At 72.7% G+C, this 57,671-nt stretch carries 26 protein-coding genes and 1 tRNA gene (2 of these 27 only partly in view); 9 read left to right on the top strand and 18 right to left on the bottom strand.

Features of this window, described 5'->3' with window-relative positions:
- Window positions 1-565, top strand: the 3' portion of a protein-coding gene (locus tag ACIQ6Y_RS13855; protein ID WP_404037108.1) for a 2Fe-2S iron-sulfur cluster-binding protein. It extends 500 nt beyond the left edge of the window; 565 of the gene's 1,065 nt are visible here — the last part of the coding sequence; its start codon lies off the left edge, out of view; the stop codon is at window positions 563-565.
- 114 nt (window positions 566-679) lie between these two features.
- Entirely contained in the window at window positions 680-1,819 is a 1,140-nt protein-coding gene (locus ACIQ6Y_RS13850) for an acyl-CoA dehydrogenase family protein (protein ID WP_404037105.1), read from the top strand.
- Between the two features lie 327 nt (window positions 1,820-2,146).
- Here the strand turns inward: ACIQ6Y_RS13850 and ACIQ6Y_RS13845 are convergent, their stop codons facing one another.
- The 5 genes from ACIQ6Y_RS13845 to ACIQ6Y_RS13825 all read right to left on the bottom strand — a co-directional run bounded on the left by ACIQ6Y_RS13845 (window position 2,147) and on the right by ACIQ6Y_RS13825 (window position 7,595).
- A complete protein-coding gene (locus ACIQ6Y_RS13845; protein WP_404038331.1) occupies window positions 2,147-2,476 on the bottom strand; it encodes a rhodanese-like domain-containing protein in 330 nt (109 codons plus the stop codon).
- A 44-nt stretch (window positions 2,477-2,520) separates the two neighbouring features.
- Window positions 2,521-3,372, bottom strand: a complete 852-nt coding sequence (locus ACIQ6Y_RS13840) for a hypothetical protein (protein WP_404037102.1) — start codon at window positions 3,370-3,372, stop codon at window positions 2,521-2,523.
- 114 nt (window positions 3,373-3,486) lie between these two features.
- The gene (locus ACIQ6Y_RS13835; RefSeq protein ID WP_404037099.1) at window positions 3,487-4,977 is read right to left on the bottom strand and encodes a DUF2252 domain-containing protein; all 1,491 of its coding nucleotides are present in this window, start codon (window positions 4,975-4,977) and stop codon (window positions 3,487-3,489) included.
- Between the two features lie 146 nt (window positions 4,978-5,123).
- Window positions 5,124-5,816: a 4'-phosphopantetheinyl transferase gene (locus ACIQ6Y_RS13830; RefSeq protein ID WP_404038328.1), complete on the bottom strand. Its 693-nt coding sequence runs from the start codon at window positions 5,814-5,816 to the stop codon at window positions 5,124-5,126.
- 192 nt (window positions 5,817-6,008) lie between these two features.
- Window positions 6,009-7,595, bottom strand: coding sequence for a 3-hydroxyacyl-CoA dehydrogenase NAD-binding domain-containing protein (locus ACIQ6Y_RS13825; protein ID WP_404037096.1), 1,587 nt, complete (start codon window positions 7,593-7,595; stop codon window positions 6,009-6,011).
- Between the two features lie 210 nt (window positions 7,596-7,805).
- Here ACIQ6Y_RS13825 and ACIQ6Y_RS13820 point away from each other — a divergent pair, with 210 nt between their 5' ends.
- Together ACIQ6Y_RS13820 and ccrA are read left to right on the top strand one after the other, a co-directional pair.
- Window positions 7,806-9,380 carry an acyl-CoA carboxylase subunit beta gene (locus ACIQ6Y_RS13820; RefSeq protein ID WP_404037094.1) on the top strand — a complete coding sequence of 525 codons (1,575 nt, stop codon included), beginning with the start codon at window positions 7,806-7,808 and terminating at the stop codon, window positions 9,378-9,380.
- Window positions 9,381-9,543: 163 nt separating this feature from the next.
- On the top strand, window positions 9,544-10,881 hold the full coding sequence (gene ccrA, locus ACIQ6Y_RS13815; protein ID WP_404038325.1) for a crotonyl-CoA carboxylase/reductase: 1,338 nt from the start codon (window positions 9,544-9,546) through the stop codon (window positions 10,879-10,881).
- Here ccrA and ACIQ6Y_RS13810 read toward each other — a convergent pair.
- From ACIQ6Y_RS13810 to ACIQ6Y_RS13755, 12 genes are all read right to left on the bottom strand, one after another.
- Window positions 10,859-11,290, bottom strand: coding sequence for a cobalamin B12-binding domain-containing protein (locus ACIQ6Y_RS13810; RefSeq protein WP_404038323.1), 432 nt, complete (start codon window positions 11,288-11,290; stop codon window positions 10,859-10,861). The genes ccrA and ACIQ6Y_RS13810 overlap by 23 nt on opposite strands.
- Window positions 11,291-11,411: 121 nt before the next feature.
- Window positions 11,412-14,516 carry an amino acid adenylation domain-containing protein gene (locus ACIQ6Y_RS13805; RefSeq protein WP_404037091.1) on the bottom strand — a complete coding sequence of 1,035 codons (3,105 nt, stop codon included), beginning with the start codon at window positions 14,514-14,516 and terminating at the stop codon, window positions 11,412-11,414.
- 73 nt (window positions 14,517-14,589) lie between these two features.
- On the bottom strand, window positions 14,590-15,420 hold the full coding sequence (locus ACIQ6Y_RS13800; RefSeq protein WP_404037088.1) for a hypothetical protein: 831 nt from the start codon (window positions 15,418-15,420) through the stop codon (window positions 14,590-14,592).
- A gap of 164 nt (window positions 15,421-15,584) precedes the next feature.
- The gene (locus ACIQ6Y_RS13795; RefSeq protein ID WP_404037085.1) at window positions 15,585-17,144 is read right to left on the bottom strand and encodes an FAD-dependent monooxygenase; all 1,560 of its coding nucleotides are present in this window, start codon (window positions 17,142-17,144) and stop codon (window positions 15,585-15,587) included.
- 211 nt (window positions 17,145-17,355) lie between these two features.
- Entirely contained in the window at window positions 17,356-18,123 is a 768-nt protein-coding gene (locus tag ACIQ6Y_RS13790; RefSeq protein ID WP_404037082.1) for a thioesterase II family protein, read from the bottom strand.
- Entirely contained in the window at window positions 18,120-26,396 is an 8,277-nt protein-coding gene (locus ACIQ6Y_RS13785; RefSeq protein WP_404038320.1) for an SDR family NAD(P)-dependent oxidoreductase, read from the bottom strand. Before ACIQ6Y_RS13785 ends, ACIQ6Y_RS13790 begins: the two co-directional genes overlap by 4 nt.
- The gene (locus tag ACIQ6Y_RS13780) at window positions 26,393-36,829 is read right to left on the bottom strand and encodes an SDR family NAD(P)-dependent oxidoreductase (RefSeq protein ID WP_404038317.1); all 10,437 of its coding nucleotides are present in this window, start codon (window positions 36,827-36,829) and stop codon (window positions 26,393-26,395) included. Before ACIQ6Y_RS13780 ends, ACIQ6Y_RS13785 begins: the two co-directional genes overlap by 4 nt.
- Window positions 36,830-36,953: 124 nt before the next feature.
- Window positions 36,954-45,410, bottom strand: coding sequence for an SDR family NAD(P)-dependent oxidoreductase (locus ACIQ6Y_RS13775; protein WP_404037080.1), 8,457 nt, complete (start codon window positions 45,408-45,410; stop codon window positions 36,954-36,956).
- A 65-nt stretch (window positions 45,411-45,475) separates the two neighbouring features.
- On the bottom strand, window positions 45,476-46,339 hold the full coding sequence (purU, locus tag ACIQ6Y_RS13770) for a formyltetrahydrofolate deformylase (RefSeq protein ID WP_404037077.1): 864 nt from the start codon (window positions 46,337-46,339) through the stop codon (window positions 45,476-45,478).
- 243 nt (window positions 46,340-46,582) lie between these two features.
- On the bottom strand, window positions 46,583-49,339 hold the full coding sequence (locus ACIQ6Y_RS13765; RefSeq protein WP_404037074.1) for an AAA family ATPase: 2,757 nt from the start codon (window positions 49,337-49,339) through the stop codon (window positions 46,583-46,585).
- Between the two features lie 362 nt (window positions 49,340-49,701).
- Window positions 49,702-50,034: a transposase gene (locus tag ACIQ6Y_RS13760; RefSeq protein WP_404037071.1), complete on the bottom strand. Its 333-nt coding sequence runs from the start codon at window positions 50,032-50,034 to the stop codon at window positions 49,702-49,704.
- Window positions 50,035-50,101: 67 nt separating this feature from the next.
- Entirely contained in the window at window positions 50,102-51,745 is a 1,644-nt protein-coding gene (locus ACIQ6Y_RS13755) for an MFS transporter (RefSeq protein WP_404037068.1), read from the bottom strand.
- A 139-nt stretch (window positions 51,746-51,884) separates the two neighbouring features.
- On the opposite strand from ACIQ6Y_RS13755, the gene ACIQ6Y_RS13750 reads away from it, so the two are divergent.
- The gene (locus ACIQ6Y_RS13750) at window positions 51,885-52,580 is read left to right on the top strand and encodes a TetR/AcrR family transcriptional regulator (RefSeq protein ID WP_404037065.1); all 696 of its coding nucleotides are present in this window, start codon (window positions 51,885-51,887) and stop codon (window positions 52,578-52,580) included.
- 133 nt (window positions 52,581-52,713) lie between these two features.
- Here ACIQ6Y_RS13750 and ACIQ6Y_RS13745 read toward each other — a convergent pair.
- Window positions 52,714-52,800: transfer RNA gene (locus tag ACIQ6Y_RS13745), tRNA-Leu, on the bottom strand.
- Window positions 52,801-53,294: 494 nt separating this feature from the next.
- On the opposite strand from ACIQ6Y_RS13745, the gene ACIQ6Y_RS13740 reads away from it, so the two are divergent.
- The 4 genes from ACIQ6Y_RS13740 to ACIQ6Y_RS13725 form a co-directional block, all read left to right on the top strand.
- The gene (locus ACIQ6Y_RS13740; RefSeq protein ID WP_404037063.1) at window positions 53,295-54,263 is read left to right on the top strand and encodes an FhaA domain-containing protein; all 969 of its coding nucleotides are present in this window, start codon (window positions 53,295-53,297) and stop codon (window positions 54,261-54,263) included.
- Window positions 54,264-54,273: 10 nt separating this feature from the next.
- Window positions 54,274-54,786 (top strand): FHA domain-containing protein, encoded by a 513-nt coding sequence (locus ACIQ6Y_RS13735; RefSeq protein ID WP_404037060.1) that lies wholly within the window; start codon window positions 54,274-54,276, stop codon window positions 54,784-54,786.
- A gap of 140 nt (window positions 54,787-54,926) precedes the next feature.
- Complete coding sequence (locus ACIQ6Y_RS13730) at window positions 54,927-56,468, top strand: Stp1/IreP family PP2C-type Ser/Thr phosphatase (protein ID WP_404037057.1); 1,542 nt, start codon at window positions 54,927-54,929, stop codon at window positions 56,466-56,468.
- A 27-nt stretch (window positions 56,469-56,495) separates the two neighbouring features.
- On the top strand, window positions 56,496-57,671 hold the 5' portion of the coding sequence (locus tag ACIQ6Y_RS13725; protein ID WP_404037054.1) for an FtsW/RodA/SpoVE family cell cycle protein. Its footprint extends 261 nt past the window's final position; 1,176 of the gene's 1,437 nt are visible here — the first part of the coding sequence; its start codon is at window positions 56,496-56,498; the stop codon falls past the right edge of the window.

Genomic DNA, 57,671 nt, shown 5'->3' with positions numbered 1-57,671 from the left:
GAAGGACCGCTACCCGGAGCGGCTCCAGCTGGTGACGGTCCTGTCGCGGGAGGAGCAGCAGGCCGGGCTGCCCTCGGGACGGCTCGACGAGGAGCGGCTGACCGGGCTGCTGCCGGCGCTGCTGAAGGTGGACGACGTGGCGGGCTGGTTCCTGTGCGGGCCCTATGGGCTGGTGCAGGGGGCCGAGCGGGCGCTGCGCGGCCTCGGGGTGCCGCGCACCCGGATCCACGAGGAGATCTTCCATGTGGACTCCGAGGGCGCGCCCCGCTCGGCGGCCGGCGCCCCCGCGCACAGCACGGTCACCGCGCGGCTGGACGGCCGCGGCGGCACCTGGCCGGTGCAGGACGGCGAGTCGCTGCTCGACGCGGTGCTGCGCAACCGCCCCGACGCGCCCTACGCCTGCAAGGGCGGGGTCTGCGGCACCTGCCGGGCCTTCCTCGTCTCCGGCGAGGTGCGGATGGACCGCAACTTCGCGCTGGAGCCGGAGGAGACGGAGGCCGGGTATGTGCTGGCCTGCCAGTCGCATCCGGCGACGGAGAAGGTGGAGCTGGACTTCGACCGCTGACCGGAGGCCACCGGCACCACCGGCATTCCCTTCTCCTAGAACCTGTTCTATCTTGACGCCCCGTCAGATCCGGCGCCCCGGCCGGATCGGCGCAGGCGGCGGAAGGACAGGACCGTGGACTTCACCTTCACCGAGGAGCAGCAGGCGGCCGCCGAGGCGGCACGCGGGGTGTTCGCCGATGTCGTGCCCGACGCCGTGCCGAGCCCCGCGCTCACCCGCGGTGCGGTCGCCGAGGGCTTCGACCGGGCGCTGTGGTCCCGGCTCGCCGAGGCGGATCTGCTGAGTCTGCTGCTCGGCGCGGAGTACGGCGGGGCCGGACTGGACGCGGTCGCGCTGTGCCTGGTGCTGCGCGAGTCCACGAAGGCGCTTGCGCGGGTGCCGCTGCTGGAGAGCTGCGCGGCGGCCGCCGCCCTCCAGGCTTATGGCACCCCGGAGTTGACGTCCGGGCTGCTCGCCGCGACCGGCCGGGGCGAGGTCGTGCTGACCGTCGCCGCACACGGCCGTACCGGGCACGATCCGGCCGAGCGGGCCGTGACCGCTCGCCGGGACGGGGCGCAGGGGTGGGTGCTGGACGGCGTACAGACGGCCGTGCCCTGGGCGTTCGACGCCGACCATGTCCTCGTGCCCGCGCACACCGACGGCGATCGCGCTGTGCTCGCCCTGGTCCCGCGCGGGCACCCGGGCACCGCTCTCGCCGAGCAGATCTCCACCACCGGCGAACGGCTGGGCGAGCTGCGCCTGGAGTCGGCCCGCCTCGCCGACCGGTGCGTCGTCGAGGCGGACGGGGCGTGGGAATGGCTGCGCGAGCTGCTGGCCACGGGGACGTGCGCGCTGGCGCTGGGGCTCGGTGAGCGGGTGCTGCGGATGACGGCGGAGTACACCGGCAGGCGGGAGCAGTTCGGGCATCCGCTCGCCACGTTCCAGGCGGTCGCCGTGCAGGCCGCCGACCGCTACATCGATCTGCGGGCCATGGAGGTCACGCTGTGGCAGGCGGCCTGGCGGTTCGGCTCGGGAGCGCCGGGCGCGCTGCCCCTGCGCGGCGATGTGGCCGTCGCCAAGATCTGGGCGGCGGAGGGCGTACGGCGCGTGGTCCAGACAGCACAGCATCTGCACGGCGGGTTCGGCGCCGACGTCGACTACCCGCTGCACCGGTACCACGCCTGGGCCAAGCACCTGGAACTGTCCCTCGGCCCGGCCGCGGCCCACGAGGAAACCCTCGGCGAGCTGCTGGCGGCGCACCCGCTCAGCGGCTGAGGCGCCGCGCGGGCGACACCGGCTCAGCGGCTGAGGCGCCGCGCGGGCGACACCGGCTCAGCGGCTGAGGCGCCGCACGGCTGACACTGAGACCCGCCCGGCCGACACCGGCCCAGCAGCTGAGGCGCCGCAAGGCCGACACCGGCGCAACGGCTGAGACACCGCACGACCGACACTGAGACCCGCCCGGCCGACACCTGCTCAACAGCTGGGACCCCGCACGGCCGACCCCCGCTCAACAGCTGAGGCGCCGCGCGGCCGAGCACGAGACTCGTACGGCCGACACCGGGCTCACCGCCCTGCCGCCGGCCGCACGCTCAGCGCTGCTCAGAGGACGAAGCCCGGCCGGCCCTCGTCCGTGACCACGGGGCGTCCCGCGGCCTCCCACACCTGCATGCCACCGTCGACGTTCACCGCGTCGATGCCCTGCTGCACCAGATACATGGTGACCTGGGCCGAACGCCCGCCGGAGCGGCAGATCACATGGACCCGGCCGTCCTGCGGCGCGGCCTCGGTCAGCTCGCCGTAGCGGGCGACGAACTCGCTGATGGGGATGTGCAGCGCACCCTCGGCGTGGCCGGCCTGCCACTCGTCCTGTTCGCGGACGTCCAGCAGGAAGTCGTCGTCCTTGAGGTCGGTGACCCCGACCGTGGGCACTCCAGCTCCGAAACTCATGCCTCCGACGCTACCCGACCGCAGCCCTAACCCTGCAGCTCGGCCAGTTCCGCCTCGCGCTGGGCGACCTGCGCCAGCAGTTGCTCGGCGATCTCCTCCAGCAGCCGGTCGGGGTCGTCCGGGGCGAGCCGGAGCATCGAGCCGATCGCGCCCTCCTCCAGCTCCCGCGCCACCACCGCGAGCATCTCCTTGCGGCGGGCCAGCCAGTCGAGGCGGGCGTACAGCTCCTCGCTGCGGCTCGGGCCGCGCTCCGCCGGAGCGGGGCCGGCCGCCCACTCCCGCGCCAGCTCGCGCAGCTGGGCCTCGTCGCCGCGGGCGTAGGCGACGTTGACGCGGCTGATGAACTCCTCGCGCCGCTTGCGCTCCTCGTCCTCCTGGGCGAGGTCGGGATGGGCCTTGCGGGCCAGCTCGCGGTAGAGCTTGCGGGCCTCCTCGCTGGGGCGCACCCGCGGCGGGGGCTGCACGGGCTGGTCGGTGAGCATGGCCACGGCCTCCGGGAACAGCCCGTCGCTGTCCATCCAGCCGTGGAACAGCTCCTCGACGCTGGGCATGGGCAGCACCCGGCCGCGCAGCTCCTGCGCCCGGCGGACGTCCTCGGGGTCGCCGGTGCGGACCGCGCGGGCCTCGGCTATCAGCGCGTCCAGCTCCTCGAGCCGGGCGTACACCGGGCCGAGCCGCTGGTGATGGAGCCGGGAGAAGTTGTCGACCTCGATACGGAAGGTCTCCACCGCGATCTCGAACTCGATCAGCGCCTGCTCGGCCGCCCGCACGGCCCGATCCAGCCGCTCCTCGGGCGTCTCCGTGGAGGCACCGCCATCAGGCGCCGCGCCGGTCCCACCGGCCGCGCCACCACCCTGTTCAGCATCCGGGCTCGTCACCCGACCAGCGTAGGCCACGCCTCCACGACCTCCGGAACCACGAAATCCGCCCCGAGCACCACAAGCCCTCACACAGTCGTCAGGTCCGCCAGGCCCCCAGGCTCACGTGAGCCCTCACACCCCCGCCTCCGCGGCGATGCGCCCCGCCCGCACCCCGGCGACCAGCTCCGCGTGATCCGCCTCGGTGCGGTCGGCGTAGGCGACGGCGAACGCGGCCATCGCCTCGTCCAGCTCCTCGTTCTTGCCGCAGTAGCCGGAGATCAGCCGGGGGTCGGCGCTGTGGGCGTGGGCGCGGGCCAGGAGCGCGCCGGTCATCCGGGCGTAGTCGTCGACCTGGTCGGCGGCGAGCGCGGCCGGGTCGACGCTGCCCTTGCGGTTACGGAACTGCCGCACCTGGAAGTCCCGCCCGTCGACGGTGGTCCAGCCCAGCAGGATGTCGCTGACGACCTGCATCCGCTTCTGCCCGAGCACCACCCGGCGGCCCTCGTGCGCCACCTCCGGCACCTCCAGGCCGGCCGTGGCCAGATGCGGCAGCAGCGCCGAGGGGCGGGCCTCCTTCACCTGGAGGACCAGGGACTCCCCGCGATGGTCGAGCAGCAGCACGACGTACGAGCGGGTGCCCACGCTGCCGGTGCCGACTATGCGGAACGCCACGTCCTGCACCGCGTACCGCGCGAGCAGCGGCAGACGGTCCTCGGAGAGCGTGCCGAGGTAGTCCTCCAGGGACGCCGCGACCGCGGCCGCCTCCTGGTCCGGGACCCGGCGCAGTACCGGCGGGGCGTCCTGGAAGCGGCGCCCGCCGTCCGGCGTCGGCTCGGTGGACTTCGCCGCGAACCGCCCGCTGGTGTTGGCGCGGGCCTTCTCCATGACCCGCTCCAGCGTGCCGAGCAGGTCGTGGGCGTCGGTGTGGGAGACGAGCTCCTCGTCCGTGATGGCGTTCCACGCGTCGAGCACCGGCAGCCTGGCCAGCAGCCGCATGGTGCGGCGGTAGGCGCCGGCCGCGTCCCGGGCCGCCGCGCGGCAGGTGTCCTCGTCGGCGCCGGCCTCCCGGCCCGCGAGCACCAGCGAGGCGGCGAGCCGCTTGAGGTCCCACTCCCAGGGGCCGACGACCGTCTCGTCGAAGTCGTTCAGGTCGATGACCAGGTCGCCGCGGGCATCGCCGTACAGCCCGAAGTTCGCCGCGTGGGCGTCACCGCAGATCTGGGCGCGGATGCCGGTGATCGGCGTACGGGCCAGATCGTGGGCCATCAGGCCCGCCGAGCCGCGCAGGAAGGCGAACGGCGTGGCCGCCATTCTGCCGACCCTGATCGGCGTCAGCTCGGGGATGCGGCCGCGGCCGGACTCCTCCACCGCGCTCACCGCATCGGGCCGGGAGGCGTCCAGGTCGAGGGCGGCGTGCGCGGAACGCGGCACGCTGCCCCGCAGCGCCTTGCCCTGCGCCTTGCCCTGCGCCTTGCCCTGCGCCTTGCCCTGCACCTCGGACGACCCCGCCTCGGGCCACTCGGCGAACCCCCGCACCCGCGGCAGCCGCCGCCCCGCACCGGCCTCGGTCACGTCGACCGCCTCCCCCGCACTCACCCGTACGCACACGCACGACCCGAACATCAATGCGTGCCGACCGTACAGCCGGTGGCCGAAACACGTCAGGCCCCTGTGGACAACTCCCGCACTGTGGACAACTCCGCGACCCGTACGGCGCAGCGGCCGCCGACCCGTACACCGCCCCGGCCACCGGCCCGCACGGCTTCCCCCTACCGGGGCGTCACCGCCACCACCGTCGCCACATGCCCCTGCCCCTGCCCCTGCCCCTGGGCCCCGCCCCGGACCCCCCAACGACCGCTGAAGCGCCCGATCCGCTCCCCGTCCACGACCGGGCCGGGCACGAGGAGGGTCCCCGTGAGGGTGCCCCGGTCCGCGTCGAAGTCGATGACGCACTCGCTGAAGTCCAGCCAGCGGCCCGTCAGCGGGAACCACGCCTTGTAGACGCTCTCCTTGGCGCTGAACATCAGCCGGTCCCAGGAGATGTCCGGGCGGTGCGCCGCGAGCCGGGCCAGCGTGGCCCGTTCCTCGGGCAGCATCACCGACTCCTCGATCCCCTCGGGGAGCGGGCCGTCGGGTTCCGCGTCCACGCCGATCGAGACGACCGACGAGCTGCGCGCCACCACCGCACCGCGATACCCGTCGCAGTGGGTCATGCTTCCGACGATGCCGTCCGGCCAGCCCGGCGCCCCGCGCTCCCCGGGCAGGATCGGCGCGGGCGCGACGCCGAGCCGCGCCAGGGCCGTACGCGCGCACAGGCGCACCGCGGCGAACTCACGCCGGCGCTTGTCCACCGCGCCCGCCACCAGGGCGGCCTCTTCCGGATACAGGGCCGAGGTGACGTCGTCGGGGTCGGCGAACAGCTCGCAGACCTCCGTCCCGGCGGGCAGCAACCCGCCCAGCAGGCCCGCCGCCGCGCCGCTCTCCACCGCAGCCGACGCCGCACCACCACCCGACACCACGCCCGACGCCGCACCACCACCCGACACCACGCCCGACGCCGCACCACCACCCGACACCACGCCCGACGCCGTGATGCCGTTCGCACCGATGCCCGTCATGTCCCGAAGTCCCCCCGTGTGAACCGGCGTTGCAGGTCAGTACGCGTAGAAGCCGCCGCCCGTCTTGCGTCCCAGCCGGCCCGCCGCGGCCAACTCCCGCAGCAGCGGGGCCGGCAGCAGATGGGGACGGCGGTGCGCCTCGTGCAAACTCTGCTGGATGGCCAGTGCCACATCAAGGCCGATCACGTCGAGCAGGGCCAGCGGTCCGAGGGGGAAGCCGTAGCCGCGGACGATGGCCCGGTCCAGCTCGCGGGGCTCCGCCTCGCCCGACTCCACCAGCCTGACGGCCGCGTTGAGGTAGGGGAAGAGCAGGTGGTTGACGATGAACCCGGGCCGGTCCCCGCAGCGCAGCGGGGTCTTGCCGAGGCCCTCGCAGAAGCCCTGGGCCGTGGCGAGCGTGTCGGACGAGGTCGACCCGGTGTGGACCACCTCGACGAGCTTCATGGCCCGTACGGGGTTGAAGAAGTGCAGTCCGACGACGTTCTCCGGACGGCGGGTCAGTTCGCCGCACAGGGTCACGGAGAGGCTGGAGGTGGTGGTGGCGAGCACGGTGTCGGGCCGGCAGACGCTGTCCAGCTCGGCGAAGACCTTCAGTTTCAGCATCTGGTCCTCGGCGACCGCCTCGATCACCAGGTCGCAGTCGGCGAGCGCGTCGAAGCGGGTGGCCGTCCCGAGCCGGCCGAGCGCGTCGACGCGTTCCTGCGGGGAGACCTTGCCGCGGCGCACCCCGGCCGTCAGCGCCACCGCGACGGCCTCGGCGGCACGCTCCGCCCGGTCCTCGGCACGGGCCACGAGCGTGACCGGATGGCCGGCCAGCGTGACGGCCTCCGCGATGCCGCGGGCCATGGTGCCCGACCCGACGACGCCGACCTTCCCGATACGGCGCCGGGGCTCGGGCAGGGCGAACCGCGCGGCGGTCCGCTGGCGCCGTACGGCGGTGTCCGGCCACTTCATGTTCCGCAGCGCGAGCACGCCGATGGGCAGGCCGCAGCCCAGCCGCATCGCCGTGTCGATGTCGTCGGCGGTGGCGTATCCCTCGGCCTCCAGGCCGGCCGCCCGGGCCGTGAGGTCGGCGATCAGCGCGGACGCGGCCCGCACGGTCCGGTGCGGGACCGCCTCGTCGCTGCCGCCGAGCCCGGTGACCCAAGTGCGTGCGAGGCAGACGGCGTCCTCGTCGGCGGCGGGCAGGGTGACCAGTTCGAGACCCGTGCCGTGGGTGAGCGGGGTGGCGCAGCGCAGCCCCAGCGTCCTGGCGGGCCGTCCGGAGGAGGCGGCCAGCCGCGGCAGTGCACACTGCTGGGACGTCGTGCACAGCACGGCCTGCGGGGCGCAGGCCTCGGCGAGGACGCGCAGGGCGGCGGTCTTCTCCTGGTAGGTGTCGGCCACCGCCTCGACGACCAGGTCGGCGCGGTCGAACGGGACGGTGTCGGCGGTCAGGGTGAGCTTCGTGGCGTCGCCGCCCCGGGTGAGCCGCAGGTCCAGGCGCTCCTTCAGCCGCTCGACGACCTCGGGATCCGGGTCGGTGGCCAGCACCTCGTGGCCGGCACCGGTCAGCAGCTCGATCAGCGCCTCGCCCAGCCCGAGCAGGCCGTAGACGCCGATCACCGCAGGTCGTCGCGACATGACAGTCCCCCTCTTCCGGTCCTCACCGGCCTTTCCGGCTCGTCCCGGTTCGCACGCGGCGGCCCCCTGCCGGGCCGTCGTCGGGCTCCACGGTTCAGGACGGAAGGGACAGCTGTACAGACGTAGGGCTACGGCCGTGAGGTTTCAGGGGCCCAGCGGGGTCGGATAGGGGATACGGCCGTCCCCCACCCCGAACTACGTTCGTGGGCCATGACGCCACCACAGACGGCTACGGCCACCGCGCACGAGCGGACGGCCGAACTGACCGCCCTGCGGGCCGAGATACTCCAGGGACCCGGCGACAAGGCCACCGCCGCACAGCACGCCCGGGGCAAGCTGACGGCCCGCGAACGCATCGACCTGCTGTTCGACAAGGGCACCTTCTCCGAGGTCGAGGGTTTCCGGCGGCACCGCGCGACCGGCTTCGGCCTCGAGCACAAAAAGCCCCACACCGACGGCGTGGTCACCGGCTGGGGGCAGGTGCACGGACGCACCGTCTTCGTCTACGCCCATGACTTCCGGATCTTCGGCGGCGCACTCGGCGAGGCCCACGCCCAGAAGATCCACAAGATCATGGACATGGCCGAGGCGGCCGGGGCGCCCATCGTCGGGCTCTGCGACGGGGCCGGCGCGCGCATCCAGGAGGGCGTCACCGCGCTCGCCGGCTACGGCGGCATCTTCCGCCGCAATGTGCGCTGTTCGGGGGTCATCCCGCAGATCAGCGCCGTGATGGGCCCCTGCGCCGGCGGCGCCGCCTACTCGCCGGCCCTCACCGACTTCGTGTTCATGGTGCGCGGCACCTCGCAGATGTTCATCACCGGCCCCGACGTCGTCCAGGCCGTGACGGGCGAGGAGATCACCCAGGACGGCCTGGGCGGAGCCGATGTGCACGCCACCACCTCGGGTGTGGCCGCCTTCAGCCACGACGACGAGGAGAGCTGCCTGGAGGACATCCGCTATCTGCTGTCGCTGCTGCCGTCGAACAACCGGGAGCTGCCGCCGTCCGTGCCCTCCGGCGACTCGCCCGAGCGGCGCACCGACTCGCTGCTGGACCTCGTACCGGCCGATCCGAACCGGTCGTACGACATGCGGGCGGTGATCGAGGAGATCGTCGACGACGGCGACTACGTCGAGGTCCACGAGCGCTGGGCCACGAACGTGCTGTGCTGCCTCGCCCGCCTCGACGGCCAGGTGGTCGGGATCGTCGCCAACCAGCCGTCCTCGCTGGCGGGAGTGCTCGACATCCACGCCTCGGAAAAGGCGGCACGGTTCGTGCAGACCTGCGACGCCTTCAGCATCCCGCTGGTCACGCTCGTGGACGTGCCCGGCTTCCTGCCCGGCGTGGACCAGGAGCACGGCGGGGTCATCCGGCACGGGGCGAAGCTGCTGTACGCCTACTGCAACGCGACCGTTCCGCGCGTGCAGGTGATCCTGCGCAAGGCCTACGGCGGGGCGTACATCGTCATGGACTCCCGGTCCATCGGTGCCGACCTCTCCTTCGCCTGGCCGGGCAACGAGATCGCCGTGATGGGCGCGGAGGGCGCCGCCAACGTCGTCTTCCGCCGGGAGATCAACGCCTCCGACGACCCCGAGGCGACCCGGGCGCAGAAGATCAAGGAGTACCAGGCGGAGCTGATGCACCCCTACTACGCGGCCGAACGCGGCCTCGTCGACGACGTCATCGACCCCGGCGAGACCCGCATCCGGCTCATCACGGCCCTGGAGATGCTGCGCGCGAAGCACGCGCCGCTGCCAGGCCGCAAACACGGCAACCAGCCGCAGTGAACGCCGGCGACGAAACCCGCCCACGCGCCGTTCGTGGTTCTCGCCGTTCGCGACCACCGGCAGTCCGTGGCTGGTCGCGCAGTTCCCCGCGCCCCTGAGGGCACTGCACTCAGCCGCGTAGCCGACGCCCCTCGCCCCACCCACAGGAGACACCACCGTGACCATGACGGACATCCTCGCCGCGATCCAGTCGCCGGACAGCACGTCCGCCGACCTCGCCGCCCTGCCGCTCCCCGAGTCCTGCCGAGCCGTCGTGCTGCACCGCGAGGACACCGAGATGTTCGCGGGGATGACCGGCAGGGACAAGGACCCGCGCAAGTCGCTCCATCTGGAGGAGGTCCCCCTGCCCGAACTCGGTCCGGGTGAGGCCCTGGTGGCCGTGATGGCCTCCTCCGTCAACTACAACACCGTATGGAGCGCCCTCTTCGAGCCGCTGCCGACCTTCGGGTTCCTGGAGCGTTACGGCCGCACGAACGAGCTGGCCAAGCGGCACGACCTGCCGTACCACATCATCGGCTCCGACCTCGCGGGCGTCGTCCTGCGCACCGGCCCCGGCGTGAACGCCTGGCAGCCCGGCGACGAGGTCGTCGCGCACTGTCTGTCCGTCGAGCTGGAATCGAGCGACGGCCACAACGACACCATGCTCGACCCCGAGCAGCGCATCTGGGGCTTCGAGACGAACTTCGGCGGTCTCGCCGAGATCGCGCTGGTCAAGTCCAACCAGCTGATGCCCAAGCCCGGCCACCTCAGCTGGGAGGAGGCCGCCGCCCCCGGCCTGGTCAACTCCACCGCCTACCGCCAGCTCGTCTCCCGCAACGGCGCCGGCATGAAGCAGGGCGACAACGTCCTGATCTGGGGCGCCAGCGGCGGACTCGGCTCCTACGCCACCCAGTTCGCCCTCGCCGGCGGCGCCAACCCCATCTGCGTCGTCTCCAGCGACCAGAAGGCCGACATCTGCCGCTCCATGGGCGCCGAGGCGATCATCGACCGCAACGCCGAGGGCTACAAGTTCTGGAAGGACGAGCACACCCAGGACCCCAAGGAGTGGAAGCGCTTCGGCAAGCGCATCCGCGAACTCACCGGCGGCGAGGACATCGACATCGTCTTCGAGCACCCCGGCCGCGAGACCTTCGGCGCTTCCGTCTACGTCACCCGCAAGGGCGGCACCATCACCACCTGCGCCTCCACCTCCGGCTACATGCACGAGTACGACAACCGCTACCTGTGGATGTCCCTGAAGCGGATCATCGGCTCCCACTTCGCGAACTACCGCGAGGCCTGGGAAGCCAACCGCCTCATCGCCAAGGGCAAGATCCACCCCACGCTGTCGAAGACGTACTCGCTGGAAGAGACCGGCCAGGCCGCCCACGACGTCCACCGCAACGCCCACCAGGGCAAGGTCGGCGTCCTCTGCCTCGCCCCCGAGGAAGGCCTCGGCGTCCGCGACCAGGAGATGCGCGCCCAGCACCTCGACGCCATCAACCGCTTCCGGACGGCGTAGCGGCAAGGGCCGGCCCCACATGGCCGGCCACCCAGGCGACGATGTCCCGCGTGGGCGTCCCGGGCGTGAAGACGGCGGCCACACCGAGGTCCCGCAGCACCGGGATGTCCGCGTCCGGGACGATGCCGCCGCCGAACACCGTGATGTCCTCGGCATCGGCCTCGCGCAGCAGCGCGAGCACCTCCGCGAACAGGGTCAGGTGCGCCCCGGACAGGATCGACAGTCCGATGCCGTGCACGTCCTCCTGCAACGCCGCGTCGACGATCTGGCGCGGCGTCAGGTGCAGGCCGGTGTAGACGACCTCGACGCCCGCGTCCCGCAAGGCGCGGGCGATCACTTTTGCCCCGCGGTCATGGCCGTCCAGGCCGGGCTTCGCCACCATCACGCGGATGCGCTCGGTCGTTGTCATCATCTCTTCCTCTCCCTTGATTCTCGTCTCCGGTGGTGAAAGGGCTCGCAACGCCCGCGGCGGGCGGGCCCGTTGCCGGGTCCGCCCGCCGATGGGCCGAAGGTGGTGCCTGGGATGCCGCTCAGTCCGCGACGGCCGTGCCGCGCAGTCGGGCGGCGAGCTGGACGGGAGTGGGGTGGGCGAACAGGTCGGCCAGCTTCAGCCGGGTGCCCGTCGACTCCTCGACGCGCTGGAGGAGCTGCGCCCCGAGCAGCGAGTGGCCGCCGGAGGTGAAGAAGTGGGTGTCGGCGCCGGCCGTGGGCGTGGCGAGCAGGTCGCCCCACAGGGCGACGAGTTCGTCGACCAGGGCGTCACCCGTGGCCGCGTCGGTGCGGCCCGCGGCGGTGCGGCGGTCGTGGAGCCTGCGCTCCTCGGCCTGCCGGGTCAGCGCCGGGTAGTCGGTCTTGTCGTTGCCCGTGGTGGGGAAGGCGTCGACGAGGACGAAGTCCTGGGGGGCGGCGGAGCCGGGCAGCAGGGTCCGGGCGTGCTCCCACAGCCCGTCCCGCACGGCCTCTCCCTCGGGGGCGACGACGAACGCGACGAGCGCCCCGTCCGCCGAGGGATCGCCCACGACGACCACGGCCGCGGCGGCGACGCCCGGGTGGGCCGTGAGGACCGACTCGACCTCGCCGAGCTCGATGCGATTGCCGCGCAGCTTCACCTGACGGTCCATGCGTCCGAGCACCTCCAGTGTGCCGTCCGGCAGCCAGCGGGCCAGGTCGCCCGTACGGTAGGAGCGGCCGTGGACGGGATGGTCGATGAAGCGTTCCGCGGTCAGCTCGGGCCGCTCGTGGTAGCCCATCGCCACGCCCACGCCGCCGATGCACAGCTCGCCGCCGAGACCGATCGGCAGCTCCCGGCCGTCGGGGCCGAGGAGGAACACGCGGGTGTTGGCGATCGGCGAGCCGACCCGGATGCGGCCGGTGTCCGCGCTGGTCACCCGGCCCGAGGTGGACCAGATGGTCGTCTCGGTGGGGCCGTACACATTGCGCAGGTCCGCGCCGACGGCGACGAGTTCCCGGGCGAGCGTGGCCGGCAGCGGTTCGCCGCCGCACAGCACCCGCACCCCGGCCAGGGACGCCCCCGCCTCGGCGACGATCAGCCGCCAGCTGGTGGGGGTGGCCTGGGCGATGGTCACCTTGTGCCGGCGCAGCACCTGCAGCAGCCGGCCGCCGTCGGTGCGGGCGTCGTCCGGGGCCACGACCAGCCGGCCGCCCGTGGTGAGCGGCAGGAACAGCTCCAGCGCGGAGATGTCGAAGCTGAAGGTCGTCATCCACAGCGTGGAGTCGTCGGCTCCGGCGGCGAGTTCGCCGGCGAAGTGGTCGACGAGGTTGACCAGCCCGCGGTGGTGCAGCCGGGTGCCCTTGGGCCGGCCGGTGGAGCCGGAGGTGTAGATGAGGTAGGCGCAGGACAGCGGGTCCACGGCGGGCACGTCGGCCACGGCATCGGTGCCCGTGGCATCCGCGGAGTCCGCCGGGGCGGGGGTCAGGGTCACCCGGGCCGCGGCGTCCGGGACCTGCACCCCGGGGTCGGCGATGACGACCGAGGCGGCCGAGTCGGACAGCTGGTAGGCGATGCGCTGTTCCGGGTGGTCGGGGTCGAGCGGCAGATAGGTGGCCTCGGCAAGCCAGATGCCGAGGACGGCGGCGGCCAGTTCGGGGCCGCGCCGGCTCAGCAGGGCGACGACGGAGCCCGGCCCCGCGCCCACCGCGCGCAGCCGGTCCCGGTTGTCGAGGGCGGTTCGCCACAGCTGCGCGTAGCTGAGCTGCCGGTCGCCGTCGACGACGGCCGGCGCGTCCGGGGTGCGGTCGACCCGCTCCGCGATCGCGCGTAGGACAGTGGCGTCGTCGGCGAGGGGACGGTCGGTGGCGTTCGCGGCCTCGATGACGGCCAGGTCGCGCTCGCTCCACACCGGGATGCCGGCCAGCGGGCTGTCCGGGTCGGCGGCGAGCGCCCGCAGCAGGTCGTCGTAGCGCTCGAGCAGCAGCTCCACGTCACTGCGGTCGATGGCGTCGACGTAGTACGCGGCGCGGACCTGGAGGGCCTGCGCGGAGGCGGTGACGAAGAACTCGAGGTCGAACTTGCTGGAGCCGTTCTCGACCATCAGCAGGCGGGCGCGTTCGCCGCCCAGCTTGAACTCGGTGTCCGCGCTGTCCGGGATGTAGTTGAAGACATGGCGGAAGAGCTGGTTGCGCCACTCGGCGCCGGCCCTGGGCACCAGCTCCAGCAGGTCGTCGACGGGCAGGTCGGCGTGGCCGACGGCCTCCAGGAAGTTGCGGCGGACCTGGACGACCAGGTCGCGGAAGCTGCGCTGCGGGTCGACGTCGGCCCGCAGCGTCAGGACGTTGATGTGGTAGCCGATCGCGCGCTGCTCGTCCCGGCCGCGGATGCTCAGCGGGGAGCCCACGGTGAGGTCGCGGCCGGTGCCGTGCGCGGCGAGCAGGACGTAGTAGGCGGCGAGGAGCACCACGGCCTCGGGGGCGCGCAGTTCGCGCTGCATGCGCTTGACGACGGCAGTGGCCTCCTCGGACAGCCGTCGGGTGACCTGGTCGCCGGCCAGGGTGACCTGGGCGGGCGCCGGCTTGTCGCAGCCGAGGGTGAGGGTGGAGGGGTCGAAGCCGTCCAGCTGGCGCTGCCAGAAGGCGCGGCTCTTCTCGGACGGGGTGCTCTCGGGCAGCAGGGGCTGCTCGGTGGTGAGCTCCTCGGGCAGTTCCTCGCCCGCGGCGAACGCGTCGTACGCCGTGGCGAAGTCGTCGCGCAGGATGGTGGTGGACATGCCGTCGAAGACGGAGTGGTGCAGCGCCAGGCAGAGCACGTCGCCGTCGGCGCGCCGCAGGTGCCGGGCCCGCCACAGCGGGCCGCCGTCCCGCTGGAAGGGCCGCGCGACGAACGCCGTCAGGCCGGGCAGCACATCGGCCTCGGCGGAGTCGAGGCTCTCCACCTCGACCCGGAAGGCGTCCGCCGGGCGGATCTCCTTGGTGAGGGCGAGTCCGTCGCCGTGGAAGACGGTGCGCAGCACACGGTGCCGGCGGGCGAGCCAGTCGACGGTGCGCCGCACGGCCTCCAGGTCGAGCCGGCCCTCGGTGTGGAAGGCGACGGAAAGGTTGTTCACCCCGGTACCGGGGACAAGGTCCTCCAGCAGCCAGAGAGACTTCTCCTTGCTGGTGGCGGCGGTCGGCGTCGGCATTTCCCCGTCCGTTCTGTTGGGTGGTCGCGTGGGGGATCGTGGTGGGGGGATCGTGTGGGGGCTGGACCGAGGGTCAGTCGTTGATCAGCCGGTCGGTGCCCCGCGCGACCTCGGGGTCGCGCAGCATCTCCGAGTGGGCGGAGGCGAAGACGATCTCCTCGGCGACGAGTTCGGCCTCGGGCAGGAGGAAGGAGTCGCGCACCCGGTTCAGGCCGCTCTCCTGGCTCGCGGAGCACAGGGCGACGGCCCGGCGCCACAGCGGCAGCGCCTCGACCGGCTCGGCGATCGACAGGTACGACATGAAGGAGCCGACGAGGTCGAGAAGGTCCTGCGCGAACGCCGGGCCCAGGCCCATGCGGGCGAACGCCGCGGCGGCGGCCTGCTCGAACAGGTCGTACAGGGTCGCCGTGAGCTGCTGGACGTTCTCGCCGTTCGCCTCGAACGCCGTACGGCCGGCGGCCTGGAGCTGCGCCGCCTCGTCCGGGGCGAGCACCTGGGACATGCTGCCGACCATCTTGTAGAACTGCCAGAACACCGTCTCGGCGTTGACCAGTTCGGGGTCGAACAGCAGCACCTTCGGCTCCTCGCCCTGCCACTGGCCGATCCGCTCGGCCAGGACGGACGCGTAGACGCCGCCGACGCAGAAGCCGAGGACGGCCCGCACCTTCAGCCCGCTGCCGCGCACCTCGTCGAGCCACGGCTCGATGTACTCCTCGACGGCGACGTCCCGCAGCAGGCCGTTGGGCTCCACCAGCGTCCGCCACACCGCGTGGTCGGTGGCCAGCAGCGGCGCCAGCGCGTTGAAGTCGGCCTCCGCGCGCCCGGTGGCGGGGAAGTCGACGGCGAGCACGACCTCGCCGGAAATTCCGGAGCGGAGTTCGTCCCAGGTCTTGAGCCCACTCATGATTTCTCCTCATTTCCCTTGCGGAATGTTGGAGTCTTGTCACTCCGCCAGAAAAATGTAGTGAGCCAAACCTGTCGAATTAACCCCCACCGACCCCCTATCGGCCCCTAGGGGCTGCCTCAGGCGCTCCCCGCCCCGGTAATGGCCGGGCCGTGCCAAGGAATTCAGGCCGGCACGGGCGAGATCCGCGCCAGATAAGGCCGCACGTCGGACAGGTTCCTCCTGTCCGCGAGCAGCCCGATGTAACCGTCCGGCCTGATGACCGCCACATCGCCCTTGGCGACGCCGTAGGCGGTGTGCACACTGCTGTCCGCGTCCACCAGCACGGCCCGCGCCCCGGCGGGGCTCGCGTCGACCTCGGGATGGATCACGGTACGCACGGCCGCGCCCGGCGGCAGCAGTTCCTGCCGTACGCCGGTGTCGTCGAGCCCGAAGGCCAGCACGGTCGCCTGCGGGCCGCGCAGCGCGTCGAAGAGCCGCACCCGCGCGCCGTACGGGTCCCGGCACACCGCGTCGGGCGCCCGGTCACCGGCACGCAGCGGCCCCGCGGCCGTACGGCGGTCCCACGACAGCGCGCTGTCACGGTAGTTCAGCTGGAGCTGGTGGGTCTCCCGGCCCGGCTGCCGGAAGCGCAGGTTCTCCCGGGCGGCGGCGGTCTGGAGCCGGCTGCTCAGTTCCAGCACCCGCGCGGCGACCGGCAGCCGCTCCTCCTCGTAGGAGTCCAGCAGCCCCTCGGGGGCGCCGCGCAGGACGGCGCCCAGCTTCCAGCCGAGGTTGAACGCGTCCTGGATGCCGGTGTTCACGCCCTGCCCGCCCGCCGGCGGATGCACATGGGCGGCGTCGCCCGCCAGGAACACCCGGCCGGTCCGGAAACGCTCGGCCATGCGCACGTTGAAGGTGTACACCGACAGCCAGCTCGGCGAGTGCGGCCGGATGTCCGCCCGCCCGGTCCGGGCCGCGACGAGCCCGGCCACGCCGCCCGCGGTCAGGGTGACGTCCTCGCCCGGGGCGAGACCCGCGAAGAAGCAGAACTCCTCGGTGCCGGGCAGCGGGAAGAACGCCACCGGCCCGCCGGCCGCGTCCGGCCACGCGTGCGTGTGCTCGCGGTCCAGGCCCTCCACCGCGATGTCCCCGACGAGGACGCGCCGGTCGCCGTCCGTCTCGCCGCGGAACCCGACACCCGCCGCCGCGCGCACCCGGCTGTGAGCGCCGTCCGCCCCCACGAGATACGCGCACCGCACGCTCTCCTCCGCCCCCGCGTCCGCGCGCAGCACGACGGACACCCCGTCGGGGTCCTGCCGCAGGTCCACGATCTCGACCCCGTGTTCCACCCGGACGCCGAGCGCCTCGAGCCGGTCGCACAAAATACGTTCCGTGGCGTACTGGGGCACCATCCGCAGGCTCGGATACGGCGTGTCCGGGCGGGGCCTGACCTGGTCGAACCAGGACCAGCCGCCGATGGCCCGGTCACCGTCGTAGCCGCGGAAGGGCAGGTAGGGGCCGCTGTGCGCCAGGATCTCGCCGATCACCCCGAGGTCCTCCAGGATCTCCAGGGTGCGCGGCTGGAGCCCCTTGCCGCGGGAGCCGGGGCGCAGGCCGGGCAGCTTGTCCACGATGCGGCAGGAAACCCCCCGCCGGGCCAGATCGCAGGCCAGCGCCAGACCGGTCGGGCCGGCGCCCGCGATCAGCACCTCGCATTCCGTGGGCCGACGCAACGAACTCATGGGACTCATGGCACTCGGGGGACTGGAAGGGCTCATGGGATTCCCGCCTTTCGCGCAGGAAGCGGCTCGGGCCGTGATCAAAACACCGCCCACCGCCCCATCCGCCGGAGCCCGTACATATCCGGCCACCCGCGCACCCCGCCCACCGGACACCCGTGGCCGGAACGGACAGTCCGCTCCGGCCACGAGGATCACGGCACTGCGATGCCGCTCAGCGCATCTCGGCCGGCACCCTCGCCAGCCGCTCCCGCACCACCCCGGTCACGTCCTGCCGGTGCGGCACGAGGAAGAAGTGGGCGCCCTCGGCGAAGACCTCCAGGTCGAAGTCGCCGGAGGTGTGCTCCGCCCAGGCGGCGGCCTCCTCCACCGTGCACTTCGGGTCGCCCTCCCCGACCAGCGCCGTGACCGGACAGGCCACCCGCGCCGCCGGATCGGGCCGGTAGGTCTCGATCGCCCGGTAGTCGTTGCGGACCACCGGGAGGATCATCCGCAGCGTGTCCGGGTCGGTCAGCAGCCGCCGGTCCGTCACACCGTTGTTCAGCATCTCCGCGATCAGCCCGTCGTCACCCATGAGATGGACCGTCTCGGGCCTGCGCTCGCTGGACGGCGCCCGCCGCCCGGACAGGAAGAGCCGCTCGGGCCCCCGGCCCAGCCGCTCCTCCATGCGGAGAGCCACCTCGAAGGCCAGTGCCGCGCCCATGCTGTGCCCGAAGAACACGAGCCGCTGCTCCGAGCCGGCCGGCGCCACCTCCGCGTAGATCAGCTCGGCCAGTTCACCGATGTCGGCGACAAGGGATTCCCGATAGCGCTCCTGCCGCCCCGGATACTGAATCGTCAGCGTATCCACATAGGGCGCCAGATCCACCGTGTGCGGATGGAAGAAGCTCGCCGAACCTCCCGCGTGCGGAAAGAAAACGACGACTTGATCTGTGCCGGCCACCGGATGAAATCGCCGCAGCCACGGGCTTTCGTCGGTCATGAAACGTCCGTGCAAGAGAGGTCTCCCGAGTTCGACAGTTCACTCATCACGTACTCCGCGAGAAGCCTGGGCGTGGGGCAGTCGTAGACGATACCCAGCGCGATGTCGAGTTCTGTGGCCGTCCGCAAGGAATTCCCGAATTCCACCGCTGCCAAAGAAGTGAACCCGAGATCCAGGAAATCGTCGTCCGGCCCGATGTCGGTACCCGCCGCATGCCCCAGCGCCTTGGCGGCCTCCTGCCGTACGACCTCCAGCACCAGGCCCATACGCTCGGCCTCCGGCAGCCCCGCCAGCCGGTCCGGCAGCAGCAGGGGAGCCCCCGCGGTTTCCTGGGCCGGCGTCTCGTCCCCGGCCGCCGCCTCCTCCAGCAACTGCAGCCGCCACTTCGCCAGCAACGGCAGGGCCCGGGACAGCGCGTCCCGCTCGTCCATCGGCAGCCCGTCCTGCACCCCGCCGATCAACTCGGCCAGCGCATCCGCGTCCTCCGCCTCCACGGCCCCCCAGAAACGCCCCTCGACACTGCCTCGCGCGGCCCCGGTGAGGGGGGTGCCGGGCTTGGAGCGGAGCCAGTAGCGGCTGTGCTGGAAGGCGTAGGTGGGCAGCTCGACGTGCCTGGTCGGCTCGGGCAGCAGCGGGGCCCAGTCGACGGTGACGCCCCGGGTGTAGGCGCTGCCCAGCCCCTTGAGGAACGTCCGGGCCTCGGGCCGGTCCCGGCGCTGCGTGGCGATCGCAGTGACGGTGTCGTCGCCGGTGAGGGACTCGCGGGCAAGGGCGGTGAGGATGCCGTCGGGGCCGAGCTCCAGCAGCGTGGTCACGCCTTCGGCCCGCATGGCGTCGACGCCGTCGGCGAAACGGACTGCTTCGCGGACGTGGCGGACCCAGTACTCGGGGTCCTGGAGCAGGCCCGGCTCGGCGAGACGGCCGGTGACGTTGGAGACCACCGGGATAGTCGGCGGCTGGTACGAGATGGACGCCGCGACCTTGCGGAAGTCGTCCAGCATCGGCTCCATGAGCGGGGAGTGGAAGGCGTGGCTGACCTTGAGACGGGTCGTCTTACGGTCCTGGAAGTGCGCCTGGATCGTGAGGACTTCAGCTTCAGCGCCGGAGATCACCACCGAGCGGGGGCCGTTGACGGCAGCGATACCGACGCCGTCCGTCAGCAGCGGACGCACCTCGTCCTCGGTCGCCTGAAGCGCGACCATCGCCCCACCCGCAGGCAACGCCTGCATCAGCCGACCGCGAGCAGCGATCAACCGGACAGCATCCTGGAGGGAGAAGACCCCGGCCACATGCGCGGCAGCGATCTCACCCACCGAGTGGCCACCGACCACCGACGGCTTCACGCCGAAGTGCTCGGCCAGCCGGAACAACGCCACCTCAACAGCGAACAGCGCAGGCTGCGTGAAAGCCGTCTGGTTCAGCTGCTCCGGGTCTTCACCCCAGACAACGTCTCGCAGCGGAAGCTCCAGCTCAGCAGCCACCGCGTCAAAGGCCTCGGCGAACACGGGGAAGGCGTCGTACAGCTCGCGCCCCATCCCGAGCCGCTGAGCCCCCTGACCCGTGAAAAGCACACCCAGCCCACCCGGCACCACCCGGCCGCCGACCACAGACGACAGCCCGGCGACGAGCTCCTCCCGGGTCTCGCCGAGGACAACTGCCCGATGGTCGAACAGCGTCCGCTGCCCCAGCAGGGCCGCACCGATGTCCCGTACGTCGCCCTCCACAGAGGCCAGCTTCGCTGCCTGACCGGCCAGCGCCTCCGCACTGCGGGCGGAGATCACCCACGGGACGAGACCGCCGGCGGAAGGAGTACGCATCGGCTCGGGCTGCGGCTCGGGCTCTTCGAGGATGACGTGGGCGTTGGTGCCGCTGATGCCGAAGGACGACACACCGGCCCGGCGCGGACGCCCGTCTCGCGAGGCCCATTCACGCTGCTCGGTCAGCAGTTCCACGGCCCCTGCCGACCAGTCGACGTGCGGGGACGGCTCGGTGACGTGCAGGGTCTGCGGCAGCACACCATGCCGCATCGCCATCACCATCTTGATCACGCCACCGACACCGGCAGCCGCCTGCGCATGCCCGATGTTGGACTTCAACGACCCGAGCCACAGCGGCCCTTCACGGTCCTGCCCGTACGTGGCGAGGATGGCCTGCGCCTCGATCGGGTCCCCCAGCGAGGTACCCGTCCCATGCGCCTCCACCGCGTCCACGTCAGCAGGCGACAGCCCGGCTGAGGCCAGTGCCTGCCGGATCACCCGCTGCTGCGAGGGACCGTTCGGCGCCGTCAGACCGTTGCTGGCGCCGTCCTGGTTCACCGCGGTGCCCCGGACGACGGCCACCACCGGATGCCCGTTGCGCCGCGCGTCCGACAGCCGCTCCAGCGCGACCAGACCCGCGCCCTCCGCCCACACAACCCCGTCCGCGTCCGCGGAGAACGCCTTCGAGCGGCCGTCGGGGGCGAGGCCGCGCTGGCGGCTGAACTCCACGAAGGCGTTGGGGGTGGCCATGACGGTCACGCCGCCGGCGAGGGCGAGGTCGCACTCGCCGTGCCGGAGGGCCTGCGCGGCCATGTGGAGGGACACGAGGGACGACGAGCAGGCCGTGTCGACGCTGACGGCAGGGCCTTCGAGGCCGAGCGTGTACGAGATGCGCCCGGAGGCCACGCTGCCCGCGCTGCCGATGCCCAGGTAGCCCTCGAACTCCTCCGGCGCCGACTCGAACCGGGTCGCGTAGTCCTGGTACATGACGCCGGTGTAGACGCCCGTACGGCTGCCCCGCAGGCTCGTCGGGTCGATACCCGCCCGCTCCAGCGCCTCCCAGGCCGTCTCCAGCAGGAGCCGCTGCTGCGGGTCGACGGCCAGCGCCTCGCGCGGGGAGATCCCGAAGAACGCCGCGTCGAATTCGGCGGCACTGTCCAGGAACCCGCCCTGAAGGAGGTAGCTCGTGCCCGGCTTTGCGGGGTCGGGGTCGTAGAGGGCGTCGGTGTCCCAGCCGCGGTCGGCCGGGAAGTCGCCGATGGCGTCGGCGCCCTCGGACACCAGCCGCCACAGGTCCTCCGGCGAGGACACCCCGCCCGGGAACCGGCAGCCCATGCCCACGATCACGATCGGGTCGTCGTCGACCACAGCGGTCGGCAGGTCCTCCACTCGCACGGCCGCTTGTACGCCGACCAGCTCGCCGGCCATGAACGCGGCCAGGTCGGCGGCGTTCGGGTAGTCGAAGACGAGGGTCGTGGGCAGGGAGAGGCCCGTCACCGCGTTCAGGCGGTTGCGCAGTTCGACGGCGGTCAGCGAGTCGAAGCCGAGTTCGCTGAAGGCCCGCTCGGGGCGGATCGCGTCGCCGCCCGCGTGTCCGAGGACGTCGGCGACCTGCCCGGTCACCAGATCGAGGACGGCCTGCTGCCGCTCGGCCGGCGCCAGCCGCGCCAGCCGCTCCACCAGGCCCGACTCGCCCCGGCCCGCCGCAGCGGCCCGACGCACCCGGACCAGGCCCTGGAGGATCTCCGGCAGCGTGCCCGCTCGGGCCCGTGCCTTCAGCGCCGGCTCGTCCAGCTTCACGGCGACGACCGCACCGCGCTCGGAACGGAGACCCGCGTCGAAGAGGCTGAGGGCCTCGGCGTTCGACATCGGGGCGATGCCCGAGCGGGACAGCCGCACCCGGTCGGCCTCCCCGAGGTCATGGGTCATGCCGTCCGCCTCGCCCCACAGACCCCAGGCCAGGGAGACGGCAGGCAGCCCGGCGGCCCGGCGCTGCTCGGCCAGGGCGTCCAGGAACACGTTGGCGGCGGCGTAGTTGGCCTGGCCGCCGGTGCCGACGACTCCGGCCACCGACGAGAACAGCACGAACGCCGCCAGGTCCAGGTCCGCGGTCAGCTCGTGCAGGTTCCAGGCGGCGTCGACCTTCGGCCGCAGCACCGTCTCGAACCGCTCCGGCGACAGCGCGGCCAGCACACCGTCGTCCAGGACACCGGCGGCGTGGACCACACCCGTCAGCGGGTGCTCCGCAGGGACCTGCTCCAGCAGCTCGGCGAGCGCCGCCCGGTCCGCGATGTCACAGGCCGCCAGCGTGACCTCCGCACCGAGTCCCGCCAGCTCCGCCTCGAGTTCAGCGGCGCCCGCCGCCTGCGCCCCGCGCCGGGACACCAGCAGCAGATGCCGTACGCCGTGCTCGACGACCAGATGCCGCGCCACGACCCGGCCCAGCGCGCCGGTCGCGCCGGTCACCAGGACCGTGCCCGCCGGAGCGAAGGTGCCTTGCGCTTCGGGCTGCGTCTGACGCACCAGACGTGGCGTGTAGGCGACGCCGCCGCGCACCGCCAGCTGATCCACACCGAGGCTCGACACCGGCCCCAGGTCGGGGAGCCCGTCCACCGCAGGGTCGGCGTCCACCAGGACGAACCGCCCCGGATACTCGGCCTGCGCCGAACGCACCAGACCCCAGACGGCAGCGGCCGCGACGTCCGGCGCACCTTCACCCTGCACCTGCACCGCGCCCCGGGTCACGACGACCAGCCGCTCCCCCTCGGGCAGCTCCCGCACCCGCTCCAGCACCGCGAAGAGCTGCTCCCGCACCAGCTCAGGGACCTCACCCGAACCCGAAGGCACGACAAAGACCGTGTGCTCTGCGGTGCTCTCGCCCGACGGCGCGGGCACCCACTCCACGCCGAGGAGAGGCAGGGCGCTGCTCGCGCCCACCGCCTGGCGCAGTTGCTCCTCGCTCACCTGGCGGGCCGCGACGGACCGGGCGGCGAGCACGGGCCGGCCGCTGTCGTCGTACGCCGTCAGCCGCACGGAGTCGGTGTCCGTGCCGCTGAGGTGGACACGGAGGCCGGTGGCGGCCGTGGCGTGGAGTTCGACGCCCTCCCAGGCGAAGGGCAGCCGCATGGTGTCCGTGCCGTCGGCGGCGATCACGGCGTGCAGCACCGAGTCGAGCAGGGCGGGGTGGATGCCGAACGCGTCCGCGTCTCCGGCCGGTTCGGCCGGGAGGGCGACCTCGGCGAACACCTCGCCGCCCCGCCGCCACACGGCCCGCAGGCCCTGGAAGGCCGGGCCGTAGCCGTAACCGCGCCCGGCGGCCTCCTCGTAGAACGACGAGACGTCCAGCGCCTCGACGTCGGCCGGCGGCCACACGGCCAGCTCCGAGGGCACGTCGTCCGCAGCGGTCAGCGTCCCGTGGGCGTGCCGCTGCCAGGGTGCACCCGGCACATCCGGACGGGCGTGGATGTCCAGCCGGTGCCGGCCCGCCTCGTCGGCCCCGCCGACCACCACCTGCACCTGCACGGCACCCTGCTCGGGCAGCATGAGCGGCGCTTCCAGGGCCAGTTCCTCGACCCGGTCCAGGCCGACCTCGTCGGCCGCCCGCAGCGCCACCTCGACGAACGCCGTACCGGGCACGAGCACGGTGTCGAAGACCGCATGGTCCGCCAGCCACGGATGCGTGGCCAGGGAGAGCCGACCGGTCAGGACGACCCCGTCGCCCTCCGCCAGCGGCACCGCCGCACCCAGCAGCGGATGTTCCACGGCCCCCAGCCCCAGCGCCACCGCGTCGCCCGGGGCGTCCGGTACGTCGAGCCAGTAGCGCTCGCGGTCGAACGCGTAGGTGGGCAGATCGACATGGCGTGCCTCGGCGGGCAGCAGCGGAGCCCAGTCCACCGCGACACCGCGCGCGTATGCAGTGGCCAGTGCGGTGAGGAAGGTCCGGGCCTCGGGCCGGTCCCGGCGCTGGACGGCGATCGCCGCCACCGTCTCGTCCCCCGCGAGGGTCTCCTGCGCCAGCGCCGTCAGAATCCCGTCCGGCCCCAGCTCCAGCAGCGTCACCGCACCCGCGCCGCGCATGGCGTCGACGCCGTCGGCGAAACGGACCGCTTCGCGGACGTGGCGGACCCAGTACTCGGGGTCCTGGAGCAGGCCCGGCTCGGCGAGACGGCCGGTGACGTTGGAGACCACCGGGATCTTCGCCGCCTCGTACGAGATGGACGCCGCGACCTTGCGGAAGTCGTCCAGCATCGGCTCCATCAGCGGCGAGTGGAAGGCGTGGCTGACCTTGAGCCGGGTCGTCTTACGGTCCGCGAAGTGCGCCTGCACGGCCAGCACTTCGGCCTCCACGCCGGAGATCACCACCGAGCGCGGCCCGTTGACGGCGGCGATACCGACCCCGTCCGTCAGCAGCGGACGCACCTCGTCCTCGGTCGCCTGAAGCGCGACCATCGCCCCACCCGCAGGCAAGGCCTGCATCAGCCGGCCCCGGGCAGCGATCAACCGAGCCGCATCCTGGAGGGAAAACACCCCGGCCACATGCGCGGCAGCGATCTCACCCACCGAGTGACCGCCCACCACCGACGGCTTGACGCCGAAGTGCTCGGCCAGCCGGAACAGCGCCACCTCGACAGCGAACAGCGCAGGCTGCGTGAACCCCGTCTGGTTCAGCCGCTCAGCGTCTTCGCCCCAGACGACCTCCCGCAGCGGAAGCTCAAGCTCACCCGCCACCGCGTCAAAGGCCTCGGCAAAGGCAGGGAAGGCCTCGTACAACTCCCGGCCCATCCCCAGCCGCTGAGCCCCCTGACCCGTGAAAAGCAGGCCTACTCCGCCAGGCACCACACCACCAGCAGGCAGGCGGCCGTCAGCCACAGAGGCCAGCCCAGCAACAAGTTCATCCCGAGACTCACCCAGTACCACAGCCCGCTGATCGAACCCGGCCCGCTGCTTCAGCAGGGCCGCGCCTATGTCACGTATGTCCCCCTCCACAGCGGCCAGCTTCTCGGCCTGGCCCGCGAGGGCACCCGCGCTGCGGGCGGAGATCACCCACGGCACGAGCCCCCCGGCGGAGGGAGCGGACTGGGTCTCGGGCTCCGGCTCGCCCTCTTCGAGGATGACGTGGGCGTTGGTGCCGCTGATCCCGAAGGACGACACGCCGGCCCGGCGCGGACGCCCGTCCTGCACCCGCCACTCACGGGACTCCGTCAGCAGCTCCACGGCCCCCGCCGACCAGTCCACGTGCGGGGACGGCTCGGTCACGTGCAGGGTCTGCGGCAGCACACCATTCCGCATCGCCATGACCATCTTGATCACGCCACCGACACCCGCAGCCGCCTGAGCGTGTCCGATGTTGGACTTCAACGAGCCCAGAAGCAGAGGCTGTTCACGGTCCTGCCCGTACGTCGCGATCAGCGCCTGCGCCTCGATCGGGTCCCCGAGCGAGGTACCCGTCCCATGCGCCTCCACCGCGTCCACGTCAGCAGGGGACAGCCCGGCCGAAGCCAGTGCCTGCCGGATCACCCGCTGCTGCGAAGGACCGTTCGGCGCCGTCAGACCATTGCTCGCGCCGTCCTGGTTCACCGCGCTGCCCCGCAGCACCGCCAACACGCGGTGGCCGTTGCGCCGGGCGTCCGACAGCCGCTCCAGGAGCAGGAGTCCCAGGCCCTCGGACCAGCCGGCGCCGTCGGCATCTGCGGAGAAGGCCTTGCAGCGACCGTCGGGGGACATCGCGCGCTGCCGGCTGAACTCCACGAACAGCTCCGGCGTGGCCATCACGGTCACGCCGCCGGCCAGGGCCAGTGAGCACTCGTCCTTGCGCAGGGCCTGCGCGGCGAGGTGGATGGCGACCAGGGACGAGGAGCAGGCGGTGTCGACGCTCACCGCGGGGCCCTCCAGGCCCAGGGTGTAGGCGACACGGCCGGAGGCCACGCTGCCCGCGCTGCCGATGCCGAAGTACGCCTCGAACTCCTCCGGCGGGTGCGGGAAGCGGGTCGCGTAGTCGTTGTACATGACGCCCGTGTAGACGCCCGTACGGCTGCCGCGCAGGCTCGTCGGGTCGATGCCCGCCCGCTCCAGCGCCTCCCAGGCCGTCTCCAGCAGCAGGCGCTGCTGCGGGTCGACGGCCAGCGCCTCGCGCGGGGAGATGCCGAAGAAGGCCGGGTCGAAGTCGGCGGCGTCGTAGAGGAAGCCGCCCTGGGTGGAGTAGGACTTGCCCACCGCGTCGGGGTCCGGGTCGTACAGGCCCTCCGCGTCCCAGCCGCGGTCGGCCGGGAAGTCACCGATGGCGTCGACGCCGTCGGCGACCAGCCGCCACAGGTCCTCCGGGGAGGACACCCCGCCGGGGAAGCGGCACGCCATGCCGACGATGGCGATCGGCTCCCCTGCGGCGGCCTCCAGTTCCTCGTTGAGCCGGCGCAGCCGCTCGGACTCCTTGACCGAGGCACGGAGCGCTTCGAGAAGTTGCTCGTTGGATGTTGCCATGTCCGTTCTCCAGGCTCGCTGTCGTGTCTCGGTGGTCAGGAGGAGGTCTTGCCGAGGGCCAGGGCGATGAGGCTGTCGGCGTCCATGTCGTCGATCGCCTCCTCGGCCGTGGGCCCGGCGTCCGCCTCGGATGCGCCGTGGGCCGGCTGGGCGAGGGCGACGAGGTCCGCCATCAGGCCCGACGCGCGAAGCGTCGCCAGCGGGATGCTGGTGAGGAGCGCCCGCACCTCGGCCTCGTCCATGTCGTCCGGCACCGGCTCACCGGCGGGCTCGGCCTGTTCGAGCACGTACTGGGCGACGGCCTCCGGGGTCGGATAGTCGAAGACCAGGGTGGTCGGCAGGGTCAGGCCGGTCGCCGCGTTGAGCCGGTTGCGCAGCTCGACCGCGATGAGGGAGTCGAAGCCGATCTCCTTGAAGCTGCGCGCGGGGGCGACCGTGTCGGCGGAGGCGTGGCCGAGGACGGCCGCGACATGGCCCGCGACCAGGTCGAGGACCAGCTGGGCGCGTTCCGCCGCGGGCACCCGGGCCAGGCGTTCGGCCAGTCCGGCCTCGCCGACGGCCGCGGTCGCGGTACGGCGGGCGCGCACCAGGCCGCTCAGCATCTCCGGCAGGGTGCCGGCCTGGGCCTGGCCACGCAGGCCCGTCATGTCGAACTTGGCCACGACCGAGGTGGTCCGCCCGGTCGCGAGGGCCGCGTCGAGCAGGGCGGCGCCTTCGGTGTTGGACAGCGGGGCGATACCGAGGCGTGCGATACGGGAGAGGTCGGCCGCCTCCATCTGCCCGGTCATGTCGCTGGTCTCGCTCCACAGGCCCCAGGCCAGGGAGGCGGCGGGCAGTCCGGACGCCCGGCGCTGCTCGGCGAGCGCGTCCAGGAACACGTTGGCGGCGGCGTAGTTGGCCTGGCCTCCGGCACCGAGCACGCCGGCCATGGAGGAGAACAGGACGAACGCCGACAGGTCCAGGTCCGCGGTCAGCTCGTGCAGGTTCCAGGCGGCGTCGACCTTGGGCCGCAGCACCGTCTCGAACCGCTCCGGCGACAGGGCCGAGAGCACACCGTCGTCCAGGACACCGGCCGCATGGATCACGCCCGTCAGCGGGTGCTCCGGCGACACCGACGCCAGCAGCTCGGCAAGAGCAGCCCGGTCCGCGATGTCACAGGCCGCCAGCGTGACCTCCGCACCGAGTCCCGCCAGCTCCGCCTCGAGTTCAGCGGCGCCCGCCGCCTGCGCCCCGCGCCGGGACACCAGCAGCAGATGCCGTACGCCGTGCTCGACGACCAGATGCCGCGCCACGACCCGGCCCAGGGCGCCCATCGCGCCGGTCAGCAGGACCGTACCGGCCGGGTCGAAGACCACCGGCTCGCCGGACGGCGTCTCCTGGCGCGCCAGGCGCGGCACGTACGCCGTACCGCCGCGGACCGCGACCTGGCCGGCGCCGCCCGCCAGGACCGAGCCCAGCAGGGCCACGGACGAGGGGCGGTCGTCGAGGTCGACGACGGCCAGCCGGCCGGGGTTCTCCGTCTGGGCCGTGCGCAGCAGACCCCATACGGCCGCGGCCGTCAGGTCCGGGGTCTCCTCCTCGCCCACGGCGACGGCGCCGCGGGTGACGACGACCAGCCGGGACTGAGCGCTGCGCTCGTCCGCCAGCCACTCCTGCACCCGGGCCAGCACCTCGAACAGCGGCTCCCGCACCCGCGCGGGCAGGTCGCCGCCGTCCTGGCGGCCCTCGACGAGCAGCAGGACGTCGGAGGGGATCTGTCCCTCGGAGAGCGCGGTGAACTCGATCCCGGACGCCGTCAGGCGCTCGGCGCCCGAGGACAGCAGGGCCGCCTTCGTCACCGGGTTCTCGGTCGGTGCGGGCGCCTCGGACCACTCGACGCCGAACACCGGCAGCTGGGCCGCCGCGCCCACGGCCGCCCGCAGTTGCTGCTCGGTGACCGCGCGGGCCGTCAGCGAGCCGACGCTCACCACCGGGGCCCCGGTGGCGTCGTAGCCGCGGACCTTCATGGTGTCGGTGTGCAGGTCGCCGATGTGGACGCGCAGGGTCGAGGCGGCCGTGGCGTGCAGTTCGACGCCCTCCCAGGCGAAGGGCAGCCGCATCGTCTCCACGCCCCCGGCGGCCAGCACCGCGTGCAGCGCCGAGTCGAGCAGGGCGGGGTGGATGCCGAACGCGTCCGCGTCACCGGCGTGCCCGTCGGCGAGGGCGACCTCGGCGAACACCTCGTTGCCGCGCCGCCACACGGCCCGCAGGCCCTGGAAGACCGGGCCGTAGCCGTAGCCGCGGGCGTCGGCTTCCTCGTAGAACGACGTCACGTCCAGCGCCTGGGCGCCCACCGGCGGCCATGCCCCGGCGAACTCCGCGGCCGTGCCCTGTGCGCCGGACAGCGTGCCCTGCGCGTGCCGCTGCCAGGTGCCGCCGTCGCCCTCCGGGCGGGAGTGCACGCCCACCGCGCGCCGGCCCGCCTCGTCGGGCGCGCCGACCACCACCTGCACCTGCACCGCGCCGCCCGCGGACAGCGCCAGCGGTGCCTCCAGCGTCAGGTCCTGCACCCGGTCGAGCCCGACCTCGTCCGCGGCGCGCAGCGCCATCTCGACGAACGCCGTGCCCGGCAGCAGGACCGTGCCGAACACCGCGTGGTCCGCCAGCCACGGCAGCGCCGACAGCGACAGCCGTCCCGTCAGGACGACACCGTCGCCCTCCGCCAGCGGCACCGCGGCACCCAGCAGCCCGTGGCCGACCGCGTCCAGGCCGACGGAGGCCACGTCACCGCCGCCCGCCACCATGTCCAGCCAGTAACGGCTGTGCTGGAAGGCGTACGTGGGCAGCTCGACGTGCCCGGTCCCGGCCGGGAGCAGCGGGGACCAGTCCACGGGGACGCCGACGGTGTACGCCTGCGCCAGCGAGCCGGCGAAGCGGCGCAGACCGCCCTCGTCGCGGCGCAGGGACGGGACGGCCACCGCACGGGCGCCCGCCGCCTCCGCCGTCTCCGTGACGCCCGCGGCCAGCACGGCGTGCGGGCTGCACTCGACGAACGCGGTGAAGCCGTCGTCGAGCAGCTTGCGCACGACCGGCTCGAAGAGGACCGGGCGACGGCAGTTCTCGTAGATGTACTCGGCGTCGATCTCGGAGCCGTCGAGGATCTCGCACGTGGTGGTGGAGTACAGCGGGACCGTCCCCGGGCGCGACCGCACGAAGCGCACGCTCTCGGTCAACTCGTCGCGCACTCCCTCCAGTTGCGGCGAGTGCGAGGCCACCGAGGCGACCACCCTGACCCGGACCTCCGCGGCGGTCAGCGCCGCCACGAACTCCTCGGCCGCGTCCGCGTCACCGGCCACGGTGACCGCCGCGGGACCGTTGAGCCCGGCGAGCGACAGCCGGCCCTCGAACGGCTCCAGCCACGGCCCGGCCTCGTCCGCGGACAGCCCCACCGCCACCACGGCCCCACGGCCGTCCAGGTGCTCGGCGAACATCCGCGAACGCACCACGATCACCCGCGCGGCGTCCTCCAGCGTCAGCGCACCGGCCACACACGCGGCCGCGATCTCGCCCTGCGAGTGCCCGATCACGGCGTCCGGCTCGACCCCGTACGACCGCCACAGCGCGGCCAGCGACACCATCACGGCGAACAGCACGGGCTGGACGACCTCGATGCGCTCCAGCGACGGCGCGCCCTCACCGCCGCGCAGCGCCGCCTCGACCGACCAGTCGACGTGCGCCTCGATCGCCGCGGCACACTCGGCCAGCCGCTCGGCGAACACCGGCGACTCCTCGGCGAGCTGCGTGGCCATGCCGACCCACTGCGAACCCTGACCGGGGAAGACGAACACGGTCTTGCCGGCCTGGTCGGCTGTTCCCGTCACGACGTCCGCGGACGCCTCCCCGGCGCTCAACGCCTCAAGAGCAGCGAGGAGTTCGTCCCGCGTCTCACCGAGGACGACCGCGCGGTGGTCGAACTCCGCCCGCTGGTTGAGCAGGGCCGCGCCGATCTCTCGTACGTCCCCGTCGACGGCGGTCAGCTTCGCTGCCTGACCCGCCAGCGCCTCCGCACTGCGGGCGGAGATCACCCACGGGACGAGACCGCCGGCGGAAGGAGTACGCATCGGCTCGGGCTGCGGCTCGGGCTCTTCGAGGATGACGTGGGCGTTGGTGCCGCTGATGCCGAACGACGACACACCGGCCCGGCGCGGACGCCCGTCTCGCGCGGACCATTCCCGCTGCTCGGTCAACAGCTCGACAGCACCGGCCGACCAGTCCACGTGCGGGGACGGCTCGGTGACGTGCAGGGTCTGCGGCAGGACACCATTGCGCATCGCCATGACCATCTTGATGACACCGCCGACACCCGCAGCGGCCTGGGCGTGTCCGATGTTGGACTTCAACGAGCCCAGGAACAGGGGCTCTTCGCGGTTCTGTCCGTAGGTCGCGATCAGTGCCTGCGCCTCGATCGGGTCCCCGAGCGAGGTACCCGTCCCATGCGCCTCCACCGCGTCCACATCAGCAGGCGACAGCCCCGCCGAAGCCAGCGCCTGCCGGATCACCCGCTGCTGCGAAGGACCGTTCGGCGCGGTCAGACCGTTGCTGGCGCCGTCCTGGTTCACCGCGCTGCCGCGTACGACGGCCAGCACCCGGTGCCCGTTGCGCCGCGCGTCCGACAGCCGCTCCAGCGCGACCAGGCCCGCGCCCTCCGCCCAGCCCGTGCCGTCGGCCTCGGCCGAGAACGCCCGGGAGCGGCCGGTCGGCGACAGCGCGCGCTGCCTGCTGAACTCGATGAACGTCGAGGGAGTGGCCATGACGGTCACACCGCCGGCCAGAGCCAGGTCGCACTCACCGCTCCGCAGCGCCTGCGCGGCCATGTGGATCGACACGAGGGACGACGAGCAGGCCGTGTCGACGCTGACCGCGGGTCCCTCCAGGCCGAGCGTGTAGGAGATACGGCCCGAGGCCACACTGCCCGCGCTGCCCAGGCCCAGGTGCCCCTCGAAGTCCTCGGGGAACTTGGCGCCGTGGCGCATGCTGTAGTCCTGGTACATGACGCCGGTGTAGACGCCCGTACGGCTGCCGCGAAGGCTCGTCGGGTCGATGCCCGCCCGCTCCAGCGCCTCCCAGGCCGTCTCCAGCAGCAGGCGCTGCTGCGGGTCGATGGTGAGCGCCTCGCGCGGGGAGATCCCGAAGAACCCGGCGTCGAACTCCGCCGCGTCCCGCAGGAAACCGGCCTCCGCCACATGGGTACGGCCCGGGGCGTCCGGGTCGGGGTCATAGAGGTGCTCCAGGTCCCAGCCGCGGTCGGTCGGAAAGTCGCCGATGGCGTCGACGCCCTCGGACACCAGCCGCCACAGGTCCTCCGGCGAGGACACCCCGCCCGGGAACCGGCAGCCCATGCCCACGATCACGATCGGGTCGTCGTCGACCACAGCGGTCGGCAGGTCCTGCTCGGCCGTCGAAGCCTGCTCCTCGCCGAGGAGTTCGGCACCGATGTGGTCGGCGAGCTCCGCCGGCGTCGGGTAGTCGAAGACCAGCGTGGTCGGGAGCAGCAGACCGGTCTCGGCCTTGAGCCGGTTGCGCAGCTCCACGGCGAGCAGGGAGTCGAAGCCGAGTTCGCTGAAGGCCCGCTCGGGGCGTACGGCGTCACCGTTCGTGTGCCCGAGGACCCCGGCGACCTGCCCGGTCACCAGGCCGAGGACGGCCTGCCGCCGCTCGGCCGGTGCCAGCCGCGCCAGCCGCTCCACCAGGCCCGACTCGCCCCGGCCCGCCGCAGCGGCCCGACGCACCCGGACCAGCTTGCGGAACACCTCCGGCAGCGTCCCGGCGCCGGCCTGCGCACGCAGCGCGGGCATGTCCCACTTCGCCGCCACCACGGCGCCGTCCGGCGAGCCGAGGGCGGAGTCGAGGAGGGCGAGGGCCTCGGCGTTGTTCATCGGGGCGATGCCCGAGCGCGACAGCCGCACCCGGTCCGCGTCCCCGAGGTCCTGCGTCATGCCGTCCGCCTCGCCCCACAGACCCCAGGCGACGGACACGGCGGCGAGGCCTGCCGTACGGCGGTGCTGGGCCAGGGCGTCGAGGAAGACGTTGGCGGCGGCGTAATTGGCCTGGCCGCCGGTGCCGACGACTCCGGCCACCGACGAGAACAGCACGAACGCCGACAGGTCCAGGTCGGTGGTCAGCTCGTGCAGGTTCCAGGCGGCGTCGACCTTGGGCCGCAGCACCGTCTCGAACCGCTCCGGCGACAGGGCCGACAGCACACCGTCGTCCAGGACACCGGCCGCATGGATCACGCCCGTCAGGGGGTGCTCCGCGGGGACCTGGCTCAGCAGCTCGGCGAGAGCAGCCCGGTCCGCGATGTCACAGGCCGCAAGCGTGACCTCCGCACCGAGTCCCGCCAGCTCCGCCTCCAGCTCACTGGCACCGGCAGCCTGCGCCCCGCGCCGGGACACCAGCAGCAGATGCCGTACGCCATGGTCGGTGACCAGATGCCGTGCCACGACCCGGCCCAGCGCACCGGTCGCGCCGGTCACCAGGACCGTGCCCGCCGGGTCGAGGGACACCGGCTCGCCGGAGGTCTCCTGGCGGGCCAGCCGGGGCACATAGGCGATGCCGTCGCGCACCGCCACCTGCTCGGCGTCGGTGCCGAGGTCCAGGTCGGGCAGCCCGTCCACCGCAGGGTCGGCGTCCACCAGGACGAACCGCCCCGGATACTCGGCCTGCGCCGAACGCACCAGACCCCACACCGCGGCGGCCGCCACGTCAGGCGACTCGACGCCGTCCACCGAGACCGCGCCCCGGGTGACGACGACCAGCCGCTCCCCCTCGGGCAGTTCCTGCACCTGCTCCAGCACCGCGAAGAGCTGCTCGCGCACCAGCTCGGGGACCTCACCCGAACCCGAAGGCACGACAAAGACCGTGTGACCTCCGGCGCTCTCGCCCGACGGGGCGGGCACCCACTCCAGCCGGAAGACCGGCGCGGACTCCGCCGCCCCGAGGAGCGAGCGGCCCTCGGGCACGGCCACCACGGTCAGCGCGTCGGCGGACGCCACCGGGCCACCGGCGGTGTCGGCGACCTGGACCTCCCAGGTCTCCGCACTGGCCCGGGTCAGCCGGACCCGCAGCTCGGTGGCACCCTGCGCGTGCAGCTCTACGCCCTCCCAGGCGAACGGCAGCCGCAGCGGCTCCAGGCCGTCCACCGCGAGGACGGTGTGCAGCGCGGAGTCGAGCAGGGCGGGGTGGATGCCGAACCGGTCGGCCTCACCCGCGTGTTCGGGGGCGAGAGCGACCTCGGCGAACACCTCGTCGCCGCGCCGCCACACGGCCCGCAGGCCCTGGAAGACCGGGCCGTAGCCGTAGCCGCGCCCGGCGGCCTCCTCGTAGAACGACGAGACGTCCAGCGCCTCGGCACCCTCCGGCGGCCACACCTCACCGAACCCGCCGGCCGCGCCCACCGCACCGGACAGCGTGCCCTGGGCGTGCCGCCGCCAGGGAGCGTCGTCGTCCGGCCGCGAGTGGATCTCCAGGCTGCGGCGGCCCTCGGCGTCGAGCTCTCCGACCACCACCTGGATCTGCGCGGCGCCCTGCTCCGGCAGGACGAGCGGCGCCTCCAGGGTGAGCGTCTCCACCCGGTCCAGACCCACCTCGTCGGCCGCCCGCAGCGCCAGGTCGACATAGGCCGTGCCGGGCAGCAGGACCGTACCGGCCACGGCGTGGTCCCTGAGCCAGGGCTGGCCTGCCATGGACAGCCGCCCGGTCATCACCCACCCGTCGCGCCCCGCCAGGGACACACCCGCACCGAGCAGCGGATGCCCCAGCGCACCGAGGCCCACAGAGGTGACGTCACCCAGGTCGGCCACCGCGTCCAGCCAGTAACGGCTGTGCTGGAAGGCGTAGGTGGGCAGCTCGACGTGCCTGCTCGGCTCCGGCAGCAGCGGGGCCCAGTCGACGGTGACGCCCCTCGTGTACGCGGCGGCCAGCCCGTCGAGGAAGGCCCGCACCTCGGGCCGGTCCCGGCGCTGCGTGGCGATCGCGGCGACCGACTCGTCGCCCGCGAGGGTCTGCTGCGCGAGAGCGGTGAGGACACCGTCGGGGCCCAGCTCCAGGAGGGTCACGACCCCCTCGGCCCGCATGGTCTCGACACCGTCGGTGAAGCGCACCGCTTCGCGGACGTGACGGACCCAGTACTCGGGGTCCTGGAGCAGGCCCGGCTCGGCGAGACGACCGGTGACATTGGAGACCACCGGGATCTTCGCCGCCTCGTACGAGATCGATGCGACGACCTTGCGGAAGTCGTCCAGCATCGGCTCCATCAGCGGGGAGTGGAAGGCGTGGCTGACCTTGAGCCGGGTCGTCTTACGGTCCGCGAAGTGCGCCTGCACGGCCAGGACTTCGGCTTCCACGCCGGAGATCACGACCGAGCGGGGGCCGTTGACGGCAGCGACACCGACCCCGTCGGTGAGCAGCGGACGTACTTCCTCCTCGGTGGCCTGGAGCGCGACCATCGCCCCACCCGCAGGCAACGCCTGCATCAGCCGGCCCCGAGCAGCGATCAGCCGAGCCGCATCCTGGAGCGAGAACACCCCGGCAACATGCGCCGCAGCGATCTCACCGACCGAGTGACCGCCCACCACCGACGGCTTGACGCCGAAGTGCTCGGCAAGCCGGAACAGCGCCACCTCGACAGCGAACAGCGCAGGCTGCGTGAACCCCGTCCGGTTCAACTGCCCAGCGTCTTCGCCCCAGACAACGTCCCGCAGCGGAAGCTCCAGCTCACCCGCCACCGCATCAAAAGCCTCGGCAAACACAGGGAAGGCCTCGTACAACTCCCGGCCCATCCCCAGCCGCTGAGCCCCCTGCCCCGTGAACAGCACACCGACACCACCCGGCGTGACCCGACCGCCGACCACAGACGACAGCCCCGCAACCAGCTCGTCCCGGGTCTCGCCCAGCACGACGGCCCGGTGGCCGAACACCGCCCGCTGCTTCAGCAGGGCCGCGCCGATCTCCCCGATCCCGGTGTCGGTCCCGGCCGCGAACGCGGCCAGCTTCTCGGTCTGCCCCGCCAATGCCTCCGCGCTGCGGGCGGACACCACCCAGGGCACGACGCCCGCGACCGGCGCGGGTGCCTCCACGGGCTCGGGCTCGGCCTCCTCCAGCACCACGTGGGCGTTGGTGCCGCTGATGCCGAAGGACGACACACCGGCCCGGCGCGGACGCCCGTCCTTCGCGGACCATTCACGCTGCTCGGTCAGCAATTCCACGGCCCCCGCCGACCAGTCGACGTGCGGGGACGGCTCGGTGACGTGCAGGGTCTGCGGCAGCACACCATGCCGCATCGCCATGACCATCTTGATGACGCCACCGACACCGGCAGCCGCCTGCGCATGCCCGATGTTCGACTTCAGAGAGCCCAGGAACAGCGGCCCTTCACGGTCCTGCCCGTACGTGGCGAGGATGGCCTGCGCCTCGATCGGGTCCCCCAGCGAGGTACCCGTCCCATGCGCCTCCACCGCGTCCACATCGGCGGCCGTGAGCCCCGCCGAAGCCAGCGCCTGCCGGATCACCCGCTGCTGCGAAGGACCGTTCGGTGCGGTCAGGCCGCTGCTCGCGCCGTCCTGGTTGACCGCGCTGCCCCGCAGCACGGCCAGTACCGGGTGTCCGTTGCGCCGGGCGTCCGAGAGCCGCTCCAGGACCAGCAGGCCCGCGCCCTCGGACCAGCCGGCGCCGTTGGCGTCGGCGGAGAAGGCCTTGCAGCGGCCGTCGGGGGACATGGCCCGCTGCCGGCTGAACTCGACGAACAGCTCGGGCGTCGCCATGACGGTCACGCCGCCGGCCAGGGCCAGCGTGCACTCGCCCTGCCGCAGGGACTGGGCGGCCATGTGGATGGCGACCAGCGAGGAGGAGCAGGCGGTGTCGACGCTGACCGCGGGGCCCTCCAGGCCGAGCGTGTAGGCGATACGGCCGGAGGCCACGCTGCCGATGCTGCCGGTGAGGAGGTGGCCCTCGAACTCCTCGGGGGCCATCTGGAAGCGGCCCCAGTAGTCCTGGTACATGACCCCGGAGAAGACGCCGGTGCGGCTGCCCCTCAGGGTCGTCGGGTCGATGCCGGCCCGCTCCAGCGCCTCCCAGGCCGTCTCCAGCAGCAGGCGCTGCTGCGGGTCGACGGCCAGCGCCTCGCGCGGGGAGATCCCGAAGAACTCGGCGTCGAAGTCGGCGGCGTCGTAGAGGAAACCGCCCTGGGTGGAGTAGGACTTGCCCACCGCGTCGGGGTCCGGGTCGTACAGGCCCTCCGCGTCCCAGCCGCGGTCGGCCGGGAACTCGCCGATCGCGTCCACGCCCTCGGACACCACCCGCCACAGGTCCTCCGGGGAGGACACCCCGCCCGGGAACCGGCAGCCCATCCCCACGACGGCGATGGGCTCACGGGCCCGTGCCTCGAGATCGCTCAGCTGCTGCCGCGCCTGCCGCAGATCGGCTGTCGCACGCTTCAGATAGTCGCGGAGCTTGTCCTCGTTCGTCGCCATGACGGCGTCGACCCCCTTGTGTGCACGTGTGGACGGTGAAACGGGATGGGATGGGATGGGTGGGTGAGCGGCCGGCCCGGACCAGCGGGTGTCAGAGGCCGAGTTCCTCGTCGAGTGCGGCGAACAGTTCGTCGTCCGTGGCCTCCGACAGGTCCGCCACCGGCGCCGCGTCGGCGGTGCCCGCCAGGCTCAGCTGCTGCCAGTCGCGCAGCAGACCCTGGAGCCGGACGCCGACGGCCGCGTGTTCCTCGGCCTCCATCACCAGCTCGGAGAGGGCGACCGCGACCTTGTCGAGGTCCTGGAGCAGCCCGAGGGACGTGGCCGAGGCGCCGCCGTAGCCGAGCTCGGACAGCACGTGGTCGGTGAGCGCGCCGACCGTCGGGTAGTCGAAGACGAGGGTCGTCGGCAGCCGCAGCCCGGTCGCGGTGTTGAGCCGGTTGCGCAGTTCGACGGCGGTGAGCGAGTCGAAGCCCATGTCGCGCAGGCCGCGCTCGGTGTCGACGCCCGCCGGGTGGCCGAGCCCGAGGATGGAGGCGACGTCGGCCCGGATCAGGTCGCCGAGGACCTTGACGCGTTCCTCGGCGCTCACGCCGTCGAGCCGGTCGGTGAGTGCCGAACCGCCGCGCCCGGAGCCGGACTCCGCGGAGGACACGGCCGCGGCCCGGCGTACGGGCGTCCGCACGAGTCCGCTGAGCAGCGGCGGCAGGTTGCCACCGACGGCCAGCTCCCGCAGCGCCGGCCCGTGCGGGCGGACGGGGACGAGGGCCGGCTCCTCGGCCGCGGCCAGCGCCCGGTCGAAGAGGGCCAGGCCGTACTCGGTGTCGAGGGCGCCGAGACCGCTGCGCTCGATGCGGGCCAGGTCGGTGTCGTCGAGGTGGCCGGTCATGCCGCTGGCCTGCGCCCAGAAGCCCCAGGCCAGCGAGGTGGCGGGGAGTCCCTGCGCGTGCCGCTGGTGGGCGAGGGCGTCCAGGAAGGCGTTGGCGGCGGCGTAGTTGGCCTGGCCGGGGCTGCCCACGACCCCGGCGATCGAGGAGAACAGCACGAAGGCCGTGAGGTCCAGGTCCGCGGTGAGCTCGTGCAGATGCCAGGCGGCGTCCGCCTTCGGGCGCAGCACCTTCTCCAGACGCTCCTGCGACAGCGAGCCGAGCACCCCGTCGTCCAGGACGCCCGCGGTGTGCACGACCGCCGTCAGGGGGTGGTCCTGCGGGACCTCGCCGAGCAGCCGGGCCAGGTCCGCCCGGTCCGCCACGTCGCACGCGGCCACCGTGACCTGCGCGCCCAGCGCCGTGAGGTCCGCGGCGAGCGCGTCCGCGCCCTCCGCCTTCGGGCCGCTGCGCGAGGTCAGCAGCAGATGCCGTACCCCGTGCCGCTCCACCAGGCGCCGGGCGACGAGACCGCCCAGGACGCCGGTCCCGCCGGTGATCAGCACGGTCCCTTCGGCGTCGAACGGCGCCACGGGCTCGTTCGCGGCGGCCGGCAGGTCGTCGGTGAGCCGGGGCACCAGCAGGGCGCCGTCCCGGACGGCCGCCTGCGGCTCGTCCAGGGCCAGCACAGCGGACACCGCCTCGCGTACGTCCGTCCCGTCGACGTCCACCAGGGTCACGCGGCCGGGCTGCTCGGACTGGGCCGTGCGCACCAGGCCCCACACCGGCGCGGCGGCGAGGTCCACGGTCCGGCCGGGCTGTACGGCGACGGCTCCCCGGGTCAGCACGACCAGCCGGGAGTCCGCCCACCGCTCGTCGGCGAGCCACTCCTGGAGCAGGCCGAGCGTCCGCCCGGTGACGGCCCGCGCCTCACCGGGCAGGTCCCCGTCACCGCCGACGGCGTCCACGACGACGACGTCGTACGCCGCCGTGCCGTCGGCGGCGAGCGCCCGCAGATCCTCGAACCTGTCGCCCAGGCCGTCGGGCGCCGTGCCCACGACGGCCCAGCGGCCCTCCGCCCCGGCAGCCGCCGGCGCCTGGCGCGGCAGCCATGTCACCCGCAGCGGGGTCGGGCCCCTGCGGGCCCCGGCCGGGACGAGTTCGCCCTCCAGGGGGCGCAGCGACAGCGCGTCGACCCGGGCGACGGGCGCCCCTTCGGTGTCCGCGACCTCGATGGTCAGCGCCCGGCCGTCGGCGGCCGGGGTCACGCACACCCGTGCCGCGACGGCACCGGTGGCGTACAGGGACACGCCCGTCCAGGAGAACGGCAGCCGGACCCGGGTGTCACCGCCGTCGGCGGGCAGCACCACCGGGTGCAGCGCCGCGTCGAGCAGGGCGGGGTGGATGCCGAAGGTCCGGGCGTCGGCGTGCAGCCCGTCGGGCAGCGCCAGTTCGGCGTAGGTGCGCTCGCCGTCCCGCCAGACGGAGCGCAGGCCCTGGAAGGCGGGGCCGTAGTCGTATCCGGTCGCGGCGAGCCGGGCCCGCAGCTCCTCCACGGAGGCCGGAGCCGCGCCGGCCGGCGGCCAGACCGTGAAGTCGGTGCCGGGGGCGGCAGGTTCACCGGCGGTGAGGGTGCCGACCGCGTGGCACGTCCACGCCTCGCTGTCGGTGTCCGAGAGCGGTCCGCCGTCGTCCGTCAGGGAGTAGACCCGCACGGACCGGCCGCCCTGCTCATCCGGCGCCCCCACGACGACCTGGACCAGCACCTCGGCATCGTCGGACAGCAGCAGCGGTGCCTGAAGGGTCAGTTCGTCGAGCCGCTCGGCGCCGGCCTCGGCACCGGCGCGCAGCGCCAGTTCCACGAAGGCGGTGCCGGGCAGCAGCGCGGTGCCCTCCACGGCGTGGTCGGCCAGCCAGGGGTGGCTGTCCAGGGACAGCCGCCCGGTCAGGACCGCGCCGCCGTCACCGGCGATGCGTACGGCTGCCCCGAGCAGCGGATGCCGCGCGCTGTCCAGGCCCGCCGCCCGGACGTCGCCCGTGGCGGTCGCGGCCTCGATCCAGTGGCGCTGCCGCTGGAAGGGGTAGGTGGGCAGGTCCACGCGCCCCGTCGGGGCGGGCGGCAGGACGGGCGTCCAGTCGACGGGCACCCCGCGCACATGAGCCAGGGCGACGGAGGCGAGGAAGCGGTCCAGGCCGCCCTCGCCGCGCCGCAGCGACGGCACGGAGAAGGAACGCGCGGCCTGCGCGGCCTCGACGGTCTCCTCGATGCCGATGACGAGCACCGGGTGCGGGCTGCACTCGACGAACGCCTGGTCGCCCTGCGCCAGCAGATTCCGGACCGTCTTCTCGAACTCGACCGTCTGCCGCAGGTTGCGGTACCAGTAGTCGGCGCCGAGTTCCGTGCCCTCGGTCCTCTCCCCGGTCACCGTCGACCAGAAGTCCACGGACGCCGCCCGCGGCCGGATGCCCGCCAGTACCTCGGCGAGGCGTTCCCGGATGGTCTCGACCTGCGGGGAGTGGGAGGCGTAGTCGACGGGGATCCGCCGGGCGCGCACGCCGTCCCGCTCGCACGCGGCCATGAGCGCGTCCAGCGCCTCTGGGGTACCGGCCACCACGGTCGCGGACGGTCCGTTGACGGCCGCGACGCCGATCCGGTCCTCCTGGCCGGCGATACGTTCCCGCACCGCGTCCGCCGGAAGCGCGACGGACATCATGCCGCCCGCGCCGGCCAGCGCGGTGATCGCCTGGCTGCGCAGGGCCACCACCTTGGCGCCGTCCTCCAGCGACAGCGCCCCGGCGACACACGCGGCGGCGATCTCGCCCTGCGAGTGCCCGACGACCGCGCGCGGCTCCACTCCGAAGGACCGCCAGGTCTCGGCAAGCGACACCATGACCGCCCACAGGGCCGGCTGCACCACGTCGACCCGCAGCAGCGCGTCGGGGTCGTCGGTCTCGTCGAGTACGTCGATGAGGGACCAGTCGGTGTACGGGGCGAGCGCCTCGGCGCAGGCGGCCAGCCGCTCCCGGAACACCGCCGAGGAGGCACGCAGGTCCTTCGCCATGCCGAGCCACTGCGAGCCCTGCCCGGGGAAGACGAACACGGGCGCCGGGTCGCCGGTCACCGAGCCGGCCACGGCCCGTGCCGTCGAACCGCCCTCGGCGAGGGCACCGAGCCCTTCGAGCAGCTCCTCGCGGCCGGCCCCGACGACGACCGCCCGGTGGCCGAGCAGCGCCCGGCCGTGGGCGAGTTCGGCGGCCACGTCCCGCACCGCGGATTCCCCGGCCCCGGCGAGGTGGTCGCGCAGCCGGCCGGCCTGCTCGCGCAGGGCCGTCTCGGTGGCGGCGGACAGCAGCCACGGAACGGCCGTCCCGTCCGGCGCGGCCGCGAACTCCGCCTCCTCCTCGACCTGTTCGATGATGGCGTGCGCGTTGGTGCCGCTGATGCCGAACGACGACACACCGGCCCGGCGCGGACGCCCCTCCGGCGCTGCCCACTCCCGCTGCTCGGTCAGCAGCTCCACGGCACCGGCCGACCAGTCCACATGCGGGGACGGCTCGGTCACATGCAGGGTCTGCGGCAGCACACGATTCCGCATCGCCATCACCATCTTGATCACACCGCCGACACCGGCGGCGGCCATGGTGTGCCCGATGTTGGACTTCAACGACCCTAGCCACAGCGGCCCTTCGCGGTCCTGCCCGTACGTGGCGAGGATGGCCTGCGCCTCGATCGGGTCCCCCAGCGAGGTACCCGTCCCATGCGCCTCCACCGCGTCCACATCGGCGGCCGTGAGCCCCGCCGAAGCCAGCGCCTGCCGGATCACCCGCTGCTGCGAAGGACCGTTCGGTGCGGTCAGACCGTTGCTCGCGCCGTCCTGGTTGACGGCGCTGCCCCGCAGCACCGCCAGCACCCGGTGCCCGTTGCGCCGCGCGTCCGACAGCCGCTCCAGGAGCACCAGACCGGCGCCCTCGGCCCAGCTGGTCCCGTCGGCGTCGGCCGAGAACGCCTTGGAGCGCCCGTCGGGGGCGAGACCCCGCTGCCGGCTGAACTCGACGAACATGCCCGGCGTCGACATGACCGTCACACCGCCGGCCAGCGCGAGATCGCACTCACCGCTCCGCAGCGCCTGCGCCGCCATGTGGATCGCCACCAGCGACGACGAGCACGCCGTGTCCACGGTGATCGCCGGCCCCTCCAGGCCGAAGGTGTAGGCGATCCGGCCCGAGGCGACACTGGGGGTGCCGCCCGTCAGCAGATACCCCTCGAACCCGTCCGCGGGCTCGTGCAGCCGGGGACCGTAGTCCTGCGCGGTCGCACCGACGTACACACCCGTGGCACTGCCCGCGAGCGACGCCGGAGCCATCCCGGCCCGCTCGAACACCTCCCACGCCGTCTCCAGCAGAATGCGCTGCTGCGGGTCGATCGCCGCCGCCTCCCGCGGCGAGATCCCGAAGAACTCCGCGTCGAACAGGTCGATCCCGTCGAGGAAACCGCCTTCACGCGTGTACGTCCTTCCGGGCACGCCCGGCTCCGGGTCGAACAGCCGCTGCAGCTGACGCCCCCGCTCGTCCGTGGCCTCGCCGATCGCGTCGACACCCTCGGCCACCAACCGCCACAGCTCCTCCGGGGACGACACCCCGCCCGGGAACCGGCACCCCATCGCCACGATCGCGACCGGATCGTCGGAGGCGGCACCCGTGGACCGTACGGCCAGGTCCCTGCCCGGCTCGCCGAGCGCCTCCCGCACGAGGTGCGCCGCCAGCACGGCCGGCCTCGGGTGGTCGAACAGCAGCGTCGCCTCCAGGGCCAGCTCCGTCCGCGCGGCCAGCCGGTCGCGGAACTCCACGGCCGTGAGCGAGTCGAAGCCGAGGTCCTTGAACGACAGCGAGGTGTCGACGTCCGCGACGGACGGGTACTCCAGCACCAGCGCCGTCAGCTCGCGGACGAGCCGCAGCGCCAGGTCGGCCCGCCGCGCCTCCGGCGCCCCGGCCAGCTCCCTGACCCAGGCACTCCCTTCCTCGGCCACGGCCTCCTCGGCCACCTCCACCGCGGCCGGGGCCGCCACCGGCACGCCCGTCGGCCAGTAGCGCTCGCGCTGGAAGGCGTAGGTGGGCAGCTCGACGTGGCGTACCTCGGCCGGGAGAAGCAGCGACCAGTCGACGTGAACACCCCGTGCGTAGGCGCTGCCCAGCCCCTTGAGGAACGTCCGGGCCTCGGGCCGGTCCCGGCGTTGCGTGGCGATCGCGGTGACGGTGTCGTCGCCGGTGAGGGTCTCGCGGGCAAGGGCGGTGAGGATGCCGTCGGGGCCGAGCTCCAGCAGCGTGGTCACGCCTTCGGCCCGCATGGCGTCGACGCCGTCGGCGAAACGGACCGCTTCGCGGACGTGGCGGACCCAGTACTCCGGGTCCTGGAGCAGGCCCGGCTCGGCGAGCCGGCCGGTGACGTTGGAGACCACCGGGATCTTCGCCGACTCGTACGAGATGGACGCCGCGACCTTGCGGAAGTCGTCCAGCATCGGCTCCATGAGCGGGGAGTGGAAGGCGTGGCTGACCTTGAGCCGGGTCGTCTTACGGTCGGCGAAGTGGGCCTGCACGGCCAGCACCTCGGCCTCCGCGCCGGAGATCACCACCGAGCGCGGGCCGTTGACCGCGGCAATGCCGACGCCGTCCGTCAGCAGCGGACGTACTTCCTCCTCGGTCGCCTGAAGCGCGACCATGGCGCCGTCAGAAGGCAGGGCCTGCATCAGCCGGCCCCGGGCAGCGATCAGCCGGGCAGCATCCTGGAGGGAGAAGACCCCGGCCACATGCGCGGCAGCGATCTCACCCACCGAGTGCCCACCGACCACCGACGGCTTCACGCCGAAGTGCTCGGCCAGCCGGAACAACGCCACCTCGACAGCGAACAGCGCAGGCTGCGTGAACCCGGTCTGGTTCAGCTGCTCCGGGTCCTCACCCCAGACAACGTCCCGCAGCGGAAGCTCCAGCTCAGCAGCCACCGCGTCAAAGGCCTCGGCGAACACAGGGAAGGCCTCGTACAACTCCCGGCCCATCCCCAGCCGCTGAGCCCCCTGACCCGTGAACAGCACACCGACGCCACCCGGCGTGACCCGGTCGCCGACCACAGACGACAGCCCGGCGACGAGCTCCTCCCGGGTCTCGCCGAGGACAACAGCCCGATGGTCGAACAGCGTCCGCTGCCCCAGCAGGGCCGCGCCGATCTCGCCGATCCCGGTATCGGTCCCGGCCGCGAACGCGGCCAGCTTCTCGGCCTGGCCCGCCAGAGCCTGGGCACTGCGGGCAGAGATCACCCAGGGCACAAGACCTGCGACGGGCTCAGGCGCCTCCACGGTCTCGGGCTCGGCCGCCTCCAGCACCAGATGGGCGTTGGTGCCGCCCATCCCGAAGGACGACACGCCCGCGAGACGGCGCCCGGCTGTCTCGGGCCACGGCGTCAGCGTGGTCTGGACGCGCAGGTTGAGGGTGTCCAGCGGGATGGCCGGGTTGGGCGTCTCGTAGTTGAGGCTGGCCGGTATGTGGCCGTGGCGCAGGGACAGGGCGGCCTTGATGAGGCCGACGATGCCGGCCGCGCCCTCCAGGTGGCCCACGTTGGTCTTGGCGGAGCCGACGACGAGGGGGTCTCCCGGTCGGCGGTGCTGCCCGATGACGGCGCCGAGGGCCGCGGCCTCGACGGGGTCGCCGAGGCGGGTGCCGGTGCCGTGGAGTTCGACGTAGCCGATGTCGGCGGGGGCCACGCCGGCCCGTTCGCAGGCGAGGGCGATGACCTCGCGCTGGGCGTCCGCGCTGGGCACGGTGAAGCCGTCGCCGCTGCCGTTGTTGACCGCGCCGCCGCGGATCACGCAGTAGACGCGGTCGCCGTCGGCGCGCGCGTCGGCGAGGCGCTTGAGGACGACGACGCCGCCGCCCTCGCCGCGTACGTAGCCGTTGGCGCGGGCGTCGAAGGTGTGGCAGCGGCCGTCGGGCGAGAGGGCGCCGAACTTGGAGGTGGCGACGGTGCTCTCGGGGCCGACCATGAGGCTGACTCCGCCGGCGACGGCCAGGGAGGTCTCGCCGTCGCGGAGGCTGTCGCAGGCGCGCTGCACGGCGACGAGGGAGGAGGACTGGCCGGAGTCGACGACGAGGCTGGGGCCGGACAGCCGCAGGTGGTGGGAGATGCGGTTGGCGATGCCGCTGCGGTGCAGGCCGGTCACGGTGTGCACGCCGATGCGGCCGGTGCCGAGCCGGTTCATGAGGGCCGCGTAGTCGTCGGCGATGGCGCCGACGAAGACGCCGGTCCTGGTTCCCCGCAGCTCGTGCGGAAGGAACGCGGCGTCCTCCAGGGCCTCCCAGGCGAGTTCCAGCATGAGGCGCTGCTGGGGGTCCATGGCGGTGGCTTCGCGGGGGGAGATGCCGAAGAAGCGGGCGTCGAAGCGGTCGATGCCGTCCAGGAAGCCGCCCCAGCGGGAGATCGTCCGGCCGGGCTCGTCGGGGTTCTCCGAGTAGTGCTCGGCCGCGTTCCAGCGGTCCTCGGGGACTTCCCGGACGGCGCTGGTGCCCGTGGTCAGCAGCTGCCAGAAGGCGTCCGGGGACTGCGCTCCGGGGAACCGGCACGACATGCCGACGACCGCGACGGCGGTCTCACCCTGGTCCTCCTGCGGAAAACCGAGGTCGGTCGGACGGTTCACCATGGGACTCCTTCGCCTTCTTCTTCGTGCGGGAGGGTTGGTCTGGGAGATGTGCAAGGGGGGGAGGGTCAGGAGAAGACCACGGTGCGGGTGCCGTTGAGGAGCACCCGGTGTTCGGCGTGCCAGGCGACGGCCCGGGCCAGCGTGGTGTTCTCGATGTCGCGGCCGAGTGCGACGAGGTGGCGCGGGTCGGCGTCGTGCCGGACCCGGACCACGTCCTGCTCGATGATCGGGCCCTCGTCCAGGTCGGCGGTGACGTAGTGGGCGGTGGCGCCGATCAGCTTCACGCCCCGGGTGTGCGCCTGGTGGTAGGGCCGGGCGCCCTTGAAGCTGGGCAGGAAGGAGTGGTGGATGTTGATGATCCGGCCGTCGAGCCGCTTGCAGACGTCGGCCGACAGGATCTGCATGTAGCGGGCGAGGACGACGAGTTCGATGCGTTCCTCGGCCACCAGGTCCAGCAGCCGGCGTTCGGCCTCCGGCTTGGTCTCGGGGGTGACCGGGATGTGGTGGAAGGGGATGCCGTGGGCGCCGGCCAGTTCCTCGAAGTCGGGGCAGTTGGACACCACGCCGGCGATCTGGACGGGCAGTGCGCCGGTGGCGGCCCGGAAGAGGAGGTCGTTGAGGCAGTGGCCGTACTTGCTGACCATCACCAGGACCCGGGTGGGTGCGGCCATGTCGTGGAACTGCCAGGTCATGGAGAATCGCGCGGCGGTGTCGGAGAATTCCGTGCCGAGTTCCTGTGGGGTCATCGGCCGGCCGAGCGCGAAATGGACACGCAGGAAGAAGATTCCGCTCTGCCGGTCGCCGTACTGCTGGCTGTCGAGGATGTCACCGCCGATGCCGAGCAGATAGCCGGTCACGGCGTGCACGATTCCGGGGGAATCGGGGCAGGACAAGGTCAGCGCATACTGGTGCTCGGGGGTCGTCGTCAATTCTTTTCCCCTGTGTCGCAGCGGGTCTGTCAGCACAGGCCCGCTGGGGCCTCGTCGGCCGACGAGCCGGCCCGGAACGCTGCGTGGACGGGGGCCTCCTACGCTCGTTCCGGGCCGGCTCGGGGCCGTTCCACAGGTTCGAAGATATGTGGCACAGGGGGCCACAATTAACCCCTATTAACCCCCTAACGGCCCCTAGGAAAAGGAATTCGAGCACACTTCCCGAATGTTTTCCTTTGGGGGTTACACGGCTTCCGCGGGGGAAATCAGGGGAAGGAAGTCGCCGAGGTCGCTCCGGCGGTTCACCTGGAGCTTCCGGTAAATGCGGGTGAGGTGCTGTTCCACCGTGCTGACGGTGACGAACAATTTCTGGGATATCTGCCTGTTGGTATAGCCCTTCGCGGCCAGGACCGCAACACGCTGTTCCGCCTCGGTGAGTTCGTCGGCGGCCGCGTCGAGGCTCTCGTGGACGGGTTCGCGCTGGGCGGGGAAGTGGGTCACCGCGCCGTGCTCGCCGGTCCGGGCCGAGCCGAGCTGGTAGCTGATGCGGCGGGCCACCCCGCTCGCGCGCTGGGCGCTGGCCCGCGCGGGCCGGGTCATGCCGAGGTCGAAGTACGCCTTGCTCAACAGGTCCAGCGCACGGGCGAGTTCGAGCTGGTCGCCGCCCTTCTCCAGGTCCTCGACGGCCTCGTTGAGCAGCCGCAGGCGCGAGCGCGGGGCGCTCGTCGCGGCGAGGGCCCGCAGCGAGATGCCCCTGGCCCGCCGGCTCTGTGTGGGGCAGGCGCGCAGTTGTTCCTCGGCGAGTCCGCGTGCCTGGTCGGACTCCTCGGTCTCCCACAGCAGTTCGGCGACCTCGGTGCGCCAGGGGACCACGGCGGGCAGGTCCATCTTCCAGGACCGCATCAGCTCGCCGCAGGTGCGGAAGTCGTCCGTGGCGGCCCGCTGGGCGCCCATGGCACGGTGGTAGCGGCCACGCGCGTAGAGATAGTGCACCGCCCACCGGGTGCGCATGATGCCGGCCGGGACGGGGTGGCTGAGCGCCTCGGCGGCCTGGCTGAGCCGTCCCGTCAGGGTCTGCGCGGTGATCAGCACGGACAGCGGCAGCCCGACCGCCGGTCCCCACGCCTTGGCCGGGAGTTCCTTCAGGGCCTCGGCGGCCAGGTCCGCGGCACTCTCCAGCGCGCCCTGGCGCAGCGCGATCTCCGCGCTCATCGCCGTGAGCAGGGCGCCGCGCGTGCGCTGTCCGTGCGCCTGGGCGTCGGCGCGCAGGGACGCGCAGTGCAGGGCCGCGCGGTCGAGCCGGTCGGCGTAGATCAGGACGTCGAGGGCGGTGATGACGGCGGGCGCGAACGCCCGGCCCTCGGCCGCGCCGAGCAGGCAGGTCTCCGCGAAGGCGATGGCCTCGTGCGCCGGCCCGCCCGCGAGCATGTCGCGCAGCAGTCCCGCTCCCCGCGCCTCCAGCCCGAGGGCGTGGGGCAGCCGGTCCTGGGTGGCGGGCTCGGCGTGGCCGGGGATGCGTTCCAGGATGCCGGGCCAGGTGACGGCCAGCCAGGGGCCGAGCCGTTCCAGCAGCTCGCGCCGCCGCTCCTCGGGCAGTGCGGCGCAGATGGCGACGACCTCGTGCTCGTCGCCCTGCCACAGCATGTGGCGGACGAGGAAGTCCAGTCCCTCGCCCAGCAGATGGCCGTCGTGGTAGGCGGCGACGGCGTCGGGCAGCCGGCGGCAGGCCATGGCCGGGTCGAGGTTCCACTCGCAGCCGATGAGCTCCATGAGGATCTCGGCCCGCTCCTCCTCGAAGGGCGTGGAGTCCATGGCGAGTTCGAGCAGCCGGGCGGCGTCGAGGAACCGGCCCTCGGAGCGCGGTGTGTCCGCCGCCTCGCACAGCACCGGGATCGCCCAGACGTCGGCCGGCTCCTCGGCCTCCAGCAGATGGGCGGCGGTGACCTGCGCGGGCGCGTTCAGCGAGGCGAGCACATCGGCGGCCCTGCGGTGCAGTGCGGCCCGCTGCGGCCGGTCCAGCGAGTCGAGCAGCAGCTGGGACAGCATCGGATGCCGAATCGTTCCGCCACAGGCGATGCCGGCCGCCTCCAGCGAGCTGACGGCCTGCCACACGCTGCGTTCGTCGAGCCCCAGCACCTCCACGAGGTGCTCGGCGCCCCCGAAGCAGTCCAGGAGGGCGCTGGTCACGGCGACCTCCCGGGCCAGCGCGGGCATGCGCCGCAGCAGGCTGGTCAGTGCCTGCGGGAAGGTCCGCGGCGCGGGCAGGCTCGGGGCCGGTGTCGGCTGCCCCTCCTCCTGCTCCTGTACGTCCTCCAGCAGCGCCCTGATCAGCAGCGGGTTGCCGCCGGTCATGGCGCGCCAGGCGAGGGCCTGCTCCCGGCCGACGCCCGCGAAGCGCTCGGCGAGCAGCTCGGCGACCCCGTCCGCCGAGAGGGTGGTCAGGGTGAACCGCCGGAAGGAGGGCTGGCGCAGCAGTTCGGTGAGGAACTGGCTGAACGGCCCTTCGAACCCGTCGCAGACACTGACCACGATCGCCACCGGCGCGGACCGCGCGCGGTGGATGAAGCGTCCGAGCCGCCGCAAGGAGACCTCGTCCGCCAGATGGACGTCGTCCACGACCATGACCACGGGCCGGTCGCCGCCGAGCAGCGCGTTGTGCATCAGCCGCGCACCGGCGGCGTCGAGCCGGCCCTCTGCCACGTCGTCGGCGACGTCGTGCAGTTCGCTCATCGACTCAGGCGCGCCGGCGAGGAGTTGGGCGATCGCGGACAGCGGGACGTCGCGCTCGTCGGGCGAGCACACCGCCGCGAGGACGGCCGCGCCGTGCTCCTCCTCCGCCCAGCGCGCGAAGGCGTGCAGCACCTCCGTCTTGCCCAGCCCCGGTCCCGACTGGACGACGGCGACGCCACCTCTGCCGCTCACCGCCCCGGTGAAAACCTCCCGCAGTCCTGCTGCCACAGCATCACGTTCGACAAGTACCACCACTGGCCTTTCCCCCATGCACCCCGGTGCGACGGGTCGACGCCGTCCGGGGTACCGCCAACGTGTGTCACGGCGGGGCACCGAAAAACCAATGGAGAGATTTCTCATATCGCCCGGGAATGTTTTTCGCTCAACAAGCGAACTCCCCCGAGCACGCCCAGCCACCAAACATCTTTGGCCACGACCAGTATCTTCGCAAGTTCATTCATTGGTGAGCCCAAAAATTTACCAATCAATGAAGATCGTTTGACCAGAAAACCCGGCCTGAGCTGGAGCTATGCCAATCCTCAAGTGAATCTCAAAGACGGCTTCGCCAATGCCGCCAGCCGTCACCCTTACGGCGACGGCTTTCGGCTGTTTGCCAAAGAATTCCCCTGTTCTTATTCCTCCCCTCCGCAGGAGGCCACCCTCATCGCGAAGTAGTGGGCCGCCGCGTGCAGGATGGCATTCCTTTCTTCTTTCAACAGAGCCAGCTCGGTCCGCAGCCGCAGCAGCTCCAGCCGCTCGTCCGCCGCGAGCTCCTCGGCCCACGGGCCGGCCGGGCACGGCTCCTCGCTCCCGTCGGCGCCCTCCGCCTTGCGGACCCAGGTCCGCAGGGTCTCGGGGTTGATGCCGAGCCGGCGAGCCACGGTGGCGATCGGCTGACCCGACTCCTGGACCATCGCGACGGCGTCGGCGACGAACCGGGCTCCGTACTTCAGCGGCCTTCCCATCGCACCCCCCTTCTCCGGATGGCCTGGGGGCCTCGGACGTTCCCCGGTCCCGGCCCCAGTGCCGGCGTCAACGATGCGAGACAGTCGCCTCGTCCCCCCGCGCGGAGGACATCGTGGCCGCGGCGCCGACGGCCGCGTGGGCGGGTGCGGCCGCGGCTCCGGGGCCCGTCGGGCCCGGTCGGCCGGGGGCCTTGGAGCGGCCCGCCATCAGGACCAGGACCAGCGCGGCCAGGCCCGCGGCCAGCACCGTGCCGGCCATCAGCATCTGGTCGACGCCCGCCGCAGTGGCGGCCTCGGCCAGCTCCCTGAGGGCCCCGCGGCCCTGCGGCGGTGCCGCCTCGGCGATCTTCGCGCCGGCTCCGGCGCGCAGCGCCTCGGTGATCTCGGCGGCGTGCTCCTTCATCTCGGGGCTGGCCGCGAGCCGGTCCTTGGCGTCGTTGACGACCTGGTGCTCGAACACCGCGCCCAGCACCGCGACACCCACGGCCGTGCCCAGGCGGCGGAAGGTGTTGACCGCGCCCGTCGCCATACCGGCGTCACTGGGCTTGACCGCGTTGAGCGAGGCGGCCGAGGCGGAGGAGCTGATCACACCGAGGCCGATACCGCCGATGACGAAGCCGGGCACGAGGTGCGTCCAGGTCGTGCTGCCGTCCACGCCGGTCATCAGCCAGGCACCGGCGGCCACCAGCACCATGGCGATGGCGATCAGCCAGCGGTCCGGCAGCTTGTGCGCGACCTTGGCGGCCAGCGGCGCGGCGACGAAGGCGGCGAGGGTGAGCGGCAGGAAGCGCAGGCCCGCGTCGACGGCGTCGTAGCCGAGCCCGTTCTGCACATAGACGGCCAGGTAGTTGAGGCTGGAGACGAGCGCGGCCTCCACGCCGAAGGAGGCGAGGATGATGCCGACGAACTGGCGGTTGCGGAACAGGCGCAGCTCCAGCATGGGGCTGGCGGCGGTGGCCTGCCGGACCACGAAGCCGATGAGCAGCGCGGCACCCACGCTGAAGCAGGTCAGGATGCGGGTGGAGCCCCAGCCGTCGCTGTTGCCCTGGATGAGGCCGAACAGGAGAAGGACCAGTCCGCCGACGAGCAGCACGGTGCCCGGCCAGTCCATGGCGCGCGCGTTCTCGGCGCGCGACTCGGTCAGATAGCGGAAGCCGAGCACGAAGGCGACGGCGGTCACCGGCACGGTGACCAGGAAGATCCAGCGCCAGCCGGGTCCGTCGACGAGGACACCGCCGAGCAGCGGGCCGACCGCGGTGGCCGCGGCGATGGAGGCGCCGTAGGCACCGATCGCGCCGGCCCGGGCGCGCGGCTCGGGGAACGCGGCGCCGATCAGCGGCAGCGTCATGGCGAACAGCAGCGTGCCGCCGATGCCCTGGACCGCGCGGGCCACGTCCAGGCTCAGGGTGTTCTGCGCCAGGGCGCAGCCGATCGAGCCCAGCGTGAAGACCGCCATGCCGACCTGGAAGACCTTCTTGCGCCCGATCCGGTCGCCCAGGGTCGCCGCGGTGAGCACCAGCCCGGCCAGCGGGAGGGTGTACGCGTTCACCACCCAGGTGAGGTCGGACAGGCTCGCGTCCATGGCGTCCTGAATGCTCGTCAGCGCCACGGCGACGATCGTGACGTTCATGAGCAGGACGAAGACGGCGGTGCAGACCAGGGCGAGTGTCCAGCCCCGATGAGACCTGCCGACGGTGGCAGTGGGTGCCACGACGGGCTCCTCTCGTTTACGCAACAGGTGTAGCCTATACGACAAAGGTGTACGCCCATAGCGCTACACCTGTCAAGCTAAGACTGTTCACTAAACTGGATCCGGGACATCACAGGACGACAAGAGGAGGCCGGGAGCCATGGCATCCGGGCAGCGCACCACCGCCACGACCACGCAGGAACGCGAGACCACCGGTGAGCAGCAGGCGCCTGAGGAGACCGGGCAGACCCCCCGGCGCCGCAGGCCCGCACGGCGCGGGCAGGGAGGCCAGCTGCGCACCGAGATCGTCGAGGCGGCGAGCCGCATGCTCGCCGAGACCGGCGACGTGAACACCCTGTCGCTGCGCTCCGTGGCCCGCGAGGTCGGCGTCGCGGCCACCTCGATCTACCTGCACTTCGACGACATCGCGGAACTGATCACCGCGGTCAAGCAGCGCCGCTTCCAGCAGTTCACCGAAGCCCTGTCCGAGGCGGCCGGCACCGCAGGGGACGACGCGCCCTCCCGGGTGCGGGCCATGAGCCGGGCCTACGTCTCCTACGGCCTGACCCATCCGGGCAACTACCGGGTCATGTTCACGCCGCTGTCCGAGACGGCGAACTCCGCCGAGGGCGACGACGAGAGCCGCCGGGAACGGCAGGCCATCGGCGAGGGCGCCTTCGCGCTGCTGTGCGACGCGGTGTCAGCGGCCGTGGGAGAGGCCGACGGGGAGCGCGTCGCCATCCACCTGTGGACGGCCCTGCACGGCGCCGTCACCCTGCACAGCCTGACGTACTTCCCCTGGCCGCCCGTCGAGGAGCACGTCGACAGCCTGGTCTCCCTGCTGCTGCGGCCCTGAGACCTTCCTCACAGCGGCTGGGGCGGTGCGGGGAGACCCGCGCCGCCACCGCCGTAAGGGGAAACCGACTGCCGTGAGAGAAAACACAAAGCAGAAGGGCCGGCATCGTTTTCACGATGCCGGCCCTTCCGACTGGTGCGCGAGGGGGGAGTTGAACCCCCACGCCCTTGCGGGCACTGGAACCTGAATCCAGCGCGTCTGCCTATTCCGCCACCCGCGCATTGGGTGTGTCCTCGGGCTCCGTTCCTTTCGGCCCGGCGCCTTCCGACACGCAGAACATTAGCACGGTGGCCGGGGTGGATTCACATCCCTTCCCGCCGGGGGGTGACCGACGCGAGCCCGGGGGCGCCGCTCCCGGTGGCACGTATCAACCCTGTACCGGTCCTCCCCGTCCTCCCAGGAGCCGGGCCGCGAGCACAGCCGCGTGCGGGACACTGGTCCGGGGCCGCCTCTACGATCCATGGCAGCAGGGGGCCCGAGCGGAGTTCGAAGGAGCTCCGCGGGGGGAACTGTCGCAGGCGTCGGCAACCAGTCGGCAGCCGCGCGGCGACCTGGAGGCAGCCGTCGGCATCCGTCGACACCGATCAGCCGGTTCACCAGGGGGAACCAGCCGATCCAGCAGCGCGTGGATACGATCAGTAAGCAGTACCAAGTAAGAAGCAGCCGGGTAAGAAACAGCAGTACGCAGGACGACAGCGACGGAGGAGGTGCCCCATGGGAGTCCTGAAGCGTTTCGAGCAGCGTCTCGAAGGTCTGGTCAACGGCACCTTCGCCAAGGTCTTCAAGTCCGAGGTCCAGCCGGTGGAGATCGCCGGCGCGCTCCAGCGCGAGTGCGACAACAACGCGACCATCTGGAACCGCGACCGGACCGTCGTACCCAATGACTTCATCGTGGAGCTGAGCACACCCGACCACGAGCGGCTCAGCCCCTACTCCGGTCAGCTCGGCGACGAACTCGCCGGCATGGTCCGCGACTACGCCAAGCAGCAGCGCTACACCTTCATGGGCCCCATCAAGGTCCATCTGGAGAAGGCCGACGACCTCGACACCGGTCTGTACCGGGTGCGCAGCCGTACCCTCGCCTCCTCCTCCAGCCAGGCCCAGGCCCCCGGCCCCGCGGCCGGACCCGGACAGGACGCAGGCGGCTACGGCTACCCGCAGCCCCGCCCCGCGGCCGGACCGGCCGCAGGCGGCTACGGCTACCCGCCGCCCGGCGCCGCACCCGGAGCACCGCCCGCCGGTGCCCCGCCCATGCCGTCGGCCCCGCCACCCGGCGCACGCCCCGGCGGCTACGGCTATCCGCAGCCCGCGGCCGGCCGGCAGCCCGGCGGATACGGCTACCCGCAGCCCGCGGGCGGCCAGCGGCCCGGCGCCGCACCCGGCGGACCCGCGGCCGGCGGCCGCACCCGCTACTGGATCGAGATCAACGGCACCCGCCATCAGATCTCCCGCGCCACGCTCGTGCTGGGTCGCAGCACCGAAGCCGACGTGCGGATCGACGACCCCGGCGTGAGCCGACGGCACTGCGAGATCCGGACCGGAACGCCCTCGACGATCCAGGATCTCGGCTCCACCAACGGCATCGTGGTGGACGGGCAGCACACCACCCGCGCTACGCTCCGCGACGGCTCGCGGATCGTCGTGGGCAGCACCACCGTTATCTATAGGCAAGCCGAAGGGTGATCCGGGGGCAATGTCAGAGCTGACCCTCACGGTCATGCGGCTGGGTTTCCTGGCCGTACTGTGGCTGTTCGTGATCGTGGCCGTGCAGGTCATCCGCAGCGATCTGTTCGGCACGCGCGTCACACAGCGCGGGTCGCGACGCGACGCCGGGCGGCCACAGCAGGCCGCGCGCCAGGCGCCGCCCCAGCAGCGCCAGCAGCCCGCGCCCGCCGGCCGCGGGCGCCGTAACGCCCCCACGAAGCTGGTGGTGACCGAAGGCACACTCACGGGCACCACGGTCGCGCTGCAGGGGCAGACCATCACCCTGGGCCGTGCGCACGACAGCACGATCGTGCTGGACGACGACTACGCCTCCAGCCGGCATGCCAGGATCTACCCGGACCGCGACGGCCAGTGGATCGTCGAGGACCTGAGCTCCACGAACGGCACCTACCTCGACCGCGCCCGGCTGACGACCCCCACACCGATTCCGCTGGGTGCGCCGATCCGCATCGGCAAGACCGTCATCGAGCTGCGGAAGTAGTGCTACATCATGAATGAGCGCGAGCGGAGCGAGCACGCAGCGGCGGCCGGCACCCCGGGCCCCGGCGCGCTCCCGACCGGAGGGTGGGCAGTGTGGCTCGACACGACCGGCTGCATGCGGAGCCGACGGGCGAGGTGGGCATGAGTCTGTCACTGCGCTTCGCCGCCGGATCGCACAAGGGCATGATCCGCGAGGGCAACGAGGACTCCGGTTACGCCGGACCGCGCCTGCTCGCCATCGCCGACGGCATGGGCGGCGCCGCCGCCGGCGAGGTCGCCTCCTCCGAGGCCATCTCCACCATCGTCGCCCTCGACGAGGACATCCCCGGCTCCGACGTGCTCACCTCCCTCGGCACCGCCGTGCAGCGCGCCAACGACCAGCTGCGCTCCATGGTCGAGGACGACCCCCAGCTCGAGGGCATGGGCACCACGCTCACCGCCCTGCTGTGGACCGGCCAGCGCCTGGGCCTCGTGCACGTCGGCGACTCGCGCGCCTACCTGCTGCGCGACGGCGTCCTCACCCAGATCACGCAGGACCACACCTGGGTGCAGCGCCTCGTCGACGAGGGCCGCATCACCGAGGAAGAGGCCACCACCCACCCGCAGCGCTCCCTGCTGATGCGCGCCCTCGGCAGCGGCGACCATGTCGAACCCGACCTGTCGATCCGCGAGGTCCGGGCCGGCGACCGCTACCTCATCTGCTCCGACGGCCTGTCCGGCGTGGTGTCCCACCAGACCCTGGAGGACACCCTCGCCAGCTACCAGGGCCCGCAGGAGACCGTGCACGAGCTGATCCAGCTCGCGCTGCGCGGCGGCGGCCCCGACAACATCACCGTCATCGTCGCCGACGTCCTCGACCTGGACACCGGCGACACCCTCGCCGGGCAGCTGTCCGACGCGCCCGTCGTGGTCGGCGCCGTCGCCGAGAACCAGAACCAGCTCAGCGACAACGGCATCATGCAGACCCCGGCCGGCCGCGCCTCCGGCCTCGGCCGCAGACCGCAAGCGCATGGCGGTGGCGGCGAGTTCGGCCCGCCCGGCTCCGGCGACGTCACCGGCTTCGTCCCCACCGACGGCTTCGGCGGCTACAGCGACGAGGACTTCGTCAAGGAGCGCTCCGGCCGCAAGTGGCTCAAGCGCTCGCTGTACGGCGGCCTCGCGCTCGCCGTCGTCGGCGCGGGCCTCTACGGCGGCTACCGCTGGACGCAGACCCAGTACTACGTCGGCACCAACGACGAGCACGTCGCCCTCTACCGCGGCATCAGCCAGGACCTGGCCTGGGTGTCGCTGTCGAAGGTCGAGAAGGACCACCCCGAGATCGAACTCAAGTACCTGCCGCCGTACCAGCAGAAGGCGGTCAAGGCGACGATCGCCGAGGGCGGACTGAAGAACGCCCAGGCGAAGATCGACGAACTGGCCGTCCAGGCCTCCGCATGCCGCAAGCAGGCCGAGCGGCGCGCCGCCGAGAGCGAGCAGAACGCGAAGACGGGCGAGGGCGAGGCCGGCGGCACCACGGGAACCACCCGTACCTCACTGACGTCCAAGGCATCGCCGACACCCACCCCGTCGGCATCGACATCCCCGAACGCGTCCAAGACCCCGACCCCGACCGCCACTCCCAGCCCCGGCCCGAGTCTGTCGGAGGAAGAGCAGAAGGTCGTCTCGCTGTGCGGTAAGCAGTAGGCGAGCCGTGAGAGGCCCCGTCACACGATGAGCAGTACTACCAACACGTCGACGCACCACACGTCCACGATCGGCGCCATCGGCGCGCCCAGCAGGCGCAACACCGAGCTGGCGCTGCTCGTCTTCGCCGTCGTCATCCCGGTCTTCGCCTACGCCAATGTCGGCCTGGCCATCAACGACGAGGTGCCGTCCGGCCTGCTGGCCTACGGTCTCGGCCTCGGCCTGCTGGCCGGCGTCGGCCATCTCGTCGTCCGCAGGTTCGCGCCGTACGCCGACCCCCTGCTGCTGCCGCTGGCCACGCTGCTCAACGGACTCGGGCTTGTCGCGATCTGGCGCCTGGACCAGTCGAAGCTGCTGCAGTCCATCGGACAGGCGGGCACCGCCGCGCCGCGTCAGCTGCTGTACACGGCGATGGGCATCGCGCTGTTCATCGTGGTGCTGATCTTCCTCAAGGACCACCGCGTCCTGCAGCGCTACACCTACATCTCCATGGTCGGCGCGCTGTTCCTGCTGCTGCTTCCGCTGGTGCCGGGCCTCGGCCAGAACATCTACGGCGCCAAGATCTGGATCTCCGTCGCCGGATTCTCCATCCAGCCCGGTGAGTTCGCGAAGATCGTCCTCGCGGTGTTCTTCGCCGGCTACCTGATGGTCAAGCGCGACGCGCTCGCGCTCGCCAGCCGCCGCTTCATGGGCCTGTACCTGCCGCGCGGCCGCGACCTCGGTCCGATCCTGGTCGTCTGGGGCATCTCGATCCTCATCCTGGTGTTCGAGACCGACCTCGGTACGTCGCTGCTGTTCTTCGGAATGTTCGTCATCATGCTGTACGTCGCCACCGAGCGGACCAGCTGGATCGTCTTCGGTCTGCTGATGTCCGCGGTCGGCGCGGTCGGCGTGGCGAGCTTCGAGCCGCACATCCAGCAGCGTGTGGACGCCTGGCTCGACCCGCTGCGCGAGTACACGCTCTCCCGCCAGGGCGTCAGCGGCCACTCCGAGCAGGCCATGCAGGCGCTGTGGGCGTTCGGCTCCGGCGGCACCCTCGGCTCCGGCTGGGGCCAGGGCCACTCCGAGCTGATCCGCTTCGCCGCCAACTCCGACTTCATCCTCGCCACCTTCGGCGAGGAGCTGGGCCTGGCTGGCCTCATGGCCATCCTGCTGATCTACGCACTCATCGCCGAGCGTGGCGTGCGCACCGCCCTCGCCGCC

Source organism: Streptomyces sp. NPDC096205 (assembly GCF_044763135.1).
Taxonomy (GTDB): Bacteria; Actinomycetota; Actinomycetes; order Streptomycetales; family Streptomycetaceae; genus Streptomyces.
Note: the sequence above shows the minus strand (reverse complement) of the source record. Positions and strands in the feature narration are given on the sequence as shown.

What these genes read in the sequence shown, in the direction of transcription:
- ACIQ6Y_RS13735 (WP_404037060.1), top strand. Translation starts at nt 54,274, where the DNA reads ATGTCAGAGCTGACCCTCACGGTCATGCGGCTGGGTTTCCTGGCCGTA.
- ACIQ6Y_RS13795 (WP_404037085.1), bottom strand. Translation starts at nt 17,144, where the DNA reads ATGAGTTCGTTGCGTCGGCCCACGGAATGCGAGGTGCTGATCGCGGGC.
- ACIQ6Y_RS13775 (WP_404037080.1), bottom strand. Translation starts at nt 45,410, where the DNA reads ATGGTGAACCGTCCGACCGACCTCGGTTTTCCGCAGGAGGACCAGGGT.
- ACIQ6Y_RS13805 (WP_404037091.1), bottom strand. Translation starts at nt 14,516, where the DNA reads ATGCCGACGCCGACCGCCGCCACCAGCAAGGAGAAGTCTCTCTGGCTG.
- ACIQ6Y_RS13730 (WP_404037057.1), top strand. Translation starts at nt 54,927, where the DNA reads ATGAGTCTGTCACTGCGCTTCGCCGCCGGATCGCACAAGGGCATGATC.
- ACIQ6Y_RS13810 (WP_404038323.1), bottom strand. Translation starts at nt 11,290, where the DNA reads ATGACAACGACCGAGCGCATCCGCGTGATGGTGGCGAAGCCCGGCCTG.
- ACIQ6Y_RS13765 (WP_404037074.1), bottom strand. Translation starts at nt 49,339, where the DNA reads ATGGGGGAAAGGCCAGTGGTGGTACTTGTCGAACGTGATGCTGTGGCA.
- ACIQ6Y_RS13820 (WP_404037094.1), top strand. Translation starts at nt 7,806, where the DNA reads ATGACGCCACCACAGACGGCTACGGCCACCGCGCACGAGCGGACGGCC.
- ACIQ6Y_RS13800 (WP_404037088.1), bottom strand. Translation starts at nt 15,420, where the DNA reads ATGAGTGGGCTCAAGACCTGGGACGAACTCCGCTCCGGAATTTCCGGC.
- ACIQ6Y_RS13790 (WP_404037082.1), bottom strand. Translation starts at nt 18,123, where the DNA reads ATGACCGACGAAAGCCCGTGGCTGCGGCGATTTCATCCGGTGGCCGGC.
- ACIQ6Y_RS13750 (WP_404037065.1), top strand. Translation starts at nt 51,885, where the DNA reads ATGGCATCCGGGCAGCGCACCACCGCCACGACCACGCAGGAACGCGAG.
- ACIQ6Y_RS13760 (WP_404037071.1), bottom strand. Translation starts at nt 50,034, where the DNA reads ATGGGAAGGCCGCTGAAGTACGGAGCCCGGTTCGTCGCCGACGCCGTC.
- ACIQ6Y_RS13825 (WP_404037096.1), bottom strand. Translation starts at nt 7,595, where the DNA reads ATGTCGCGACGACCTGCGGTGATCGGCGTCTACGGCCTGCTCGGGCTG.
- ACIQ6Y_RS13835 (WP_404037099.1), bottom strand. Translation starts at nt 4,977, where the DNA reads ATGTTCGGGTCGTGCGTGTGCGTACGGGTGAGTGCGGGGGAGGCGGTC.
- ACIQ6Y_RS13740 (WP_404037063.1), top strand. Translation starts at nt 53,295, where the DNA reads ATGGGAGTCCTGAAGCGTTTCGAGCAGCGTCTCGAAGGTCTGGTCAAC.
- ccrA (WP_404038325.1), top strand. Translation starts at nt 9,544, where the DNA reads ATGACGGACATCCTCGCCGCGATCCAGTCGCCGGACAGCACGTCCGCC.